This is a genomic window from Cedecea sp. P7760 (assembly GCF_013386425.1).
Taxonomy (GTDB): domain Bacteria; phylum Pseudomonadota; class Gammaproteobacteria; order Enterobacterales; family Enterobacteriaceae; genus Cedecea; species Cedecea selenatireducens.
This window is the reverse complement of the sequence record NZ_JACARU010000065.1, coordinates 57,672-108,488: the sequence shown is the minus strand read 5'-3', so window position 1 is coordinate 108,488 and position 50,817 is coordinate 57,672. Positions and strand designations below refer to the sequence as shown.

Annotated in this window: 45 protein-coding genes (1 of these 45 cut by a window edge); 27 read left to right on the top strand and 18 right to left on the bottom strand. The window is 56.8% G+C overall.

The window, feature by feature from the left end; all coding sequences use genetic code 11:
- On the top strand, window positions 1-339 hold a 339-nt coding region (locus HX778_RS25055; RefSeq protein WP_218167220.1), incomplete at its 5' end, for a hypothetical protein.
- 88 nt (window positions 340-427) lie between these two features.
- On the opposite strand, the gene celB is transcribed toward HX778_RS25055, so the two are convergent.
- From celB to HX778_RS20725, 3 genes are all read right to left on the bottom strand, one after another.
- Window positions 428-1,795 (bottom strand): PTS cellobiose transporter subunit IIC, encoded by a 1,368-nt coding sequence (celB, locus tag HX778_RS20735; protein WP_038473062.1) that lies wholly within the window; start codon window positions 1,793-1,795, stop codon window positions 428-430.
- 92 nt (window positions 1,796-1,887) lie between these two features.
- Window positions 1,888-3,189, bottom strand: a complete 1,302-nt coding sequence (locus HX778_RS20730) for a 6-phospho-beta-glucosidase (protein ID WP_176982930.1) — start codon at window positions 3,187-3,189, stop codon at window positions 1,888-1,890.
- A gap of 16 nt (window positions 3,190-3,205) precedes the next feature.
- Window positions 3,206-3,511 carry a PTS sugar transporter subunit IIB gene (locus HX778_RS20725; RefSeq protein WP_038473059.1) on the bottom strand — a complete coding sequence of 102 codons (306 nt, stop codon included), beginning with the start codon at window positions 3,509-3,511 and terminating at the stop codon, window positions 3,206-3,208.
- Here HX778_RS20725 and HX778_RS20720 point away from each other — a divergent pair.
- From HX778_RS20720 to HX778_RS20710, 3 genes are all read left to right on the top strand, one after another.
- Window positions 3,498-3,701, top strand: a complete 204-nt coding sequence (locus tag HX778_RS20720) for a hypothetical protein (RefSeq protein WP_176982929.1) — start codon at window positions 3,498-3,500, stop codon at window positions 3,699-3,701. The genes HX778_RS20725 and HX778_RS20720 overlap by 14 nt on opposite strands.
- Before the next feature lie 59 nt (window positions 3,702-3,760).
- Complete coding sequence (locus HX778_RS20715) at window positions 3,761-4,876, top strand: MurR/RpiR family transcriptional regulator (protein WP_176982928.1); 1,116 nt, start codon at window positions 3,761-3,763, stop codon at window positions 4,874-4,876.
- 88 nt (window positions 4,877-4,964) lie between these two features.
- Entirely contained in the window at window positions 4,965-5,633 is a 669-nt protein-coding gene (locus tag HX778_RS20710) for a DUF3313 domain-containing protein (protein WP_038473056.1), read from the top strand.
- 51 nt (window positions 5,634-5,684) lie between these two features.
- Here the strand turns inward: HX778_RS20710 and HX778_RS20705 are convergent, their stop codons facing one another.
- Window positions 5,685-6,584 carry a DMT family transporter gene (locus HX778_RS20705; protein WP_176982927.1) on the bottom strand — a complete coding sequence of 300 codons (900 nt, stop codon included), beginning with the start codon at window positions 6,582-6,584 and terminating at the stop codon, window positions 5,685-5,687.
- Window positions 6,585-6,756: 172 nt separating this feature from the next.
- Between HX778_RS20705 and HX778_RS20700 the strand changes: the two genes are divergently transcribed.
- On the top strand, window positions 6,757-7,629 hold the full coding sequence (locus HX778_RS20700) for a helix-turn-helix domain-containing protein (protein WP_176982926.1): 873 nt from the start codon (window positions 6,757-6,759) through the stop codon (window positions 7,627-7,629).
- Here HX778_RS20700 and HX778_RS20695 read toward each other — a convergent pair.
- Window positions 7,609-8,775, bottom strand: coding sequence for a benzoate/H(+) symporter BenE family transporter (locus HX778_RS20695; RefSeq protein WP_176982925.1), 1,167 nt, complete (start codon window positions 8,773-8,775; stop codon window positions 7,609-7,611). The two genes, HX778_RS20700 and HX778_RS20695, sit on opposite strands and share 21 nt — an antisense overlap.
- 95 nt (window positions 8,776-8,870) lie before the next feature.
- Between HX778_RS20695 and HX778_RS20690 the strand changes: the two genes are divergently transcribed.
- The 11 genes from HX778_RS20690 to HX778_RS20640 all read left to right on the top strand — a co-directional run bounded on the left by HX778_RS20690 (window position 8,871) and on the right by HX778_RS20640 (window position 20,078).
- Window positions 8,871-9,410, top strand: a complete 540-nt coding sequence (locus tag HX778_RS20690; protein WP_154185929.1) for a helix-turn-helix domain-containing protein — start codon at window positions 8,871-8,873, stop codon at window positions 9,408-9,410.
- Window positions 9,411-9,480: 70 nt separating this feature from the next.
- Window positions 9,481-11,445 carry a U32 family peptidase gene (locus HX778_RS20685; protein WP_038473050.1) on the top strand — a complete coding sequence of 655 codons (1,965 nt, stop codon included), beginning with the start codon at window positions 9,481-9,483 and terminating at the stop codon, window positions 11,443-11,445.
- A gap of 373 nt (window positions 11,446-11,818) precedes the next feature.
- Window positions 11,819-12,958 carry a UDP-4-amino-4-deoxy-L-arabinose aminotransferase gene (gene arnB, locus HX778_RS20680; protein WP_038473048.1) on the top strand — a complete coding sequence of 380 codons (1,140 nt, stop codon included), beginning with the start codon at window positions 11,819-11,821 and terminating at the stop codon, window positions 12,956-12,958.
- A 1-nt stretch (window position 12,959) separates the two neighbouring features.
- Window positions 12,960-13,940, top strand: a complete 981-nt coding sequence (gene arnC, locus HX778_RS20675) for an undecaprenyl-phosphate 4-deoxy-4-formamido-L-arabinose transferase (protein ID WP_176982924.1) — start codon at window positions 12,960-12,962, stop codon at window positions 13,938-13,940.
- Window positions 13,940-15,922 (top strand): bifunctional UDP-4-amino-4-deoxy-L-arabinose formyltransferase/UDP-glucuronic acid oxidase ArnA, encoded by a 1,983-nt coding sequence (gene arnA, locus HX778_RS20670; RefSeq protein ID WP_176982923.1) that lies wholly within the window; start codon window positions 13,940-13,942, stop codon window positions 15,920-15,922. Before arnC ends, arnA begins: the two co-directional genes overlap by 1 nt.
- Complete coding sequence (gene arnD, locus HX778_RS20665) at window positions 15,919-16,815, top strand: 4-deoxy-4-formamido-L-arabinose-phosphoundecaprenol deformylase (RefSeq protein ID WP_038473044.1); 897 nt, start codon at window positions 15,919-15,921, stop codon at window positions 16,813-16,815. Before arnA ends, arnD begins: the two co-directional genes overlap by 4 nt.
- Window positions 16,816-16,819: 4 nt before the next feature.
- A complete protein-coding gene (arnT, locus tag HX778_RS20660) occupies window positions 16,820-18,481 on the top strand; it encodes a lipid IV(A) 4-amino-4-deoxy-L-arabinosyltransferase (RefSeq protein ID WP_038473043.1) in 1,662 nt (553 codons plus the stop codon).
- Window positions 18,478-18,801 carry a 4-amino-4-deoxy-L-arabinose-phosphoundecaprenol flippase subunit ArnE gene (arnE, locus tag HX778_RS20655; RefSeq protein WP_038473041.1) on the top strand — a complete coding sequence of 108 codons (324 nt, stop codon included), beginning with the start codon at window positions 18,478-18,480 and terminating at the stop codon, window positions 18,799-18,801. The genes arnT and arnE overlap by 4 nt, the downstream gene beginning before the upstream one ends.
- Window positions 18,801-19,196, top strand: coding sequence for a 4-amino-4-deoxy-L-arabinose-phosphoundecaprenol flippase subunit ArnF (arnF, locus tag HX778_RS20650; protein ID WP_176982922.1), 396 nt, complete (start codon window positions 18,801-18,803; stop codon window positions 19,194-19,196). The genes arnE and arnF overlap by 1 nt, the downstream gene beginning before the upstream one ends.
- A 55-nt stretch (window positions 19,197-19,251) precedes the next feature.
- Window positions 19,252-19,836, top strand: coding sequence for a flavin reductase family protein (locus HX778_RS20645; RefSeq protein WP_038473038.1), 585 nt, complete (start codon window positions 19,252-19,254; stop codon window positions 19,834-19,836).
- A complete protein-coding gene (locus tag HX778_RS20640; RefSeq protein WP_038473037.1) occupies window positions 19,836-20,078 on the top strand; it encodes a DUF2164 domain-containing protein in 243 nt (80 codons plus the stop codon). The genes HX778_RS20645 and HX778_RS20640 overlap by 1 nt, the downstream gene beginning before the upstream one ends.
- Here HX778_RS20640 and HX778_RS20635 read toward each other — a convergent pair.
- Both HX778_RS20635 and HX778_RS20630 read right to left on the bottom strand, forming a co-directional pair.
- Window positions 20,068-23,355 carry a transporter substrate-binding domain-containing protein gene (locus tag HX778_RS20635; RefSeq protein WP_038473036.1) on the bottom strand — a complete coding sequence of 1,096 codons (3,288 nt, stop codon included), beginning with the start codon at window positions 23,353-23,355 and terminating at the stop codon, window positions 20,068-20,070. The two genes, HX778_RS20640 and HX778_RS20635, sit on opposite strands and share 11 nt — an antisense overlap.
- A 4-nt stretch (window positions 23,356-23,359) precedes the next feature.
- A complete protein-coding gene (locus HX778_RS20630) occupies window positions 23,360-23,983 on the bottom strand; it encodes a response regulator (protein WP_038473035.1) in 624 nt (207 codons plus the stop codon).
- Window positions 23,984-24,515: 532 nt separating this feature from the next.
- Between HX778_RS20630 and HX778_RS20625 the strand changes: the two genes are divergently transcribed.
- From HX778_RS20625 to HX778_RS20605, 5 genes are all read left to right on the top strand, one after another.
- The gene (locus tag HX778_RS20625; protein WP_176982921.1) at window positions 24,516-25,043 is read left to right on the top strand and encodes a fimbrial protein; all 528 of its coding nucleotides are present in this window, start codon (window positions 24,516-24,518) and stop codon (window positions 25,041-25,043) included.
- Between the two features lie 68 nt (window positions 25,044-25,111).
- Window positions 25,112-25,795 carry a fimbria/pilus periplasmic chaperone gene (locus HX778_RS20620; protein ID WP_176982920.1) on the top strand — a complete coding sequence of 228 codons (684 nt, stop codon included), beginning with the start codon at window positions 25,112-25,114 and terminating at the stop codon, window positions 25,793-25,795.
- Between the two features lie 26 nt (window positions 25,796-25,821).
- Window positions 25,822-28,356: a fimbria/pilus outer membrane usher protein gene (locus HX778_RS20615; protein ID WP_176982919.1), complete on the top strand. Its 2,535-nt coding sequence runs from the start codon at window positions 25,822-25,824 to the stop codon at window positions 28,354-28,356.
- 38 nt (window positions 28,357-28,394) lie between these two features.
- Window positions 28,395-29,408 (top strand): fimbrial protein, encoded by a 1,014-nt coding sequence (locus HX778_RS20610; protein ID WP_255483455.1) that lies wholly within the window; start codon window positions 28,395-28,397, stop codon window positions 29,406-29,408.
- 14 nt (window positions 29,409-29,422) lie between these two features.
- Complete coding sequence (locus HX778_RS20605; RefSeq protein ID WP_176982917.1) at window positions 29,423-30,439, top strand: fimbrial protein; 1,017 nt, start codon at window positions 29,423-29,425, stop codon at window positions 30,437-30,439.
- Window positions 30,440-30,446: 7 nt separating this feature from the next.
- Here the strand turns inward: HX778_RS20605 and HX778_RS20600 are convergent, their stop codons facing one another.
- From HX778_RS20600 to HX778_RS20585, 4 genes are read right to left on the bottom strand one after another with little or no spacing between them, the layout of a single operon-like run.
- Entirely contained in the window at window positions 30,447-31,073 is a 627-nt protein-coding gene (locus HX778_RS20600; RefSeq protein ID WP_176982916.1) for a response regulator transcription factor, read from the bottom strand.
- Between the two features lie 33 nt (window positions 31,074-31,106).
- On the bottom strand, window positions 31,107-33,587 hold the full coding sequence (locus HX778_RS20595) for an ATP-binding protein (protein WP_176982915.1): 2,481 nt from the start codon (window positions 33,585-33,587) through the stop codon (window positions 31,107-31,109).
- A 33-nt stretch (window positions 33,588-33,620) separates the two neighbouring features.
- Window positions 33,621-34,181 (bottom strand): shikimate kinase, encoded by a 561-nt coding sequence (locus HX778_RS20590; RefSeq protein ID WP_052049061.1) that lies wholly within the window; start codon window positions 34,179-34,181, stop codon window positions 33,621-33,623.
- A gap of 8 nt (window positions 34,182-34,189) precedes the next feature.
- Entirely contained in the window at window positions 34,190-35,119 is a 930-nt protein-coding gene (locus tag HX778_RS20585) for a LysR substrate-binding domain-containing protein (RefSeq protein ID WP_218167219.1), read from the bottom strand.
- A 123-nt stretch (window positions 35,120-35,242) separates the two neighbouring features.
- Here HX778_RS20585 and HX778_RS20580 point away from each other — a divergent pair, with 123 nt between their 5' ends.
- Window positions 35,243-35,671: a hypothetical protein gene (locus HX778_RS20580; protein ID WP_038473023.1), complete on the top strand. Its 429-nt coding sequence runs from the start codon at window positions 35,243-35,245 to the stop codon at window positions 35,669-35,671.
- 32 nt (window positions 35,672-35,703) lie between these two features.
- Here the strand turns inward: HX778_RS20580 and HX778_RS20575 are convergent, their stop codons facing one another.
- From HX778_RS20575 to HX778_RS20565, 3 genes are all read right to left on the bottom strand, one after another.
- Entirely contained in the window at window positions 35,704-36,519 is an 816-nt protein-coding gene (locus HX778_RS20575; RefSeq protein ID WP_038473021.1) for a MetQ/NlpA family ABC transporter substrate-binding protein, read from the bottom strand.
- 94 nt (window positions 36,520-36,613) lie between these two features.
- Entirely contained in the window at window positions 36,614-37,282 is a 669-nt protein-coding gene (locus tag HX778_RS20570; protein ID WP_038473019.1) for a methionine ABC transporter permease, read from the bottom strand.
- Window positions 37,275-38,297 (bottom strand): methionine ABC transporter ATP-binding protein, encoded by a 1,023-nt coding sequence (locus HX778_RS20565; protein ID WP_176982913.1) that lies wholly within the window; start codon window positions 38,295-38,297, stop codon window positions 37,275-37,277. The genes HX778_RS20570 and HX778_RS20565 overlap by 8 nt, the downstream gene beginning before the upstream one ends.
- Window positions 38,298-38,815: 518 nt before the next feature.
- On the opposite strand from HX778_RS20565, the gene HX778_RS20560 reads away from it, so the two are divergent.
- Both HX778_RS20560 and btsR read left to right on the top strand, forming a co-directional pair.
- Window positions 38,816-40,504: a sensor histidine kinase gene (locus tag HX778_RS20560; RefSeq protein WP_176982912.1), complete on the top strand. Its 1,689-nt coding sequence runs from the start codon at window positions 38,816-38,818 to the stop codon at window positions 40,502-40,504.
- Complete coding sequence (gene btsR / locus HX778_RS20555) at window positions 40,498-41,217, top strand: two-component system response regulator BtsR (protein WP_038473017.1); 720 nt, start codon at window positions 40,498-40,500, stop codon at window positions 41,215-41,217. Before HX778_RS20560 ends, btsR begins: the two co-directional genes overlap by 7 nt.
- Window positions 41,218-41,227: 10 nt before the next feature.
- Here the strand turns inward: btsR and yjiA are convergent, their stop codons facing one another.
- From yjiA to HX778_RS20540, 3 genes are read right to left on the bottom strand one after another with little or no spacing between them, the layout of a single operon-like run.
- The gene (yjiA, locus tag HX778_RS20550; RefSeq protein WP_176982911.1) at window positions 41,228-42,193 is read right to left on the bottom strand and encodes a GTPase; all 966 of its coding nucleotides are present in this window, start codon (window positions 42,191-42,193) and stop codon (window positions 41,228-41,230) included.
- 13 nt (window positions 42,194-42,206) lie between these two features.
- Window positions 42,207-42,410 carry a YbdD/YjiX family protein gene (locus tag HX778_RS20545; RefSeq protein WP_008460696.1) on the bottom strand — a complete coding sequence of 68 codons (204 nt, stop codon included), beginning with the start codon at window positions 42,408-42,410 and terminating at the stop codon, window positions 42,207-42,209.
- A gap of 56 nt (window positions 42,411-42,466) precedes the next feature.
- Complete coding sequence (locus tag HX778_RS20540) at window positions 42,467-44,620, bottom strand: carbon starvation CstA family protein (RefSeq protein ID WP_176982910.1); 2,154 nt, start codon at window positions 44,618-44,620, stop codon at window positions 42,467-42,469.
- 463 nt (window positions 44,621-45,083) lie between these two features.
- Between HX778_RS20540 and cueP the strand changes: the two genes are divergently transcribed.
- Complete coding sequence (gene cueP, locus HX778_RS20535; protein WP_176982909.1) at window positions 45,084-45,632, top strand: copper-binding periplasmic metallochaperone CueP; 549 nt, start codon at window positions 45,084-45,086, stop codon at window positions 45,630-45,632.
- A gap of 42 nt (window positions 45,633-45,674) precedes the next feature.
- Here the strand turns inward: cueP and HX778_RS20530 are convergent, their stop codons facing one another.
- Complete coding sequence (locus tag HX778_RS20530) at window positions 45,675-46,238, bottom strand: LuxR C-terminal-related transcriptional regulator (RefSeq protein ID WP_370527408.1); 564 nt, start codon at window positions 46,236-46,238, stop codon at window positions 45,675-45,677.
- Window positions 46,239-46,861: 623 nt separating this feature from the next.
- On the opposite strand from HX778_RS20530, the gene pgaA reads away from it, so the two are divergent.
- Together pgaA and pgaB are read left to right on the top strand one after the other, a co-directional pair.
- A complete protein-coding gene (gene pgaA, locus HX778_RS20525; RefSeq protein ID WP_176982907.1) occupies window positions 46,862-49,303 on the top strand; it encodes a poly-beta-1,6 N-acetyl-D-glucosamine export porin PgaA in 2,442 nt (813 codons plus the stop codon).
- Window positions 49,304-49,311: 8 nt separating this feature from the next.
- A protein-coding gene (gene pgaB / locus HX778_RS20520; protein ID WP_176982906.1) for a poly-beta-1,6-N-acetyl-D-glucosamine N-deacetylase PgaB crosses the window boundary here: on the top strand, window positions 49,312-50,817 show its 5' portion. It continues 510 nt past the right edge of the window; the window shows 1,506 of its 2,016 coding nt (coding positions 1-1,506); the start codon lies at window positions 49,312-49,314; its stop codon lies beyond the right edge, outside the window.

The following is a 50,817-nucleotide window of genomic DNA, read 5'->3' as shown; positions in this document are numbered from 1 at the left end:
TCGGAGAGAAAACCGAGGCGATTTAAGCCGGAACCGAGCCTCGCTTTTAACCCACAGCAACGCTTAAACGTTATATTCGCTTCAGATCTCAAAGCCACGCCCTTGTTCCCGGCTCTCATCGCCCCCGGTTATGACCCAACTCAGGCGGGGTTGAGCTGCCGGGAGCAGCGAAAGAGAGCGATCGTCGGGAACGGATCGCGAACGACCCCGAATGTTTGGGTGATAGCCGGTGGGTTTACCGCTTCAGCGGCGATGAGCTCGCCGGGCGCCGGGGCTGTTCGGGGGATGGCGTTATCCCCCGGACACGTTCACCGTTATCTGAACGTGCAGGGGAAATAGCTCTACGGGTGAACGGAACGATACCCAAATTTGCAGAGGTCAAACGTCCTGGGTGTTCACCTAATAACATATTGAGACAAAACAAGTATCAGACTGTACTCCTCTCACTCACCGCCTCAGCCGGGGCGCTGACCGCCGTCTGATTTGCCTGCTGCTCTTCGCGGAACTTCAGGTTATCCCAGACCCGGAAGAACGGGTAATACATCACCAGCGAGATAGCCAGGTTCACAATCTGCAGAATCGAGCCGGAAACGTGGCCGCCCGTCGCTAAATAGCCGCTGACGATAATTGGCGTAGTGAACGGCAGCGCAATCCCGGCAGGGGGCGCAACCAGGCCGGTTGCCATCGCCGTCCAGGACACAATCACCAGCACCACCGGCGTCAGGATAAACGGCACCACCAGATACGGGTTCATCACCAGCGGAATGCCAAACACCATCGGCTCGCTGATGTTAAACAGGCTGCCCGGCGCGGCAATTTTACCCAGCTGCTTCATCTGCACGCTGCGGCTGCGGATCAGCATAAAGATAACCAGACCTAACAGCGCGCCGGTACCGCCTGGGGCAATCCACAGGTCATAGAACTGCTGGGTAATGATGTGCGGAATAGGCAGGCCATTCTGGAACGCCGCCAGGTTTTCGGACATGTTGGTCAGCCAGACCGGGCGGATAAACACCAGCACGATGGTGTCGCCATGCAGGCCCAGCGTCCACAGAATGCCAATCAGGATCACCGAAACAATCATCCCCGGTAGTGAGCCGCCGATATGGCTCATTGGGATGCCCACCAGGTCAGTAATCATGGTGTTGATGTCGCCAAACGGCGTGGCTTCCACCAGCAGACGCAGCGCCAGCACTACCGCCAGCACGCAGAAGCCCGGCACCAGCGCGAGGAACGACTTTGCCACCGCCGGGGGGACGCCTTCCGGCATGCGAATAACCAGATTACGGTTGCTGATAAAGCGGTAAATCTCGGTCGAAAGCAACGCAATCAGAATCGCAACGAACAGTCCCTGACTGCCGATTTGTCCCATCGGCAGCACGCCTTTCACAAACTCGGCAGGCCCACCGGACGGCGGTGTAAACATAATGTTCTGCGGAATCGTCATAATAAAGGCCACCAGCGACACCGCCCCAGAGGTAAGCGGATCGAGGGTGCGGTATTTCTCGGCCAGGCGATAGGCGATGCCGAAGCTGGAGATAATCGCCATGATGTCATAGGTCGCTTTGACCGGATAAAGCAGCTTGCTTTGCCACGTTGCGCCGAATAAATCGGTCATTAGCTGGGGGTAACCCGGCACCGGCAGATAGGCGAAAATCAGGAAGAATGAGCCAATCAGCATGAATGGCATATTCAGGATGATCCCGTCACGGACGGAGAGCACGTGCTTTTGCCCGGCGATTTTCAGCGCGACGGGCAGCACATATTTTTCAAGAAACGATTTCTTTGCGGACACGGTTACCCCTGTCCCGGCGCATGGCCGGGCATTATTGTTATTGGTTTCTGTAATGGGATGGGCGGCATAGCTGCGCCCACCGGTAATCGGCGCTATTTAAACTGCGGCAGCCACGCCTTGTTACTCTCAAGCACTTCGTCGAGCAGCGCCTGAGCAATATTCACGTCGGCCACCAGCGGATTCGCTATCAGCGCCAGGAGCGCCTGCTGCTTATCGCCGTGAACCGCCGCCTCAATCGTCAGGCGTTCAAAATCTTTCACCTGCTGCGTCAGGCCGTTCATCAGGGGAGGAAGTTTGCCGAACGCCAGCGGGTGGGCGCCCAGCGCATCTATCACGCAGTTGGTTTCGATAACTGCATCGTCCGGTAGCCCCTGGATGGCGCCGTTGTTAGCGGTATTCACCACCATCTGCTTGCCGAGGTTGTTGTGCAGGGCGTCAATAAGCTCCAGAGCGACTTCAGAATAGAATGAGCCGCCGCGCTGGCTGAGCTGCTCCGGCTTTTTGTCGAGCTGTGGGTTGGCGTACAGCTCAAACAGTTCGGCCTCCACTTTCATTACCTGCTCGGCGCGGGTGCCTTTTCCGTTCGCGGCGTCGGCCAGCTCATCCTTCAGCATGGTGCGGGTTTGCCAGAAGTAACGATGATACGGGCAAGGAATCGCTTTCAGGGCGCGCAGCAGGGCAGGCGGCCACGGAATCGCTTTGATGTTGTTCATTGAAAGCTGCTCGCCGTCGCATAGCATTTCAATCACCTCGGCGGTCACGTCACGGCCATCGGCAATCACCTCATGTACCCAGACCATATGGTTGAGTCCGGCAAAGCGCAGCGTGACTTTGTCGTAAGGGAGTTTGAGCATGTCGGCGATGGTGTGGTGCATGGTCACCGGCACGTTGCACAAACCAACGATGTTGGCGGCACTGTAGCGTGACACGGCCTCGGTGACGATGCCTGCCGGGTTGGTGAAGTTAATAATCCACGCATTCGGCGCGAGGCGTTCGACGCGCCTCGCAATATCAAGCATCACCGGAATGGTACGCAACGCCTTGGCAAAACCGCCGACGCCGGTTGTCTCCTGGCCCAGCAGCTCATGGCTGAGGCCGAGGCGTTCATCGGCGGCACGAGCGGGTAGCTGCCCAACGCGAAGCTGGGTCAGCACAAAGCTGGAGCCCGCAATCGCCGCGTCAGGATCGTAGTGCACTGATACCCTGACCTGCTCCAGACCTTTGCTGTCGAACATGCGGCGGGCCAGCGCGGCGATAATCTCAACCTTCTGGCGCCCGGCTTCCACGTCCACCAGCGCCAGCTCCGTCATCGGCAGGGCGGCATGGCGCAGAATCAGGCCTTCAATCAGTTCCGGGGTATAGCTGCTGCCCCCGCCCACAACGGTAATTTTCATCGTTTTCTCCCGCTCATCAGGCCATCAGGGTAAGAGCTTTATCCAGCACGCGGTCGCCGCGCATAGTGCCGTAATCCATCATGTCGATAACCGCCACCGGCTTACCTGACGGGGCAGAAAGCTCGGCCAGACGGGCCAGCTCAAACTGCACCTGAGGACCAAGCAGCACCACGTCGGCGCTCTGGAGATGGCTTTCAATTTCTGCGACGGAGACGGCGTCAATCTGCACGTCCAGCGCGCGCTTTGTGGCCTCGGCACGCATCTTTTGCACCAGCATGCTGGTGGACATTCCCGCGGCGCAACACAACATGATCTTCTTCATTACCTTTATCCTTCAAATTGAAAACGTGTTTCAAACAACAGCGCGTTTATTCAGCATGTATGAAAATTATTTTCATGACCGTGATCTGCGTTGGATTATTGGTTTCCCGAATATTAAAGGGGAGTCAGGAGGTTGTCGGGCTGGTATAGCGAAAGTGAGAGGCATGACGACAATGGTAATTGAAAAATAATTTCAAGACATTATGATGGTTTATTCGCCCGTGACGCAGACGCAAGGAATCTTTCAGCGATGGATATTGTTTATCACCTGGTCCATGGGTTAGCGGACTCTTCTCCGCAGGAGACCCGGCTGGCACGCTTTTTTCTTGAGAATTTTTTCCAGCTACCGGATGCGACGATGGAGCAACTGGCCGCCCGTGCGGGCGTGAGCCAGGCGACCTTGCAGCAGTTTGCCCGCACCATAGGCTGCAGCGACATGAATGATTTCCTCGGTCAGGTTCGCCACCAGCGGCACGACAGCCGGGTACAGGAAGCGTTAGCCGCGCCGTCTCAGGTACTGGGGGATGCAGCATGGGTAGATAACGAGACGCTGCAATTTCTGGCCAGTCGTGGCGGCGTGGCTAAAGACGTGCTGGCGCGTTTTTCACACTCCATCGGGCGGGATACGGACGGCGATATTATCAGCCGCATTCGGCAGAAGTTGGCGGAGTTCAGCCAGCAGGAGTCCAGGGTAGCGCAGGCTATTCTGCACGATCCGGGTTTTGCCTCCTCGGCCACTATTGACCAGTTGGCGCAGGCGGCGGGCGTGAGTCCGGCGACGATCACCCGTTTTGCCCGAGCCGCCGGCTGCGATGATATTCGTGATTTACGCATGAAGCTGGCGCAGGCCAGTACCGCCATGGCGGGCAGCGAGCTGTCTGCTGCCTGGCAGCAGCGTTTGGGCAGCATCCAGCAGTCGCTGAGTCAGCAGCTGGAAACGTTGCCTGAGGCGAGCGTCACCCGTGCCGTGGCGCTGCTCAGGCGAGCCAATGCGATTCATATTTTTAGCGCCGGTGCGGCGGACACGCCTTTTGCCAGCCTGCTGCAGTATCGCTTACTGACGCTGGGGCAGCCCGCCAGCGTCTGCTATGACCCGGCGCTGATGAGCTTCACCGCCTCGATGCTGAATGCGGGGCAGGCGATGATTGTCTTCGCCAGCTCAACGCCGGACAGCGCGCTGCTTGCGGCGGTGCAGCAGGCCAGTCGGCAGGGCGCGGCGATAATCATGGTGACCAAAGATCCCACCAGCGCGGCGCAGGCCGGAGACGTCTGGCTTTCTCCCGGAGAGGGGCAATATGGTGCGTTATTGATTATCGACCTGCTGTGCGATGGCGTCGCCGCCGCAGGAGATGAGCGGCAGATCTGAGTTTTTGCATCAAAGCAGCTTTACCCCTACAGGAAGTGTCGTTTTTTGCTATACCTGAAAGGCTTACACCAACTAACAGGAACAAACGATGCGTACCACAACGTATTTTAAAGTGGCTTGTCTGGCAGGTTTATTAGCGCTGGCGGGGTGTGCTTCAAAAACCACCTCACCGGAAAAATACTCTGGATTTCTAAAAGATTACTCCGGCCTGCAGGAAACAAAATCGGCGACCGGCAAAACCGTTATGCGCTGGGTTGACCCGAACTTTAAACCCAGCAACTACGACAGCCTGGTGTATAACCCGGTAGTTTATTATCCGACGCCTAAACCGACGACTCAGATTGGCCAGCAAACGCTGGATGGCCTGCTGGCCTATACTAACACTAAGCTGAAGGCCGCGGCACAACAGCGCAAGCCTTTGGTGACGACGCCTGGCCCACGCAGTTTAATTTTCCGTGGGGCGATTACCGGCGTGGACAGCAGTAAAGAAGGCCTGCAGTACTACGAGGTGATCCCGATTGCGATGGTGGTGGCGGGCACGCAAATGGCCACAGGCCACCGCACCATGAATACCGATCTCTACTTCGAAGGCGAGCTGATTGACGCGTCCACCAATAAACCCGTTTTGCGCGTGGTGCGTAAGGGCGAGGGGAAAACGCTGAGCAATGAGAATGCTAAAGTCACCGTTGATACCCTGAAACAGGTGGTGGATGATTTAGCCACCGACGCCACGATGTTTGACGTGCCGAATAAATAACGCCGGTCATGCAGGCAAAAACCGCAGCCCTGAAAAAGCTGCGGTTTTTTATTACGCCAGTTTTCTACGCCACGGCAGCCACTGCTCGGGTTTCGCAAACATCACCAGGTTGCCCAGCAGAATCATCACCAGCCCCAGCACCGCATTCGCGTGCCAGACGTAGCCTTCGTAAACCGTCGACAGCGTCAGCGCAACCAGCGGGAAGAGCAGCGTGCTGTAGGCAGCCTGGCTTGCGCCGATACGGCCAACCAGCGTGAAATAGGCGCCAAAAGCAATCACCGAGCCAAAGATCGCGAGATAAAGCAGCGAACCGATGTAGCGCGCGGTGAAGTCAGGCATAAACGACTCGCCGCTCGCCAGCGCCACCACGCCCATAATCGTGGTGCCGTAAAACATCGCATAGGTATTGGTCGACAGCGTTTCCAGGCCCCGGCTTTGGTGACGGGCGCTGATCATATTCCCCAAAGAGAAGCCAAACGTGCCGAGTGCGCTGAGGCCGATGCCGATGAGCAGCGAAGGTGCCATTTGGGTCGCAACCAGATCGTGCCAGAACAGAGCGACGATCCCGGCAATCCCGAGCGCCGCAGCGGGCAATACGCGCGGAGAAGGCTTCTTGCGGAAGAACAGCAAGTTGTTGAAGGCGTTAAACAAGACCGCCATCGAGAAAATCACCGACTCCAGCCCGGAGCTGATATACGCGGCGGCGTGATAGAAGCAGAAGAAGTTGAAACCGAACACACACGCGCCCTGCAGCACGCAAAACAGGTGGTCTTTGAGCCCGATGCGCTTCAGGCGACCCAGCGCCAGAAGGACTACCAGCATCACCACCGCCGCCACGGCAAAGCGCCAAAAGATAGACACCGGGACCGAAACCACCCCCTGTTGCATATAAATGGCAATCCACGTTGTCCCCCAAATCACCACCACCAGAATATAAAGCAAAGCGTTCATTGTTGTTCTCATCAGCCAAAATCAGACCACGAGTATCCGTTTTTGCTTTGCTTTCGGCTTTCATCCGGGGGGCCGACTTACATATTCTTGCGGTTTTTTTTCACCGTGACGCTGGCGACGGCCGAACGCAGTCCTTACACTAGCCAGTATGTTCCAGAAGCCAACTTCCCCTATGACCACGCCATATCACGCCTTTGAAAACCTGCAGCAGCACAAAGCCCGCCTGAACGGCAGCGTTCAGCTTGGCTCAGGGGTTCAGCTCGCCGCCTGGTCAAACGGTAACGACTGTATTACCCAGCGTTGCGATCACCACACGCTCAGCCTTTACGTTACCGAAGGGTACGAAACCTACCAAAAAACGGCTTCAGGCTGGCGCAACGGCGGCGGCCCGGATCGCTTCTGTATCATGCCGGAAGACAGTGAATCGACGTGGGACGTGCGGGATGACTTCTCGTTTGTGCATCTGTACTGCACCGACGAACACCTCAAAGAGATTGCCGCGCAGATTTGGGATCGCAGCCCGGCGGCCATCAACCTCGATGAAAAAACCTTTGCCGATGATGCACGGATCACCCAGCTTTATCGCCATTTCTTGCTTAGCAGCGACTGGCAGCAGCGGGCGAATCACCTGACGCTAAGCACGGCTTCCACGCTGCTGCTGACGCACCTGGTGCAGCATTACAGCAGCGTGCAGTGGAAGCTGCCGACGGTGCGCGGCGGGCTTGCGCCTGCGGTGCTGCGAAACGTGCAGGCGTACATCGAACAGAACCTCAGCGAAGCGCTGACGCTCAGCGAGCTTGCCCGGCTGGCAGATCTCAGCGAGTACCACTTTGCACGCATGTTCAAGCAGTCGACCGGCCAGGCGCCGCATCAGTACGTTATGCAGCGCAGAATGGCGAAGGCAGAAACGCTGGTACGCCAGGGGCGGTTACCGTTAACGGATATCGCCATGGCCTGCGGATTTAGCTCGCCCAGTCATTTCAGCAACCGCTTCAAAAGCGTCTTTGGCGCCACGCCGTCGCAGCTACGCGCGCTTAAGGCGTGAAAACGCGGTATAGCAAATCCCTCCGGCAATTACCCCCCAAAACGCAGAGCTGACGCCCAGCAGATTCACCCCCGAGGCAGTAACCAGGAACGTGACGATAGCCGCGTCCCTGTCCCGCTCGTGATTCAGCGCCTGGTGCAGGCTGCCGGCAATCGTGCCCAGCAGGGCCAGCCCGGCAAGGGTGTGGATCCAGGCCAGCGGCAGGGCGGTCAGCAGCGTTGAAATCGACCCGCCGAAAACGCCGGCAATCAAATAAAACACGCCCGCAGCGGCGGCGGCAAGCCAGCGCTTGTCCTTGTCCGGATGGGCTTCTGCCCCCTGGCAAATGGCGGCGGTAATGGCGGCGATACAAACCGAAAACACGCCGAACGGCGCCAGCAACAGGGCAATTAAGGCGGTCACGACAATCAGCGGTGAAACCGGCACTTTATAGCCGGAGGCCGCCAGCGTGGCGATGCCGGGGGCATTTTGTGACGCCATCGTTACCAGGAAAAAAGGCACGCCGATGCCCAACAGGCTGGCCACGCTCAACGACGGGGAAGTGAACTCGGGGACCGCCACAGAAACCGGAACGCTCCCCGTGTGAAGCTCGCCGGTGACGAGGCAAATCAGCAGGCCGATCAGCATGGCGACGACGACGGCATAGCGCGGGGCAAAGACCTTCGCCAGCAGCCAGCCAAGCAGCATGCTCCCGCCCAGCAAAAAGTGACCCTGTAACGAGGTGAAAGTATCCAGGCCAAACCTGAGCAGAACCCCGGCCAGCATGGCGGCGGAGAGCGTAGGGGGGATCAGGCGCATCAGCCTGGCGAACAGCCCGGTCACGCCGCAAATCAGGATCAGCAGCGAAGCAAAAATAAAAATGCCAATGGCTTCACTCAGGCTATGCCCCGGCAGGCTGGTGGCCAGCAGCGCGGCTCCCGGCGTTGACCAGGCCGTCAGGATCGGTGCGCGATACCACAGCGTCAGTCCCAGCGTGCTGATGCCCATCGCAATGCCCAGCATCGTCAGCCAGCCGGCTATTTGGTGGGACGTGGCCCCGGCGGCATCTGCAGCCTGCCAGATAATGGCGGCGGAGCTGGCATAGCCGACCAACACGGCAACAAAACCGGCCAGAACAGTGGGAAACGGCAGCAAAGAAAGGCGCATAATAAACTCGTTGTGCGTTATAACGTCCGGGGAATATAGCATCGTGCGTTATAGCGCACAAGGCGCTATACTTCGCCGCCAACAGGAGGAAGAAAATGGACATTGCGCTACATCTGGCGAACACCCTGAAAAGCCTGCGCCAGGCCAGAGGCTGGAGCCTGACATTTGCGGCGGAGCAGACCGGCGTGTCGAAGGCCATGCTCGGGCAAATCGAACGCAACGAGTCCAGCCCGACGGTGGCAACCTTGTGGAAAATTGCCACCGGTTTTAACGTGCCGTTTTCGGTGTTTCTGGAAGCCGGCGTTGAACCCGTGCGCCCGGTCTTCGACCCGCAGCACAGCGAAATGGTGGTGGTGCCGCTGTTTCCTTACGATCCGCAGCTGCGTTTTGACCATTTTTCTATTCGTCTGGCATCCGGCGCGCTGAGCGAATCTTCGGCGCACGACGCGGGCGTGATTGAGCATGTGGTGGTGATAAGCGGTACGCTGGAGATGAATGTCGACGGCGAATGGCAGATTTTGACGGCCGGAGAAGGCCTGAAATTCCACGGCGATCGCCCCCACGCCTACCGCAATTCAGGCGCCGATGAGACGCATTTTCACTCGCTGATCCACTATCCCGCGACGACCGCATAATCCCCCTGTTTTTGCGCGGGGGAAGTGACTACAATAGCCGCCTTTCGCCCATTACAGAACACGACAAACTATGCGCCTGCACGCGAATCAACTTGAATTACTCAGCCCTGCCCGTGATACCGCCATCGCCCGCGAAGCCATTCTCCATGGCGCGGATGCGGTTTACATCGGCGGGCCTGGCTTTGGCGCTCGCCATAACGCCGGCAACAGCCTGCAAGACCTGGCCGAGCTGGTGCCGTTTGCCCATCGCTATGGGGCGAAAATTTTCGTCACGCTGAACACCATTCTGCACGACGACGAGCTGGAGCCCGCGCGCTCGATGATTATCGACCTGTACGAAGCCGGTATTGACGCGCTTATCGTGCAGGATATGGGCGTGCTGGAAATGGACCTGCCGCCGATTGAGCTGCACGCCAGCACCCAGTGCGACATTCGTAGTGCGGAAAAAGCGAAGTTTCTGTCAGATGCGGGCTTCTCGCAAATCGTGCTGGCGCGCGAGCTGAACCTGCAGCAAATTGCCGCTATTCATCAGAACGTTGACGCGACGATCGAGTTCTTTATTCACGGCGCGCTGTGCGTGGCGTACTCCGGGCAGTGCAACATTTCCCACGCGCATACCGGGCGCAGCGCCAACCGTGGCGACTGCTCGCAGGCCTGCCGCCTGCCTTACACCCTGAAAGACGACCAGGGGCGCGTAGTGGCTTATGAAAAACACCTGCTGTCGATGAAAGACAACGACCAGAGCGCCAACCTGGCGGCGCTGGTGGACGCGGGCGTGCGTTCCTTCAAAATTGAAGGACGCTACAAAGACATGAGCTATGTAAAAAACATCACCGCGTATTACCGCCAGCTGCTGGACGAGCTGATGGACGGGCGCAGCGATCTGACCCGCGCCTCTGCCGGCGTCACCTCGCACTACTTTATTCCGTCGCCGGACAAAACGTTCCACCGCGGCAGCACCGACTACTTTGTTAACGAGCGTAAAATCGACATCGGCGCGTTTGACTCGCCGAAATTCGTGGGCCTGCCGGTGGGTGAAGTGCTGAAAGTGAGCAAAGACCATCTGGACGTTACCACCACTAACACGTTGACCAACGGCGACGGCCTGAACGTGCTAATCAAGCGTGAAATCGTCGGTTTTCGCGCCAATACGGTAGAAAAAACCGGGAAAAATCAGTATCGCGTCTGGCCAAATGAAATGCCGGAAACGCTGAAAAATGTACGTCCGAACCATCCGCTTAACCGTAATCTGGACCACAACTGGCAGCAGGCGCTGCTGAAGACCTCCAGCGAACGCCGCGTGGCGGTGGATATCGAGCTGAGCGGCAGTCAGCAGCAGCTGGTGATGACCGCGACCAGCGAAGAGGGCGTCAGCGTCAGCCAAACGCTTACGGGCCAGTTTGACGTGGCGAATAACCCGCAGAAAGCCTTCGACAGCCTGCGTGACGGTCTGACCAAGCTGGGCCAGACCATGTATTCCGCCCGTAAGGTGAACATTCTGCTGGAAGAGGCGCTGTTCGTGCCTAACGCCCAGCTTAACCAGCTGCGCCGTGACGCCATCGAGGCGCTGACCGAAGCGCGTCTGCAAAGCTATCAGCGCGGCAGCCGTAAAGCGGTCAGCGTGCCGCCTCCGGTCTACCCGGACAGCCATTTAAGCTTCCTGGCGAACGTTTACAACCATAAGGCGCGTGAGTTCTATCATCGCTATGGCGTGCAGCTGATTGATGCCGCTTATGAAGCACATGAAGAGAAGGGTGACGTACCGGTGATGATCACCAAGCACTGCCTGCGGTTTGCGTTTAACCTCTGCCCGAAACAGGCGAAGGGCAACATTAAGAGCTGGAAGGCTACCCCGATGCAGCTGGTACACGGCGATGAAGTGTTGACCCTGAAGTTCGACTGCCGCCCGTGCGAAATGCACGTCGTCGGCAAAATGAAGAACCATATTCTGAAGATGCCGCTGCCGGGCAGCGTGGTGGCGTCCATCAGCCCGGATGAGCTGATGAAAACGTTACCGGGTAAATCGAAGCGTTAATTGCATCGTTGATTATTAAAAACCGTCTATTTCTCAGGCGGTTTTTTTTTAATCAACCGTAAGGGCGCTAAATATAAATTGTCACACACGGAATTATTCCATGATTAAACAATGACGCAATAATCGTGATTTTTAGGTGACAATTTTCCTCTTTCTAAGAACGCTTTCCAGCTAGCAATGCTTAACTTCACGATTTTTCGTTATATCCCACTTTCTTAATACTGTTCTAAGATTTCTTTGTTAAATTCTTTTCATTGATTAGTCGTTTAGCAAAGCAGGCCGTACTTCCTGAATGTTGTACTTTTATTTAATTAGCCTGATTCATTATCCCGTCAGCTTTTGGCGTTCAGAGATTTAATAAGGAATCCACGTAATGAGTGATTTTCTGCCTTTTTCACGTCCAGCGTTAGGTGCGGAAGAAATTGCAGCGGTAACGGAAGTCATGCAATCCGGCTGGATAACCACCGGGCCGAAAAACCAGGCGCTTGAGAAGGCATTTTGCGAGTTAACGGGCAATAAACATGCGATTGCAGTAAGTTCCGCGACGGGCGGGATGCACGTAACCCTGATGGCCCTTGGGCTGCAGGCCGGTGACGAGGTTATCACACCCTCACTGACGTGGGTTTCCACGCTGAACATGATTGTTCTGCTGGGCGCAGAGCCGGTGATGATTGACGTCGATCGCGACACGCTGATGGTCACGCCAGAAGCCATCGAGGCGGCAATTACTCCTCGCACAAAAGCGATTATTCCCGTGCACTACGCGGGCGCGCCTGCCGACATCGACGCTATCCGCGCGATTGGCGAACGCCACGGTATTCCGGTGATTGAAGATGCTGCCCACGCGGCAGGCACGGAATACAAAGGCAAGCACGTAGGTTCTCAGGGAACCGCTATCTTCTCTTTCCACGCCATCAAGAACATGACCTGCGCCGAAGGCGGCCTGATCGTCACCGACGACGACCAGTTGGCAAACCGCATTCGTAGCCTGAAATTCCACGGTCTGGGCGTCGACGCCTTTGACCGCCAGACCCACGGCCGCGCGCCGCAGGCGGAGGTGATTTCTCCGGGGTTCAAATACAACCTCGCGGACATCAACGCGGCTATCGCGCTGGTGCAGCTGGGCAAACTTGAACAGATCAATATCCGTCGCCAGGAAATTGCCGAACGCTATCTCAAAGAGCTGGCCGATACGCCATTCCTGCCGCTTTCCGTTCCAGAATGGCAGCACCGCCACGCCTGGCACCTGTTTATCATCCGCGTAGACGAAGCCACCTGCGGCATTTCCCGTAGCGGCCTGATGGAAGCCCTGAAAGAGCGCGGCATCGGCACCGGCCTGCATTTCCGCGCGGCCCACACCCAGAAATATTACCGTGAACGCTATCCGCAGCTTCAGCTGCCGAACAGCGACTGGAATAGCGAGCGCATTTGCTCGATCCCGCTGTTCCCTACCATGACTGACGATGACACTTCCCGAGTCATTACCGCCTTACGTGAAATAGCAGGACTCTAAGATGACGACCCCGGAAACCATCAAAAAAGTATCCGTTGTGATCCCGGTGTACAACGAACAGGACAGCCTGCCTGAGCTGCTTCGTCGTACCACGGAAGCTTGCCAAAAGCTGAACCGCGATTACGAAATCCTCCTTATCGATGACGGCAGCAGCGACGACTCCGCCGCTATGCTGACCCAGGCGGCAGAAGCGCCCGGCAGCCACATCGTCGCGGTGCTGTTGAACCGTAACTATGGCCAGCACTCGGCCATTATGGCCGGCTTTAGCCACGTCACCGGTGACCTGATTGTCACCCTGGATGCCGACCTGCAAAACCCGCCGGAAGAAATTCCGCGGCTGGTTGAGAAAGCCGACGAAGGCTATGACGTGGTAGGCACCGTGCGCCAGAACCGCCAGGACAGCTGGTTCCGCAAACGCGCCTCGAAGATGATCAACCACCTGATCCAGCGTACCACCGGCAAAGCGATGGGCGACTACGGCTGTATGCTGCGCGCCTACCGCCGCCACATCATCGACGCGATGCTGCACTGTCACGAACGCAGCACCTTTATCCCGATCCTGGCAAATACCTTTGCCCGTCGCGCGGTGGAGATCCCGGTGCACCACGACGAGCGCCAGTTTGGCGACTCGAAGTACAGCTTTATGCGCCTCATCAACCTGATGTATGACCTGATCACCTGCCTGACCACCACGCCGCTGCGTTTGCTGAGCGTTGTGGGCAGCATTATCGCGCTGTCTGGTTTCGCGCTGGCCGTGCTGCTGGTGGTGTTACGTCTGGCTCTTGGCCCACAGTGGGCGGCGGATGGGGTGTTCATGCTCTTCGCCGTGCTCTTCACCTTTATTGGCGCCCAGTTTATCGGTATGGGGCTCCTCGGTGAGTACATTGGCCGTATCTATAACGACGTGCGGGCTCGCCCTCGTTACTTTATTCAACGCGTAGTTAGCAGTGAAACCGCTTTATCTTCAGAGGAAAATCAATAATGAAAGCAGTTGTTTTCGCCTATCACGATATGGGCTGTGTGGGTGTTCGTGCCCTGGTTGAAGCAGGCTATGACATTGCAGCAATTTATACTCACCCGGATAACGCGGCTGAGAATAACTTCTTTGGTTCTGTCGCCCGCACGGCGGCAGAATTCGGTATTCCGGTCTTTGCTCCTGAAGATGTGAACCACCCGCTGTGGGTTGACCGCATTAAAGACGCTCAGCCTGACGTGATTTTCTCCTTCTACTACCGCAATCTGCTGAGCGAAGAAGTCCTGAACTGCGCTTCCGTAGGCGCGTTTAACCTGCACGGATCTCTGCTGCCGAAATTCCGCGGCCGCGCACCGCTGAACTGGGTGCTGGTGAAAGGTGAAACCGAAACCGGCGTAACCCTGCACCGCATGGTGAAACGCGCAGACGCCGGCGACATCGTTGCCCAGGAACGCGTGGCAATCGCCGCAGAAGATACCGCGCTGACCCTGCATCACAAACTGTGTGAAACCGCGAAATCCCTGCTGGCGAAAAGCCTGCCGGTGATCAAAACCGGTCACTTCCCGCAGGCCGCGCAGGACGAAGCTAAAGCCACCTATTTCGGCGGCCGTTCACCAAAAGATGGCGCAATCAGCTGGGAAGGCACCGCAGCAGAAGCCAACAACCTGGTGCGTGCGGTAACCGAACCGTGGCCGGGCGCGTTCAGCTACGTGGGCGGCAGCAAATTTATTATCTGGAAAAGCCGCGTGCTGGAAAGCAACAACGGCGCGAAAGCGGGCACCATTCTCTCCGTGAACCCGCTGGTTATTGCCTGCGGCACCGGCGCTCTGGAAGTGGTCACCGGCCAGGCTGAAAACGGCGTGTACATGCAGGGCTCCCAGCTTGCACAGTCCCTGGGTCTGGTCAGCGGTGCAATCCTGAGCAGCAAACCTGTTTCCGCCATTAAGCGTCGTACCCGCGTGCTTATCCTCGGCGTGAACGGCTTTATCGGTAACCACCTGACCGAACGCCTGCTGCGTGATGACAACTTCGAGATCTTCGGCCTGGATATCGGCTCCGACGCTATCTCTCGCTTCATCGGTAACGAGCGTTTCCACTTCGTTGAAGGCGACATCAGCATTCACTCCGAGTGGATCGAGTACCACATTAAGAAATGTGACGTTGTGCTGCCGCTGGTGGCGATTGCTACCCCAATCGAATACACCCGTAACCCGCTGCGCGTTTTCGAACTCGACTTCGAAGAGAACCTGAAAATCATCCGCGACTGCGTGAAGTACAAAAAACGCATTATCTTCCCGTCCACCTCCGAAGTGTACGGCATGTGTACCGACGCCTCGTTTGACGAAGATAACTCCCCGTTGATCGTTGGCCCAATCAACAAACAGCGCTGGATCTACTCCGTGTCCAAGCAGCTGCTTGACCGCGTTATCTGGGCATACGGCGAAAAAGAAGGGTTGCGCTTCACGCTGTTCCGTCCGTTTAACTGGATGGGCCCGCGTCTGGACAACCTGAACGCCGCGCGTATCGGTAGCTCCCGTGCCATCACCCAGCTGATCCTTAACCTGGTAGAAGGTTCGCCGATCAAGCTTATCGACGGCGGCAAGCAGAAACGCTGCTTCACCGACATCGGCGACGGCATCGAAGCGCTGTTCCGCATTATTGAAAACAAAAACAATAACTGCGACGGACAGATAATCAACATCGGTAGCCCGGATAACGAAGCGAGCATCAAACAGCTGGCAGAAATGCTGCTGGAAAGCTTCGAGCGTCACCCGCTGCGCAGCCAGTTCCCGCCGTTTGCCGGTTTCCGTGAAGTGGAAAGCAGCGCGTACTACGGCAAAGGCTACCAGGACGTTGAGCACCGTAAGCCAAGCATCCGCAACGCGCAGCGCCTGCTGGACTGGACGCCTGAAGTGCACATGGAGAAAACCATCGACGAAACGCTGGACTTCTTCCTGAAAACCGTTGAGCTGACGGATCCCGCTTCATGAGAAAAGTCGGCCTGCGTATTGATGTCGACACCTGGCGAGGCACCCGTGAAGGGGTGCCAAACCTTCTGGAGACGCTGAGTTTACACTCGACTCAGGCAACCTTTTTCTTCAGCGTTGGGCCAGACAATATGGGGCGCCACCTGTGGCGCCTGATCAAGCCCAAATTCCTGTGGAAGATGCTGCGTTCTAACGCGGCATCGCTGTACGGCTGGGATATTCTGCTCGCGGGCACCGCGTGGCCGGGCCGCCAGATTGGCGCGGGCAACGCTGAGGTTATTGCGGCGACGGCGGACCACCATGAAGTGGGACTCCACGCCTGGGATCACCATGCCTGGCAGGCCTGGGCGGGCGTCTGGGAGCAGGACAAGCTCGAACACCAGATTCGCCTTGGGCTGGACGCGCTGCAGAAAATTGTCGGCCAGCCGGTAAGCTGTTCGGCGGTGGCCGGCTGGCGTGCTGACCAGCGCGTGGTGAAAGCGAAGTCTGCTTTCCCGTTCCGGTACAACAGCGACTGTCGCGGCACCACGCCGTTTATCCCTGTCCTGTCTGACGGCAGGGAGGCGGCGGTGCAAATTCCCGTGACGTTGCCCACCTGGGACGAAGTGATTGGGACTGAGGTCAGTAAAGAGAGCTTTAACCGCTTTATCCTGGATAAAATTCACCAGGACAGCGGCACACCGGTTTACACCATCCATGCGGAAGTCGAAGGGATGGTGATGCGAGATTCCTTTAGTGAATTGCTGGCAATGGCCGCGGCGGAGGGAATTCAGTTCTGCCCGCTCAGCGAGCTTCTGCCGGACGATTTATCCACGCTGCCGAAAGGCAAAATTGTGCGCGGGACAATCCCAGGCCGGGAAGGCTGGCTGGGTTGCCAACAACTTATAGAGTCGTAAACCGATGAAAACAGCAAAATATGGAATGGCCCTTCTGGTCTGTTTTGCCTTGCTTTACCTTGTACCGCTGGAGTTCCGCCACCTGTGGCAGCCGGATGAAACGCGTTATGCGGAAATCAGCCGTGAAATGCTGCAGTCCGGCAACTGGGTTGTTCCCCATTTCCTCGATCTGCGTTATTTCGAAAAGCCTGTCGCGGGGTATTGGATCAACAACATCAGCCAGTTTATCTTCGGGCAGAACAACTTTGCCGTGCGTTTTGGCTCCGTTTTCTCGGTGACCCTGAGCGCGCTGTTGACCGGCTGGCTGGCGTTCCGCCTGTGGCGTGACAAAACGGTCGCGGTGCTGGCGGGGGTTATCTTCCTCACCTGCCTGCTGGTCTATGGCATCGGGACTTATTCCGTTCTCGACCCGATGATCACCCTGTGGATGACGGCGGCGATGTGCAGCTTCTGGTTAGCCAGTACGGCCAAAACCACCGGCGGCAGGATTGGCGGCTATGTTCTGCTGGGCCTCGCCTGCGGCATGGGCGTGATGACCAAAGGCTTCCTGGCGCTGGCGGTGCCGGTGATTGGCGTCCTGCCGTGGGTGATTGCCCAGAAACGCTGGAAAGAAGTTCTGCTGTTCGGGCCGATTGCGGTACTGAGCGCGGTGCTGATCACGCTGCCCTGGGCCGTGGCGATCGCTAAAGCGGAACCTGACTTCTGGCACTATTTCTTCTGGGTAGAGCATATTCAGCGCTTCGCCGAGAAAGACGCGCAGCACAAAGCCCCATTCTGGTATTACATTCCGTTCCTGATTGCCGGCAGCCTGCCGTGGCTGGCGCTGTTGCCCGGCGCGTTGAAAAGCGGCTGGAAAGGCCGTGCTGAGCAGGGCGGAGCCTTTTACCTGCTGGGCTGGATAGTGATGCCATTCTTGTTCTTCAGCATCGCGAAGGGCAAGCTGCCCACCTATATTCTGCCGTGCTTTGCGCCCCTGGCTATCTTGATGGCGCGTCATGCGGTTGAGCTGGCGAAAAGCGGGTCTGCCGTTTTGCGCGTCAACGGCTGGATAAACCTGGCGTTCGGTTCGGCCTGTGTGATTACCGTGGCCTTCTTCCTCGCGCCGTGGGGGCTGGCAAGACATCCGGTTTATGCCGCCAATGAAAGCCTCAAAGTCGTTCTGGCGTGCCTGGCGTTTGCGGTCTGGGGGCTGTTTGGCCTTCTGACCCTGAGCCAGACGGCGAAGCGCTGGTACTGGGCGGCACTGTGCCCGCTGGGTCTGGCGCTGCTGGTCGGCGTGGTGATCCCATCGAAGGTGGAGAACTCCAAGCAGCCGCAGGCGTTTATTCACGCAATGCGTCCGCAGCTGGAAGACAGCCGCTACATCTTCACCAACAACGTAGGCATCGCCGCCGGGGTTGCGTGGGAGATGAAGCGCAGCGATATCAACCTCTATAGTCAGGCGGGCGAACTGCGTTACGGTCTCGACTATCCGGATGTAAAAGATCGCTACGTTGGCTCTGAGCAGTTCGAGTCCTGGCTGGCGGAACACCGCAAGCAGGGCAAAGTCTCGCTGCTGCTGTTGGTATCCAATAACAGCGATCTTAATGACCTGAAACTTCCGACGCCAGATCATCGGGCAAACAGCGGACGCTTTGTTCTGTTTGAGTACGACGCTCAGCCATGAATATTGCGCTGATTATTCTGGCCAGCCTGCTTAGCTGCGGCGGGCAGCTGTGCCAGAAGCAAGCGGCACAGGGGGCGGGGCGCCGCCACCTGATGCTGTGGCTCGGGCTTAGCATCTTGCTGCTGGGGCTGGGCATGCTCGTCTGGCTGCTGGTGCTCCAGCACGTCGAAGTGAGCATTGCTTACCCGATGCTCAGCCTGAACTTTATCTTTATCACCCTTGCCGCGCGGTGGATCTGGAAAGAGAGAATTTCCGCTCACCACTGGCTGGGGGTGATTTTGATTATCCTGGGCATCATCGCGCTGGGAGGGCACGCCTGATGGGGTATATCTGGGCGTTAATGAGCGTATTGCTGGTGAGCGGGGCACAGCTCAGCATGAAATGGGCGATGATTCAGTTCCCGCCCGCTTCGCTGAGCCTGGCGTTTGCTATGTCGGTGCTGTTTGGCGGCTACGGCCTGCTGGCGCTGATTTGCGGCCTGGCCGCCTATGCGTTCTCCATGGGCTGCTGGTATATGGCGCTGAAGCGTATTCCGCTCAGCAAGGCTTATCCGCTTTTAAGCCTGAGCTACGTGCTGGTGTGGTTTGCAGCCATTAATCTGCCGTGGCTCAACGAAGAGTTTAGTCCGGAAAAGCTTATCGGCGTGGCGGCTATTTTTGTCGGCCTGGTGCTGATTTGCCTGCCCCATAAGCTAAGCCACAAAAAGGAAAAGTAATGCGCTAATTGTTCAGGCAAACTGACGGCAACCTGATGAAAACTGGATGCGAAGTATGGACCCACATATCATTGAAGTTCCGTTAGAAAAGTCATACCGCCTGATCAATCACGGCCCAACGGTGCTGGTGTCTGCCCATCACAATGGCGTAGACGACGTGATGACCGCCGCCTGGGCCTGTGCGCTGGATTTTACCCCCTCAAAACTGATGGTGGTGCTGGATAAAATCACCGCCACCCGCGCGCTTATCGAAGAGAGCGGCACCTTTGTTATCCAGGTGCCCTGCGCCGCCCAGATCAAAATGACCCATTTTCTGGGTACCCACAGCCTGAAAGAGATGCCCGACAAGCTCGAGCAGTCCGGCGTGGAGCTGTTCCGCGCGCCGGGGCACAGCGTGCCGCTTGTCGCAGGTTGCACTGCCTGGATGGTCTGTAAGCTCATTCCTGAACCCCACAACCACCAGGCGCACGATCTGTTTATCGGCGAGATTATTGGCGCATGGGCGGACAACCGCGTTTTCCAGAACGGCCACTGGTCGTTTGAAACTTCGGCCCCTGAATTGCGCAGCCTGCATTACATTGCCGGCGGTCAGTTCTACGCCATCGGCGAGTCGCTGGTGGTGCCGGACGTGGAGGCGTAATGAAAAAGATTGAATTACCCGCCGAGGATTACCGCAAGCTGAGCGACTTCATCACCGACTGGCTGGCCGACAAACACGACCTGCAAATTGGCCAGTTCGAATCCGAGTTTTTCCTCGATGAGCTGGTCAAAAGAATGGCGCCAGCCCTCTACAATAAAGGGCTGGACGATGCCCTGGCGGTGACGCAGGGCAACATGCTGACGCTGGAAGAGCTGATCGATTTAGAGAAGGTTATGGACTAAATTCCTCGTCGTTTAGCCAGGCATGAATCGCCTGGTTAAACTCTTCCACAGCGCTGGAACACTTCAGCCACAAATCCTCGATTTCGACCTCATCGGCGACGGCTTCACGGCAGGCGGCCTCCAGGTTACGGCAGGCGCTTTCCGCCCGTTCTGCCCCGCATATTTGTACTGCCCCGGAGATGCGGTGCACGCAGGAGGCGAGTTCAGGCCAATCCTGCAGGCTAAACAGATCTTCTGCCAGGCGTAAGTCCTCCTCATTGCTTTGCAGCGTCAGCCTGAGCAGTTCACCGAGCATGCTGCCGTCATGGCTGCTCATCGCCTTAAGTTTCTCGATGTTCACCAGCTTATCAAGGCCTGCGGGCTCCGCCAGGGCTGCCTGTTTGCTTTTCATCACGCTGGTTAAAATCGCTTCCAGCTGGGGCAGCTGTAACGGCTTAAACAGGCAATCGTCCATGCCCGCCATCTTGCAGCGGGTGCGCTCTTCTGGCCAGGCATTGGCCGTCAGCCCAAGGATAATCACCGGCTCGGATTGATGCTGGCGGATAAGCCGCGTCAGCGCCGGTCCGTCCATCCCCGGCATGCTGCAGTCGGTTATCACCACATCGAAGGCGTTATCGTGCCATAGCGCCCAGGCCTCTTCGCCGTCACGGGCTTCCGTAACTTTGTGGCCCAGGTGAACCAGCTGGCTACGCAGCAGCAGCCGGTTGGCCGGGTGGTCATCCACCGCCAGAATACTCAGGGGATAATGCTGTACCGCCTGCGGCTGGTTTTTCTGAACCACCTGTTCCGGCCGACGCTGGCTTTGTGCCACCGGTACGGTAAAGCTGACTTCGGTGCCGTGGCCCGGCAGGCTTTTCATCATAATGTTGCCCCCCATCATCTCTACAAGCTGGGCACAAATAGCCAGCCCAAGCCCTGAGCCGCTTTGCCCTCGGCCATTTTTTGCCTGCACCCACGGGGAGAAAATATCTTCCTGCTCCTCGGGACTAATCCCTTTGCCGGTATCCACGACGCTTATCCTCAGCAGCACGCTATCGGCAGGGGGGCTCTCCAGCGCGGTGATATCCACGTTGACACAGCCCCGCTCGGTGAACTTGATGGCGTTGCTCACCAGGTTTGAGAGTACCTGGCGAAAACGCAGCGGGTCGATATAGACCTGATAAGGCAGCGGCGGGGAAAGAATGCAGCGCAGGCGCAGGCTTTTTTGCCGGGCCAGACCTTCAAATACGCGGACTACGGGCGGCAGCAGATCGGTGGTTTTTACCCATTCAGGCGCAAGCTCAAGACGGCCGGACTCAATTCTCGCCATATCCAGGATGTCGCCGATAAGCCCCATCAGGGTACGGGCAGATTCCCAGGCGACGCGGATCGGATCTTCTTCTTCCGGCAAGCTTTCATTGGCTTTTACGGACAGCTCAAGCAGCCCAATGATGGCGCTTACCGGGGTACGAATTTCATGGCTCATCGTCGCCAGAAAAGTGCTTTTAGCCCGGTTAGCCTGTTCGGCGCGCTCTCGCTCCTCCGACAGCGCGTGGGTCAGGGTTTCATTGTATTCCAGCTGCGCCTGGAGCTTTTGTTGCGCCAGCAGGCGGGCTCTGACTTCCCTGTGCAGGTAATAGACCCAAATCAGCGAGGTGAGGATCAACACTCCGGCCACGCTGAATACCAGCCAAAACTGGGTTTTATACAGCTCCCAGGTATCCAGCCGAACGTCGGGCCGGGTTTGCCATTTATTGATGATGCTGTTGATATCCGCCGGGGAAATGTTCTCCAGCGACTTATTCAGGATGCTGAGCAGTTCAGGCTGATCGCGCGAGACGGCAAAGGCGATCCCGGCGGTCTGGCCGCCCACGTGGCCGCCAATCTTCAGGCGGTCGCGAAAATAGCGGTCAATCATATAGCTGGCGCCAAACAGGGAGTGAATGGCGATATCGGCTTTGCCGTCGTCGACCATCTGCATCGCAATGCTGGCGTTGGCGGTTTCAATAATGCGCACGTCGGGATTAAGCTGTCGCAGCTCCGGGATCAGGCTGTTTTTGCTGACGATGGCAACGCGCGTGCCGGCAGGGAGCGGGGAGGCGTAGTTTTTACCTTTGGCCTGAACCATCACAAAGGGTGAGGTGAAGTAAGCCCGGGAAAATAACAGGTTCTGATTCCGCTCCTCGCTATGGCTGACCGCGCCGATGAACATGGCTTTTTTGTCGTCAATTTGCTGCTCCATTGCGCTGACCGAATCCGCCGGGGCCGGTTCGAAATGCAGGCCGGTACGCAGCCGAATCAGCCGCAAAATATCGTCGGTGACGCCATAAAAATTGCCGTTGGCATCGATCATGGTGAAGGGCGCGTAAAAAGCGTTGACCGACACTTTCACCGAGGGGTGCCGCGCCAGCCATTTTTTTTCAGCCCCGGAGAACTCAACCTGCTTGCTGACGCGCCAGAGGTTAGCCCGCTCGCTCCACTGCTGGAGAATAACCTGATGCTGAATGCGGGGGATGGCGTCGAGCGCGCGATTAACCGCCCGCATCAGCGGTAAATCTTCGCTGCGCAGCACAAAATGGCTGCCGGTTTCCCGCTCAGGATAGACCCGCTGAAAGGCGAGAAAATGCGAGTAGTTACGCTCCAGCAGGTAAGACGTGGTCACCAGGTTGCCGATATAAAAGTCATTTTCTTCGAAGGCAACCGAGGCCATGGCCTGTTCGTCGGTAGCGAAATGGCGGAGGGTCACGCCGGGAAAATTCTGCTCTATCCAGCTGTCATCCACGTACCAGCGGGCGATGGCCAGCCGCATGCCTGGCTGGTAGCGAAAGGGGGCGCCGTTGCTGCTTTTTCGATGTACCAGCACCGGATGGTCGCTAATAAAATTGTTGGAGGGGACGAGCCTGGCGTGCTGCGGCAGCACTTTGCCAGAAGGATCGGCGACCATATCCACTTTATGCTGAGCCAGCGCGCTTAGCGCAGCGTCGCGGTCCGCAAACATCTGTACGTTGACGCGTAGCCCCAGATATTGCGCTATCAGGTGGATGTAGTCGGCGATCATCCCTTCGTAGCGGCTGTTGCCGGTGTAGAGATAAAGCGGGGGGATTTCGGGCTGCCAGACGGCAACATGCAGCTCGCGTTTATTGCCTAACCAGCGCCAGTCTTTGTCATCAAGGGTGAAGGCTTTAGGCTGATAGCTTTCACGGCTTAGAATATGCAGCCGTTCCGGCTTTGTAGCGCGGTCAGCATACGCCGGGGAAAAAATAATCAGGCCCAGAAGCAGAATCAACAGGTTGTACATCGGCTTAGTCCAGGCTGTGGCGGCGGGCAAAGTCAATCAACTCCATGGTGTTACTGACCTGCAGCTTGGTCATGAGGCGAGTTTTATAGGTGCTGACCGTCTTGTTGCTGATGTGCATTTTTTCGGAGATATCCATGACCTTGACGCCCCGGCTCAGATAGCGCAGCACCTGTAACTCGCGGTTTGACAGCCGCTTGACGGCCTCAACCTCACCGGCGGGTCTGGCGTTTTTGGTGCTGGTCTGGCGCCGTAGCGGAAAATAGCCATAACCACGCTCGACCGCGCGGACCGCATCCTGTAATTCATCCAGATTATTTCCTTTACCGACAAAGCCGTCCGCACCGCTGTTCATGCAGCGGCTTAAATAATGCTCGTCGTCGCGCCCGGTCAGCACTAATAAACGGCCAGAGAAATCATGAATTCTTAATTTCTCTATTAATTCCACACCGCTCAGTCCCGGGATGTCTAAATCCACCACGACAATTTCCGGGGTTAGTTTTTGAATTAATTTAAAAGCCTCGGAGCCGTCGCCGGATTCTGCCAGGACGTGATGACCATCTTTTTCAAGCAGCATGCGAATAGCCAGCCGCGCCATGGGATGGTCGTCTATTATCAACAGGGTCGCCATTATTTTCTCTCGGTTTTGTTTTCTCTATAAAGGCTGACATAAAACAGGCGTTTATATCAATACAAAAATAATGGATGTCGGGGTTGTTTGTTTTTCTCATTGATCGCTGGCACCTTGCCTGGTGAGGGTGGCGAGGGTTTGTGGTGATTTTGTAGTCCTGGGATGACAGAGATTGATGATTATGATGACAACGGTCTGACGCCATTCTGAATGTTTATTTCTTTAGCCGGGGTATAGTGAGTTCCACAAGACGGGGATATACCGGAGCGTATATTCACCACAGGCTGCAAAGGATATGCGTTGGTTCATGTAAAGTGAAAATTAATTAATGGTTCGTGTGTGAATGCGACATTTATGAATGTTCACAATATGACTCGCCTTGCTAACTTAATACAGGAATGACCGATAACTCACTGCCTTTTCTTTATCGAAAAGTTTCGCATGCGTATCTTTCATAAACCCATACGGTTATGCAGGAAGGTTAATACGGTGTCCGGCGTTGAACTTCATTTATTCACAGGAATTACATTTTATGAAAAAACAATTACACGCTCTGGCATTACTTTCCGTTATCAGCGGGGCGGCAGTTTCAACGGCTAACGCGGCCGACGGCACCATTCAGTTTAACGGCGAAATTATCGATGCGGCCTGCACCGTCTCCCCTGCTAGCGCCAGCCAGACCGTTACGTTGGGGCAGGTGAGCGATAAAGCGTTCGCCGCACAGGGTGACACTGCGGGCGCAACGGCCTTCCAGATTGACCTGACCAGCTGCCCGGCAACCGTGACCAGCGCTACCGTGAAATTCGACGGCACCGCATACCAGGGCGATAACTCTGCGCTGGAACTGACCCAAGGGGCTGGCGTGGCAACCGGCGTAGGCATTCAGATCCGTAACGCGGACAACACCGTGCTGCCGCTGTTCACGCCTTCTCAGAGCATCGCTCTGGCTCAGACTGGCACCAACACGCTGAAATTTAACGCGGCCTATGTGGCTAAAGCGGCAACCGTGACCGCCGGTCCGGCAAACGCCACCGCTACCTTCAGCGTGGTTTACAACTGATTGCCTGACGCAATTACTCCAGCCGGCCAGCGGGCCGGCTTTTATTCCCTCTCTCTGGAGTCTCTATTGTGAAGACAACACTCTCTTCTCTGCTGTTAGCAGGTTTACTCGCAGGAAGCGGTCTTGCTCACGCTGGCGTTGTCGTGGGCGGCACGCGAGTTATTTACGACGGTGAGAAAAAAGAAGCGGCAATCGGTCTCGACAACCCCGATGCCTCGCCATACCTGATTCAGTCGTGGGTGGAGAACGAAGCGGGCAACAGCGATAAACGCAGCTTTATCATCACGCCGCCGCTGTTCCGCCTCGACGCCAAACAAAAGAACACCCTGCGTATTATGCAGACCGGGGCCGGTTTGCCGGCGGACCGCGAAACGCTGTTCTGGCTGAATATTAAATCGATTCCCGCGACCGACGCGTCGGTGGCTGAAAATACCTTGCAGCTGGCTATCAACACCCGCATCAAGCTGATTTATCGCCCGGCTGCGCTGAAGGGCGAAGCGCCGGACAACGCCAGCAGCCAGCTTAAATGGGCACGCCAGGGCCAGGCTCTGTCGGTCACCAACCCGACGCCTTATTACATCAACTTCCAGTCGGTCAGCTTCGGTGGCCGCCCGCTTGATAAGGCCACCTACGTGGCACCACGCTCCTCGACCCGGATTGAACTGCCTGCTGACGTACGCGGCGGCCAGGTCGAATGGAAGGTCATCAGCGACTACGGCGCCGTTGGCGCAGCGCACAAAGCCTCCCTTTAAAGAATCGAATTCGCTGGAATAAAACTATGCCCTTTTTTGCTTGCTTCGGAAAAACGCGGCCAACCTGTCTGGCCACCACTATCGCACTGCTACTGGCTTCGCTGTCGGTGGAGGCAAAGGATTACTTTAATCCTGCGCTGCTCCAGCACACGGGTGACGCCGGCACCGCGCCCGATCTCTCGGCGTTTGAAAACGGCGGTCAGCTTCCGGGCAGCTACCCGGTGGATATCTACCTCAACGGCGAGCAGGTGGACAGCAGGGCGGTGACGTTTTTCCAGACCGAGGATAAAGGGCTGCAGCCGTGCCTGACCGCGGCGGAGCTGGCACAGTATGGCGTGCGGGTGGATTTATATCCCGAGCTGCAAACGCCAGGCGAAAACTGTGCTTCGCTGGCTGCGATCCCCGAAGGGAATGCTGAATTTGTTTTTAGCGCCCAACGTCTCGATCTCTCTATTCCCCAGGCAGCGGTTAGCCCGCGCATTCGCGGCTATGTGCCTCCTTCTCAGTGGGATGAGGGCATCAATGCCGCGCTGCTGAACTACAGCTTTAACGGCATGAGCGATCTTGAAGGCCAGCACGGCGGGGTGGGCAGCAGCCAGTATCTGAACCTGCGGCCGGGCGTTAACTTCGGTCCGTGGCGGCTGCGCAACTACTCCACGTGGTCGCGGAGCAACGGCGAAGGGGATAAATGGAGCACCGTTTATAGCTATGTTCAGCGCAGTATTGCTTCGCTGAAAAGCCAGCTTACGCTCGGCGAAAGCCTTGCACCGTCTGACGTGTTCGACAGCGTGCCGTTCCGTGGCGCGCAGCTGGCCTCCGACGATGAAATGCTGCCGGAAAGCCAGCGCGGTTATGCTCCCGTGGTACGCGGCATTGCCCGCAGCAACAGCGCTCAGGTGATCGTTCGCCAGAATGGCTACGTGATTTACCAGACCACGGTCCCCGCAGGCCCGTTCGAAATTACCGACATGTTCCCGACCGGAGGCAGCGGCGACCTGTACGTGACGGTAAAAGAAGCCGACGGTAGCGAGCAGAGCATGGTGGTGCCATTTGCATCCCTGCCGGTATTACAGCGAGAAGGAAGGCTGCGCTTCAGCCTGACCGGCGGCGAATACCGTGCCTATGACAGCAGCGTCGAAAAGACCCCGTTCAGCCAGGGAACCGCCATTTACGGCGTTGGAAAAGGCATGACCGTTTACGGCGGCGCTCAGCTGGCGGAGCATTATCGCTCGTTCGCCGCGGGCGTCGGGCAGAATCTCGGTACCCTCGGGGCGATTTCTGCCGATCTGACCCAGTCCTGGGGCCAGCCGAAGGAACAGGCGGCCAGCCAGGGGCAGTCGTGGCGGGTGCGCTACAGCAAAAGCCTCGCCGAGACGGGCACGCACGTCGCCATCGCCGGCTATCGCTACTCAACCGAAGGCTTTACCTCGCTGTCGGATGTGCTGGAAACCTACCGAGATAATGCCTATGCCCTGAGAAACGACAGAAAGCGCAACCGTGCGGAGCTGACGCTGAGCCAGGATCTCGGCGGCGATCGCGGGTATTTATCCGTCGGGGCTATCAGCGAAGACTACTGGAACGGCGCCCGGAAAACCGCTTCGTGGAACGTGGGCTACAACAACAGCTGGAACGGCATCAGCTATAGCCTGAACTATGCCCTGAACCGCAACACGTCCCAGGCGGGGGCGACGACCGGGTACGGCAAAACCTACGAACGTGACCAGGTCGTGTCGTTGAATATCAGCCTGCCGCTGGGCCGCTGGCTGAGCAACAGCTACGCCAGCTACGGCGTCAGCAGCAGCAAGTCGCGCGGAACGGTGAATAGCGTTGGCCTGAACGGCACCGCGCTGGAAGGCAAAAACCTTAACTGGAACGTGACCCAGGGTTATGCCTCGCGTGAGCGTGAAAACTCCGGCTACACCAGCCTCAACTATCGCGGCACCTACGGCGAAGTGAACGGGGCTTACAGCTACGCCAGCGGGCAGCGCAACCTGAACTATGGCGTGCAGGGTTCGATTGTGGCCCACGCGGACGGCATCACCGCCGGACAGCAGCTTGGCGAGACGTTCGGCCTGGTGAAAGTGCCGGGCGCTTCAGGTGTGGCGGTGAATAACCAGACCGGGGTTAAAACCGACTATCGCGGCTACGCGTTGGTGCCGAACTTAATGCCGTACCGCCATAACGACGTCACGCTGAGCACCGAAAGCCTGAAAGAAAACGTCGACCTCGAGCAAACCAGCCGCACCGTGGTGCCCACACGCGGGGCCGTAGTGCGCGCCGATTACCGCGCCCAGGTCGGGCTGCGGGTGCTGATGACCCTGATTCGCCCGAACGGCAAAGCCGTACCGTTTGGCGCCACGGTTGCCAATGAAGCCGACCGCAGCGGCGGCAGCGGTATCGTCGGGGACGGCGGCCAGGTTTATCTCGCCGGTTTGCAGCCTAAAGGTACGCTGCTGGTGCAGTGGGGCAAAGGTGCGGATCGCCAGTGCCGGGTGAGTTACAGCCTGACCCATGATGAGACGACGGCGGCTATTTCCTCCCTTGACGCACAGTGTCGCTAAGCGCGGCTTCGGAAAAAGAGATGACGATGAAAAACGTAATGAAAAAAGTATTTCGCCCGCGCGTGATGACTTGTGCACTGCTGTTTCTGGCCTCAAAAGGCGCGCTGGCCACCTGCTCGTTTATGGACGGCCGATTTGGGCCAGATGACTCGGTCGCCCTGAGCTTTGGCACAGTGGTTGTGCAGCGCGATACCCCGGTAGGCACGGTGGTTGCCAGTACCACCAATTCGGCACTCGGCGGCCGCAATAATTTTCTGCAGTGCAACGCCAGCGGCTTTACCACTCGCTGGGCGGTCGGCCCTGGTTTTGCGCCAGTGGTTTATAACGGACAAACGCTGTACCAGTCCGGCGTGCCGGGCCTGGCGTTTCGCATCGTGACATCCGGCGCGGGGACTACGGCTGGCCGCTATGGCACTGGCCCATTGCCGCGTCAGATCTCAAACACCGCTTGCGTGACGGGAAGCGGCTGGTGGCGGCTGTGCGGCGGCACCTGGGGGAATCTGGGGCTTCAACTGGTCAAAATTGCCCCGACAACAGGTTCCGGGCCGATGACCGGCGGTTCCATTGTTCAGGCGCTGGTGGTGGGGGATACCAACATTATTGACTACACCATCGGCAGCGGCGTGGTGCAGACGGTCGCCTGCTCGGTCACCAACAGCAATATCAGCGTCACGATGGGCAAAGCGAAAAACACCGACTTCGGCAGTCCCGGCAGCACCAGCGGCGACGCTGATTTTTCCATTGACCTGAACTGCGACGCCTCGACCAAAATTAACCTCACCCTCGCACCGGGCAGTTCGGGCGCGGCAGATGCGGCGAAGGGCATTCTTAATATCGACAACGCGGGGGCGGGGCAAACCGCCAGCGGCGTTGGCGTGCAGGTGATGTATAACAACGCGCCTCTGGCCTTGAACAGCAGAATTGCGGTGGCCACTACGACCGCTGATGGCAGCTACGCCATCCCGCTGAAGGCCCGTTATTATCAGACTCAGCCTTCGGTGACGCCGGGCAAGGCCAACGCCAACGCCACGTTTACCCTGACATACCAGTAGGCAAGGTCGCGAACATGACGACATTATTCAGCAAAGTTATCTGGGGCAGCGTACTGCTGCTCGGGGCAGCTAAAAGCGCCCAGGCAAGCTGTACGTTTATGGACAGCCGCTTTAACGCCAACGATTCGGTGACGCTGGATCTCGGGCATATAGTCGTGCAGCGAGATGCCCCTGTGGGCACTGTGGTAGCCACGTTCAATGACTCCCGTTTGGGCAGCCGCAACAGCTTTGTTCAGTGCGATAGCTCGGGCTTTGTGACCCGCTGGGCTCAGGGGAGTGGAGGTTTTCTGCCGGTCAGCTATAACGGACAAACGCTGTATCAGTCGGGCGTGCCAGGCCTGGCGTTTCGGGTGGTCACCAGCGGCGCTGGATCAACCGCCGGTCGCTACGGCACCGGACCTTTACCCCGCCAGATTGCTAACACCGCCTGTACCTGGTCTGCCGACTGGTGGCGGCTGTGCGGCGGTACCTGGGGTAACTACAGGTTACAGCTGGTGAAAATCGCCCAGGTGACCGGCTCAGGCCCGATAACAATGGGTTCCATTACTCAGGCTCAGGTGGTGGGTGAAACCAACGTTATGGACTACACCATCGGCAGCGGCAGCGTGCAAACCGTCGCCTGCTCCGTCCTCAATAGCGCAATAACGGTGCGGATGGGTAAGGCGAAAAACACCGATTTCTCCGGCCCAGGCAGCACCAGCGGCGATGCTGATTTCGCCATTAAGCTGAACTGTGACGCCGAGACGAAGATCAGGCTGACGCTTGCGCCTGGCAGCGGCGGGGCTTTGGATAGCAGCAGGGGCATTCTTAATCTGGACGCTGCCCAGGCAGGGCAGACGGCGACCGGCGTGGGGATTCAGGTGCTGTATAACAACGCGCCGCTTGAGCTGGGCAACATGATGAGTATCGCTACCACTAGCTCGGACGGTGCTTATTCGCTTCCGCTGGCGGCACGTTATTACCAGACTCAGGCTAACGTCACGCCCGGCAGGGCCGACGCTAACGCCACCTTCACGATGACCTATCAGTGAGCCTGGCTCAGGCGAGGTTGTTGCGCCTGGCGAATTCGATCATTTCCAGCGTTTTGCTGAACCCGAGCTTGGTCATGATGCGGCGTTTATAGGTGCTGATGGATTTATTGCTGACATGCAGCTGCGCGGCGATATCAATCAGCATCTCGCCACGGGAGATTAGGCCTAGCACCTCAAGTTCGCGGTTGGACAGCGTGCCAAGCAGTTCGCTTTCAGACTGTACGCCGGCCGAGACATTCACCGCCTGCGGCCTCTGGGGGAAGAACTCATAGCCGCTAAGAATGGCCTTGAAGGCGTCCACCAGCTGATCGAGATGGTTATTCTTGCTGATAAACCCGTTGGCTCCCGCCCGGCGGGCGCGGTCCACAAAGTGGCTGTCGTTATAGCCGGTGAGCACCAATATGCCGCCGCTAAAGCCGTACTGACGAAGCCGCTTAATCACTTCCAGGCCGTTAGGCGGTGGAATTTCAATGTCGATAACCACCAGCGTCACCTCCGCGTTGTCACGCAGGACGTTAATCGCGTCACGCCCGTTGTCGCTGATCCCCGCCACTTCGTAGCCGTTATTTTCCGCGACTACTCTGACCGCAAGCTGTGAAACAGGGTGATCGTCGACGATATAAATCTTACTCATAAAAGGGCGGCCCGAAGGTTAGGTTTCAACTGGTTAAGGCAGTATAGCAACGTGTCTCAGCGCATTCTCCAGCTCTTTCACATGCCGTTCGCCGTCAGCCGCTAAAGTGTGAACGGCCTCGCTGTCCTGCGCCTCTGCCGCCGCTTCAATTTGCCCGCAAATAGCAGACAGCTCGGGAGCATCGGCCAGCCTTGCGCTGCCGGCAAGGCGATGAGCGCTGCTTTTGATAAGCCCGAAATCTCCGCTGGCGATGCCGCTTTTTAGCGCGGCCATATCCCGCTGGTTTTGCTCAATCACGGTCTTAACTAATGCACGGAAGGCCTCCGGCTGAGACTCGGCCAGCCTGCTGAGCGAAAGCAGCGGGCGTGATGAAGGTTCAGCTGTGTGCTCTGAGTGTTTATCGATACGGGCAAGTAACTTTTCCAGCTCCACAGGCTTGAACAGGCAGTCGGTCATCCCGGCCTGTATTCCCCGGTCGCGCACCTGCTGCTCCGCCATGGCGGTCAGGCCAAACATCGGCTGAGGTTCTCTTGCCATCAACTTTTCTTTCTCACGCAGCTGCCTTACCAGCTCAAAGCCGCTTAAGTCCGGCATATTGCAGTCGGTAATGACGACGTCAAACGGTGGATTTTCTTTTTCCCACAGCCGCAGCGCCTGGACGCCGTTTTCTGCCGCCACGCTGCGATGGCCGGCAAATTCCAGTTGCTGCACCAGCAGCAGCCGGTTTGCAGGGTGGTCGTCCACCACTAAAATTTTTCGCGAGCGGCGCGGGCTGACCTCCGTAGAGGCGTTGGCCTGTTCAGGCGGTGCCACAGGTGCAGAGAACCGGAAGATAAAAATGGTGCCTTCGCCAGGCGAACTTTCAACCTCAAGGCTGCCGTGCAACAGCGCCGCTAGCTGGCGGCAAATACTCAGCCCCAGCCCGCTGCCGTGGTGCTCTCTTTGCGCGGCATCCAGCTGCACAAACGGTTCGAATATCGCGTTTTGTTGCTCCTCGCTCATCCCCACGCCGGTATCACAGACCTCCAGTACGTAATCGCCTGTTTCAGCAGCCTGCTTTTTGGCCTGGTAGATAATGATTTCAACTTCGCCCTGGGCAGTAAATTTGATGGCGTTGCTCACCAGGTTAGAGACTATTTGTTTGAGCATTACCGGGTCGAACAGGATCCGATCGTCCTGCACCTCAACGCTGGCACTTAGCGCAAGGTGCTTTTCCTCCGCGCTGTAGCGGAACAGGGTGCTGACGCTGTTGATCATCTCGCTCAGAGAAAGCGGCACGCTGCGCACGGTAAAGGTGCCGGATTCGATTTTTGCCATATCAAGAATATCCCCAACCAGCATCAATAATGACTTCGAGGATTCGTAGGCGACGGCAATGTTATTTCGCCGCTGTTCGGGGGTACTGCGCCCGGCGTTTTCCAGCTCCAGCAGGCCAATCAGGGCATTCATCGGGGTGCGTATTTCGTGGCTCATTTGCGCCAGAAACTGGCTTTTCGACTCGCTGGCTTTTTGCAGCCGCGCCTGCGAAGCCTGAAGCTTATTTTGCAGCGCCTGCTGGGTTGCCAGCGTGCGTCTCAGCAGGCGGTTGCGCCAGAAATAGAACACCAGCAGCATCGCTGCCAGGCTGAGGATAACAATAGCTATCATAATACCGGTACGGTAATGCCCCCAAACTTCGAAGCGCTCCAGAGCGTAGCGCATCTGCCAGCCGTTGAGCTGCTCCTCCATTTCGTGCGGCGGGAGCCGCTCCAGGGCTTTATCGATTATCGAGAGCAGCGGGCGATTTTGCTCGCCGGAAGCCATCGCCAGCCGTAGCGGGGGAACGGGCACCGTCATGGCGATGCGGAAACGATCCTCAAGATAGCTTTTTAGCACGAAGCTGGCGGCGGTTTGCGGCACGATGGCGCCGTCCAGATTGTGAACAAACAGCGCCAGCGCGGTTTCCAGCGAAAAGTCCTGCTCAACAAACTCGACCTGCGGGAATTGCCTGCGCAGCTCCGGCAGGTAATAGCTGCCGGTAAAGACCGCAACCTTTTTGCCCTTCATGTCGGCAAGGGTGGTGACGACGGGAAACTTCTTGCGCGTGACCAGCACCCAGTCGGTCACCTGTATTGGGCGGGTATAGATCAGCCCGGCGTCTGGCCCCGTGGCGGAAGCATCCGCTGCGGCAATGAGCGAGTCGGGGGCTTTTTTGAGCTGCTCGCGCATCTCGACCAGGTTATTGAAGGGATGCCAGGTAAACCGCAGCCCGGTTTGCCGGCCAATGCTGTTCAGCAGCGCCACGGCATAGCCACTTTGCTCGCCTTCCTGGTTAATAAAGGTCAGCGGGATATGGGTGTTAACCACCAGCACCGGTACAAGGGGATGAGCCGCAACCCAGTCACGCTCTTGCGGGGTTAACGCCAGAGGATCGGCCAGCGATAACGGCGCAGAGAAGGCCGGCTGAGCCTGCAGCAAGACGGTGAGGCAGATAAGACAAATGCTCATCAGGCGGAGGGCAGTAGTCAGCCGCATCGTGGTGTTACCTTCGGTGGTGTCGGGCTTGTGTTAGTCAATATAGCGGTTCATACGCGGCTCACGGGCGCTTATTACATTCGCGACGTGGGCGGCAACGATCTCAGGGGCGTCCATAGAAAATATCTGTACATCACCCAGGCAGAGATACTGACTAAAACGCTGGCCGAACTTAGCGATTTCGCTTTCTCTTTTCAGACCAAAACCCCGCCTTAACTGGCGTTCAACAATGCAGCTGAGCGCCTCACGGTAGTCACGAGAGGGCAAGAGCAGCACCGACGTGCCTGCACGCTGTACTCGATCTCTGTTTTGCTCCACGATGTCAGGCCGAATATCCGTTGCAAGAAAGCCGGAAGAGAGAATGAAAACGGTACTGACGTCGGTTTTTGCCAGTAATGTTTCGAGTAATTTCGCATTTTCCTCGAGGTAGCGCTCATAGCCAAAAAGGCCAATAAATTCGCGAATATTCATGAGGTGGGTACAAAACTCATCGTCGAGATCGGTGCACTCATAGCCTAGCCTGGCGGCCAGTAAGGTCCCCACAGTGCTTTTACCCGCGCCACCGGGGCCAATAAGAAAAACAAAATCTGCCATCTGCACGTTCACCTGGCGGCTACTCCATGAACACCATTTTGCCGCTGCCGGGTGACAAAGTCGCTGATAAAGTCGACAAAAACGCGGATCTTTGACGAAAGCTGTTTCCCCGAAGTCCAAACCATCTGGAATTGCCCCGGTGCTTTCAAATACTCACCCAGCAGCGGTTGCACAACACCGCTCGCCAGCTGGGGTTCAATCATAAAATCAGGCACGGCTCCAACGCCCAGGCCGTTAACGATCGCGCTGCGCACCATTTCCATATTGTTCGAACTGAACACGGTGCGGGTGCGAATATCCGCAAGCTCTGACAGATCGCGCAGCGGCCAGGCCTGCAGCTTGCCGGTGTTCACATAGCGGAATCGAATTCCGCAATGTCCCTCCAGTTCCCGGGGCGATTGAGGTACGCCATGCCCGGCAAGATAGGCCGGGGAAGCACAGAGAATAAGCTGCAAAGAGGGCAATGTGCGACGCATCAAGCGAGAATCCGGGAGCTCGCCGGTTCGGATAGCAATATCCACGTCTTCGTCAATCAGGTTCACCAGCCTGTCGATGAAATCCAGATCGAGATCGATGTCCGGATAACGGCGAACGAAAGCGATAATGGCTGCTTCAAACAGGATATGGCTGGCGGCGGGCAGGCTAACTCGCAGGCGGCCCCGGGGCGTTTCACTGACATGGGAAAGCAGGGCATCCGCCTCATCCAAATCCTGCAGAATGCGCCGGCAGCGCTCAAAGTAAACCCGGCCTTCGGAGGTCATCTGCAGGCTGCGGGTGGTGCGGTGAAAAAGCCGCACGCCAAGCTGCTCCTCAAGTCTCGTAATCCCTTTTCCCACCGCCGAAGCGGAAAGCCCCAGGGCTTGCCCGGCGCGGACAAAACTGCCCAACTCTGCGGTGTGAACAAAATAGGTCAGGCTGGACAGGCGATCCATAGTCATACCTCTATTCGAGCGTTTTGGTCCGTAATGTTCGGACGTTTTATCATTTTTTTCACTGAAAAACACCCGCTACTCTGCACCTTATACGGGACCATCACGCCACCGATCGCTCAGGAGAGTTCTATGTTATTTAATGATACCGCATCCCCCATTCTCGACGTGCAGGGGCCGCCACCCTGGCTGGCAATACTCGCCGATGACGCGAGCCTGCAAGGCGTGGTGCTAAAAGCGTCGGTTCACGGCAAAACGGCGATTCTGGAGATCCTGAAAGCGGCCATTCCGCTGTATGACTTCCAGCGCTTTACCTACCGGGATTATGTTAGCGAACGGTTATTTATGGAGTCTTACCGCGCAAGCGTTGACGGCGTGGCCGTAGAGTGTGCCGTGTGGGTGCATATCAATGAGCAAGGGCAGGCGGATTCGCTGATGATTCATCACCATCCGCTGCCTGCGGCGCTCTATTTCTCCCAGAGGATGTGGCAGCAGGTTGATGACAAGTACCGCGAGCTTTACCTTAGCCCGGAAGAGTACGCGGCGCTAACTCGCGGCTAAGAAGAGGGGCGCATTGCGCCCCTTTTTCAGGATTACTGGTTAACCGGCACAACCGCGCCGTGATACTTCTCGTTGATCCAGGCCTGAATCTGCTTAGAGTGCAGGACCTTCACCAGCTCGACGATGTCATGTTTTTTCACGTCGGCGCTGTGCACGGTGATGATGTTGGCATACGGGTTACCTTCGGTGCTTTCTACGGCAATAGGATCTTTGATTGGGTTCAGGCCCGCATCAAGCGCGTAGTTGGCGTTGATAACCACCGCGTCGCCTTCGTTATTGGCGTACATCTGCGGCAGCAGGGCGGCTTCAATATCCGCTTTGAACTGCAGATTTTTCGGGTTGCTGGCGATGTCGCTGATACGGGCATTAACCGGCTTGATGCCCGGCTTCAGGGCGATCACGCCTTCGCGCTGGAAGATAGCCAGAATGCGGCCTTCTTCGGCCACCGAGTCACGCATAATCACCTTGCCGTTTTGCGGCAGATCTTTCAGGCTTTTGTATTTCTTTGAGTAGATGCCGATGGGCTCCACGTGGATAGCCCCGGCGCTGACGAAATCGTAGTTTTTATCGCCTTTATGATCCTGCAGAACCGAGTCCAGATACGGCTGGTGCTGGAAGTAGTTGGCGTCAATTTCACGCTCGGCAAGCGCGGTGTTCGGCAGGATATAGTCCTGGAAGGTTTTGATCTCAAGGTCGATACCTTCTTTTGCCAGAATCGGCTTCGCCTGCTCGAGAATTTCCGCGTGCGGCACGTTGGAAGCGCCCACAACCAGCTTTTCAGCGGCGTTGGCCTGGAGGCTTAAGGCGGTTAAAGAAGCCAGAGCTAACATCATAAACTGTTTTTTCATTATTTCGTCCAGTCGTCATTAGTGATTAGAAGTGCATTGCCGTGGAACTCCGGGCGCCAGAATGCGTCTCTGCCGCCCGAAAGCTGAAGAACCGTTAGCGCTTATCGAGCCGGCGCGTAATTCGGTCGCCGATAAACTGAATAATAAAAACGATCGCTAATATCATGGCCGTGGCCACCAGCGTGACGTCGTTATGGTTACGCTGGAACCCTTCCAGATAGGCGAGGTTGCCCAGCCCGCCCGCACCGATAACCCCGGCCATAGCGCTGTAGCTCACCAGCGCGATCAGGGTGACGGTTATGCCGGAAACCAGAGCCGGAGAAGATTCAGGCAGGAGTACGCGGAAAATCAGCGTGTGGGTTTTCGCCCCCATCGAACGCGTGGCTTCGATAACGCCTTTGTCGACTTCGCGCAGCGCAATTTCTACCAGCCGTGCGTAGAAAGGTGCGGCGCCGACGATCAGCGCCGGAAGCGCGGCATTGGTGCCCAAAATGGTGCCGACCAGCGTTTTAGTGAACGGGATCAGCAGGACGATCAGAATGATGAACGGGATCGAACGGAAGACGTTTACCAGCACGGTGACCACTGAATAAACCAGGCGGTTTTGCAGCAGCTGGCCGCGAGAGGTCAGAAACAGCAGCACGCCTAGCGCAATACCAAAGACCAGCGTTGCCAGCCCGGACCAGGCCGTCATGTAGAGCGTTTCACCCGTGGCGGCCCACAGCTTGTCGAGTTTTAAATGCGGGAAGTATTGCTCAAGCATGTCGAATAACCTCAGTTTCTACCCGCTTTTGATTCAGGTATTGCACAATATTTTCTAGCTGGCTGGCGTCATCCACGTGGACGTACAGCTCGCCAAACGCGCCGTCTGCCGTCTGGGTAATGTTGCCGTGCAGAATGTTCAGCGCCACGTGAAAGTGCTGAATAACGTCGGCTATCACCGGCTGCTGAGCTTCTCCGCCGGGGAAAATCAGTTTCAGAATGCTGCCGCTTAAGCCCTGAACCCAATGCGGGTTGAACGGTTCGCTGGCCGCACCGTGGTTAGTCACCTGGCGCACAAAGGTTTGCGTGATGGGCTGTTTAGGGTGGGTAAAAATATCCAGCACAGGGCCTTCTTCAACGATCTTGCCGTTTTCCATCACCGCCACGCGCTGGCAAATTTTGCGTACCACGTGCATCTCATGGGTGATGAGTACGATGGTTAAGTTGAGCTGGCGGTTTATGTCGAGCAGCAGATCGAGAATGGCGTCGGTGGTTTGCGGATCCAGCGCTGAAGTGGCCTCGTCGCAAAGCAGCACGTCCGGGTTATTTGCCAGGGCGCGGGCAATGCCAACGCGCTGCTTCTGGCCGCCGCTAAGCTGAGAAGGCCAGGCATTTTCGCGGCCCTCAAGGCCAACCAGTTTGATCAGCTCATCAACACGCTGCTGACTCTGACGTTTGTTCGCGCCGGCAATTTGTAGGGGAAACGCAATATTCTCGGCAACCGTGCGCGACCACAGCAGGTTAAAGTGCTGGAAGACCATGCTGACTTTTAAGCGGGCCTGGCGGAGCCGCTCGCCGTTGGCTTTCGCAATATCCTGCCCGGCCACGATAATCGATCCGGAAGAGGGCGCTTCAAGCCCGTTTAATAATCTGATTAACGTACTTTTACCCGCCCCGCTGTAGCCGATAATGCCATATATTTGGCCCTTATTTACGGACAGGTGAATATTATCTACGGCGGTAATCGCCCCATGTTTGCTGGCAAATACTTTTGATACGCCCGAAAGAACGATCATTATTCTTTTCCTTAACTGCTGAAACTTCCCCACCACAACAGCATGTTCTGCTGGCAATGGCCGCACGCGTGCCGCGTTCTGGGCGTTGAGTCGTCTGTATTTAGTCGATACTACCTGCTAATATTGTTTGCCAGAAGAATATAAAAGTATGACTTATAGCGATAAGAAATATAAATAATCCATCGGCTTTTTCTGCCTGGTGAGAATATTCTTTAGCTGAAATATGGCATTGCTTATATTCAATGCGGTTAATTAAAAACGTTAAATAACATTCGGCGGGGTGGGTCCTGAGGGCGACGATTATAAATAAAAACCTGTATATGAATGCGTTTTATCGGCTGTCCTTTTTGTTGCTCGATAATTGTTCGTTTTGCTTTTTTTAGTTTTATATCCGGGCTGTCAGCCGCAACAATCTGACTTATTTTGGAATTCAAATTTAACAAATCTGAGCTATGCCCCGGAAATTATATTCTGCTCGCTGTATCTTTCCCGCCGTTGAGAACGGAGAGTGTCTGCAGATGTACGAGTTCAATTTGGTCCTGCTGCTATTGCAGCAGATGTGCGTGTTTCTGGTCATTGCCTGGCTGATGAGTAAAACCCGGCTGTTTATACCGCTGATGCAGGTCACCGTGCGGCTACCCCACAAGCTGCTCTGCTACATCACTTTCTCGGTATTCTGCATCATGGGCACCTACTTTGGCCTGCATATTGAAGGCTCCATTGCCAACACGCGTGCCATCGGCGCGGTAATGGGCGGCCTGCTGGGCGGGCCGGTGGTTGGCGGGTTGGTGGGGCTAACTGGCGGGCTGCATCGCTATTCACTCGGCGGAATGACGGCGCTAAGCTGCATGATCTCTACCATCGCCGAAGGGCTGATTGGCGGGTTGATCCACAGCTTTTTAATCAAGCGCGGCAGAACGGATAAGCTGTTTAACCCGCTGGTGGCCGGAGGGGTGACCTTTGTGGCCGAGCTGGTGCAGATGATGATCATTTTGCTGATTGCGAGGCCGTTTGAAGACGCGCTTCACCTGGTAGAAAGCATCGCCGCGCCGATGATGGTCACCAACACGCTGGGGGCGGCGATGTTTATGCGCATCCTGCTGGATAAACGCGCGATGTTTGAAAAGTACACCTCGGCGTTCTCCGCCACCGCGCTAAAAGTAGCCGCCTCGACCGAGGGTATTCTCCGACAGGGTTTCAACGAGCAAAACAGCCTGAAGGTAGCGAAAGTGCTGCATCAGGAGCTGGACATCAGCGCCGTGGCGATCACCGATCGAGAAAAGCTGCTGGCGTTTATCGGCACCGGGGCCGACCACCACCTGGCGGGCAAGCCAATTTCGTCGGGTTACACCTGGCAGGCCATCGAAAATAATGAAGTGGTTTACGCCGACGGTAATGAGGTGCCTTACCGCTGCTCGCTACACCCAAACTGCAAGCTGGGGTCGACGCTGGTTATCCCGCTGCGGGGCGAAAACCAGCGGGTGATCGGCACGATAAAACTCTACGAGGCACGTAACAGGCTGTTTAGCTCGATCAACCGTACGCTCGGCGAAGGGATTGCGCAGCTGCTTTCGGCGCAAATCCTGGCGGGCAAATACGAGCAGCAAAAAGCGCTGCTGGCGCAGTCAGAGATCAAGCTGCTGCATGCGCAGGTGAACCCACACTTCTTATTTAACGCGCTGAATACGCTGAAAGCGGTTATCCGTCACGACGGTGACAAAGCCGGGCAGCTGGTGCAGTACCTCTCGACGTTTTTCCGCAAAAATCTGAAACGCCCGTCGGAAATCGTCACGCTGTCCGACGAAATTGAGCATGTCAATGCCTATCTACAAATTGAGCTGGCTCGCTTCCAGACTCGGCTGACGGTTGAACTGCAGGTGCCGGAAGCGTTGGCTCATCACCATTTGCCGGCTTTTACCCTGCAGCCGATTGTGGAAAACGCCATTAAACACGGCACCTCTCAGCTGCTGGGCTGCGGGATTATTACCATTCGCGCACGCGGAGAAGGGCAAAACGTCTTTGTTGACGTTGAGGACAATGCCGGTTTGTACCGGCCAAATGAGAACGGTAACGGGCTGGGGATGAATCTGGTAGACAAGCGGCTGCGCGCGAAGTTTGGTGAGGATTATGGCCTGGCCGTGAGCTGTGAGCCCGATCGTTTTACCTGCATCACCGTGCGCCTGCCCGCCGAGGAGTTGGTATGTTGAGAGCGTTGATTGTTGATGATGAGCCGCTGGCGCGTGAGAACCTGCGCGTCCTGCTTGAGAGCGACGGTGAGATCGAGATAGTCGGGGAATGTGCCAACGCGATAGAGGCGATTAGCGCCGTGCACAAGCTGCGCCCGGACGTGCTGTTTCTCGATATCCAGATGCCGCGCATTAGCGGCCTGGAAATGGTGGGCATGCTGGATGAACGCCACCGGCCGCGTATTGTGTTTCTCACCGCTTTTGATGAATACGCCGTGCAGGCTTTTGAGGAGTGCGCTTTTGACTATCTGCTCAAGCCGATAGAGGCGCAGCGGCTGCAAAAAACGCTGGCTCGCCTGCATCAGGAAAACGAAGCGCAGGATGTTTCCCGCCTGCCGGACAGCCAGCTGCCGCTGAAATTTATCCCGTGCAGCGGCCACAGCCGAATCTGGCTGCTGCAAATGGAAGAGGTGGCCTACGTCAGCAGCCGGATGAGCGGGGTGTATGTCACCAGCCGTGACGGCAAAGAAGGGTTTACCGAGCTAACGCTGCGCACTCTGGAAAGCCGCACGCCGCTGCTGCGCTGCCACCGGCAATATCTGGTCAATATGAATTATTTGCAGGAGATCCGCCTGGAGGATAACAGCCAGGCGGAGCTGCTGCTGCGGGATGGCCGCACCGTGCCGGTGAGCCGCCGCTACCTGAAGTCACTGAAAGAGGCGGTCGGGCTGTAATGCTGCTGTGTTATGCGGATTGTTTTAATCCTGCAAAGGCGTCGCGGATCTCGGCTTCCGGGAGCGAGACGCCGATAAACACCAGCGTGCTGCCCGGCGTTTCATCCGCCTGCCACTCGCGGTCCCAGTCGGCGCTGTAAAGGCGCTGCACGCCCTGGAACAGCAGGCGACAGGGCTGGTCTTCAATCCACAGCATTCCTTTGTAGCGGAGCAGGTTATCGGCAAAGCCGGAAAGCAGGTTTTCCATTACGGAGGAAACGGCGGACAGCGCCACCGGATAATCCAGCGTCACCACAATGGATGAGACTTCATTTTGCTGTGGGGCAATGCGGTGGAAGCGAGGTTTTGTCGCCACGACGTTTTCTTCCAGCATAAAGCCGCGGGTGTTAAACAACAGCGCCAGCTCTATATTGCCGTGCACGATAGGGTAAACCGGGGCGCGAGCGTTAATGCGCTGCAGGCGTTCCAGTAAATCAGCGGACTCACCGGCGACATCGGTTTTGGTCAGCAGAATTCGATCGGCGTAGCCAATCTGCGACTGCGCCAGCGGGAACTGATCCAGCTGCGAAGCCGCGTGTACCGCATCCACCAGCGTAATTACGCCGTCCAGCAGGTAGCGCTCGCAGATGATTTCATGGGCGAAAAAGGCCTGAAGTATTGGGCCTGGATCGGCCATCCCCGTGCATTCGACAATCAGCCTGTCGAAGTGAATTTCACCTTTGTCCCGACTCTCAAGCAGGTCCAGCAGGGCATCTTCCAGCTCGCTCGACCGCGTGCAGCAGATGCAGCCGTTGCTCAGGGTAGTGATGCGGGTGGCGCGGTCGCCAATCAGCTGGCTGTCGATAGGCGTTTCGCCAAATTCATTTTCAATAACGGCGATTTTCTCATCCTGCTGGGTATGCAGGATATGGCGTAACAGGGTGGTTTTCCCTGCGCCGAGAAAGCCGGTTAATACGGTCACTGCAATCTGTGTCATCGCCTCTTTCCTGTTAACAGCAGCGCATGCCGCCTTTGCCATCTCCGCCGTAGCGTGCCTGCTGGCGCTCGCGGAAGAATTCTTTATAGGTCATGGGCGGCTGGTCCGGATGGTTCGTCTGCATATGCAGCACGTAAGTGTCGTAGTCCGGGATGCCAACGAGCATTCGTGCCGCCTGGCCGAGATATTTTTTTGCAGCGCCTAAGTTATCAAACATTCGTCGCTCCTTTCGTGATTTAAGCCCCGCTAATGCGGGGCTGTCATATGAAGCGATCAGTGGCCGGAAGAAATCTTAATACCTTCTTCAGGCACCGGCTGATAAGGCGTTTCCTTGTCCGTCGGCTGGTCGGATTTACGCGCCTCTTTCCAGGCCTTAATGCCGTAGAAAATGATGCTGTAAACCACCACCAGGAACAGAATACTCAGGCCAGCGTTGGTGTAGTTGTTGACCACAATGTGGTTCATATTGGCGATATCCTGGGCCGTGAGATCGGCCCCACCTGCGGCGATGCGCGCCTTATACTGGTTGGCCATGAAGAAGAAGCCTTCCATCTGCGGGTTGCTGCTAAACAGCTTCAGGCCCAGCGCCCAGGTGGTGCAGATAAGTAGCCAGACGGCAGGGACGACGGTTACCCAGATGTATTGAGTACGCTTCATCTTCACCAGCACCACGGTTGCCAGCACTAATGCGACGGCGGCAAGCATCTGGTTGGAGATGCCGAACAGCGGCCACAGGCTTTTGACGCCGCCCAAAGGATCGACCACGCCCTGATAAAGCAGGTAGCCCCAGAGGCCTACGCAGCCAGCGGTGCCGATGATACCTGCGACCAGCGAGTCGGTTTTCTTCAGGAACGGGATAAAGTTACCCAGCAGATCCTGCAGCATAAAGCGGCCGGAGCGGGTACCGGCATCCAGCGCGGTAAGAATAAACAGCGCCTCAAACAGAATACCGAAGTGATACCAGAACCCCATGTCGGCTACCGGCACGATTTTGTGGAACACGTGCGCAATACCGACGGCAAGCGTAGGGGCACCGCCTGCGCGGTTGAGCACGGAAGGTTCACCGATATCTTTCGCCGTTTGCAGGATCTGCTCCGGCGAAATCACGAAGCCCCAGGAGCTGACGGTTGCCGCCGCATGAGCGGTGACATCTTTCAGCTGCGCCAGAATCATCGGCGCGTTTTCACCACCCAGCTCGTGCAGGTTTGGCATGGTAATACCCAGACCCGCCGGGGGCGTGTTCATCGCGAAGTAGAGGCCCGGTTCGATAATTGAGGCCGCAACCAGCGCCATCACCGCCACAAAGGACTCCATCAGCATCGCGCCGTAGCCGATAAAGCGAGCGTCGGTTTCACAGGCCAGCAGTTTTGGCGTCGTGCCGGAGGCGATAAGCGCGTGGAAACCGGACACTGCCCCGCAGGCAATGGTGATAAACAGGAACGGGAACAGAGCGCCTTTCCACAGCGGGCCGGTGCCGTCCACGTACTGGGTAATCGCCGGCATTTTCAGCTCAGGATTGAGGATAACAATCCCAATCGCCAGGCCGACGATAACGCCAATTTTCAGGAAGGTGGCCAGGTAATCGCGTGGGGCTAGGATCAGCCACACCGGCAGCAAAGCAGAAACAAATGCATAGCCAATCAGGGTAAAGGTTATGGTGGTGTCTTTAAAGGTTAGCGCCGGGCCCCAGTAAGGGTCGTGGGCAATAACACCGCCGAAGTAAATCGAGGCGACCAGCAGCACAATCCCGATAACGGATACTTCGCCGACCCGACCCGGACGAATAAAGCGCATATAAATGCCCATAAACAGCGCAATTGGCACCGTCGAGCAAACGGTAAATACGCCCCACGGGCTTTCGGCCAGCGCTTTCACCACGATAAGCGCCAGCACGGCCAGGATAATTATCATGATCAGGAAGCAGCCGAACAGGGCAATGGTGCCCGGCACCGGCCCCATCTCTTCTTTGATCATCTCGCCAAGGGAAGCCCCGTTTCGGCGTGAGGAGATAAACAGCACCATAAAGTCCTGCACCGCCCCGGCCAGCACGACGCCCGCCAGCAGCCACAGCACGCCGGGTAAATAGCCCATCTGCGCTGCCAGCACCGGGCCGACCAGCGGTCCCGCCCCGGCTATTGCCGCGAAGTGGTGACCAAACAGGACATTACGGTTGGTGGGAACATAGTTCAGGCCGTCGTTATTAATGACCGCCGGGGTCGCTCGCGTTGGGTCGAGCTTCATCACCTTCTGGGCGATGTAGAGGCTGTAGTAGCGGTAGGCCACCAGATAGACCGACACCGAGGCTACCACTATCCACAGGGCGCTGATGTGTTCCCCCCGCCGTAGGGCGACGACGGCCAGACAGCAGGCCCCGATGATCCCCAGAATCACCCAGGGTATATGTTTGAGAAATTTATTTTTATTCATAATTCATCCGTTTGTCAGCCCCGGCGTCATGCCTGTTTGCCGTCTCGCTGAACCTGGTTGGTGTAAAAGAAGGGCATAAAAATAGGCCAGCTATAGCGTGGCGATTTTCGCGGCAAGAGGGGAAAAAGAGTGGCCGAGTGGTCGTATTCAGGGATAAGCGGTTGTGGGGCAGGCTAAGCGGTTTTTACCCGGCGCTAACTCCCTGAAAATTGTGATTTAGATCCCATTGCGTGGATGGGCAGATGAAGTCCAGGGGCGCCCTGGGTGAGGCTTTTCGTCACCGGGAATAAAGTGGATATTCACTTCAGCCAGAGGTGTCAGAAAATTTGATAAAAATCAATTAAAACGCCATAAATACATAGTCTTACCTTTCTTTACCGTCACACCTTTGACCTTCCCCCTGGGGGAAGGTGTAACGTCCGCGCCAGTGATGGTTAAACCTTACTCTGGAAAAGGAAACAGGATGAAAACACGTATCATAACGGCGTTACTGGCGCTGACTCTCAGCGGCACCGCTCTGGCATCAACGCCTGAGGCAAATGCCTTTCTGGCGAAACACGGGCTGGCGGGAAAAACCACCGAGCAAATGGTTGAGGCTATCGACCAGTCCCCGCAGGCTCGCCCGCTGGGCTTTAGCGCCGGGATCACCAGCCGCGAGCTGGTGCTTTCGGACGGGCAGCAGAAGTTTAGCTATCCGTTGGGGGACAAGTTCTATCTGTCGTTTGCGCCATACCTGCAGCAAACGCATCCTTGCTTCAATCACAGCCTTTCCGGCTGCCAGGGTGAGATGGCCAATACGCCTTTTGAGGTCAAAATTACCGATAAAGCGGGCAACGTTATCCTGAATAAAACGCTTACCAGCCAGCCAAACGGCTTCATCGGCGTGTGGCTGCCGCGCAATACCGAAGGGACGGTCAGCGTCAGCTATCAGGGCCGCGCCGCGCACTCCGCTTTTGCCACCTTTGATGACAGCCAAACCTGTATGACTACATTGCCGCTGCAGCAATCCTGAGCCCCAATGGTGGCGGCTACCTAAACGTAACCGCCGCCTGAATCACGGATAGTTGTTTTCTTCATCGGTAAACATAAGCAGGCAGGCCTCGTTAAAATTGCTCAGCCCAAGCCTTTCGTAAAGCTCGCTTCGCCTGCGATACAGGCTTTTAAGCGACGTATTGAGTTTTGCGGCCACGGCCTCCATGGGTAACCCCTTCCTAAGCAAGGCCATCATTGTGCGTTCGTCTGCGCTAAGGCGCATGTCGTAAAACCATTCCCTGGCCTGGCGGTCGATTTTCACCTTTTGCAGCAGCGTGAACAGAGCTTCCACGTCCTTGTGCGACATAGACATGTCGAGACTCCACTTGAGCCTGAGCGGGGAGAGTTCGCTGTGGCGCATATCAAGCATGATGCAGAGCACGGGCGCGTCGGCCTTTTCTGCGCTGGTAATGATGTTTTCCCACTGCACCAGCGGCAGGCGGCTATCGACCAGCACGGCGTACTCTTCGTAGCCAAAGCTGAAACTCCTTCTTTCCACGGAGCACAACAGAATGAGGTCGGGAAAATAGCCTTTTATTCCCTGGTAAAGATAGCGATCCTGGGTTATCAAAATTGTCGCATTCACCGCAGCATATCCCTTTAATATCACTTAAATCCTGAATGCATATCCATTGAGCCTGGGGCATGCGCGAATACAGCGTATTTCCACTATTTCATTTAAAAATGAGCTAACTAACTTTTAGGTAAGTTAGGCGGGAAGTCTTTTTAAGAATGAGGTGTAAATGCAGGGACGTCCTTCTTTATTATCAGTGGGGAGAATTATAAATAAAAAGAAATAAGAAAAAAGGCGCTGAAATGGAAATTAGGATTCTTTGCCAGGAAACCTCCTGATCGGTACAGGGAAATACACCGTGAAATACCGGGAATCGCAACGCGAAGCTCATTCACAAGCAGGCTTGTGATTTTATTTATATTTAAAATCAATGCATTGAATGATGTCGTGGTATGGTTTTTTAATTATTGAAAATCCAATGCAGAGTATTCTTAAAAGCATCTTTGCAGCCTGTGTGCTGTATTCACAAAATTATTGTCAGTAACTTATCATTCCTGTCGTCGACGCTATTGCAATAAAACACTTTGAACGTCAGAGGGCATTTTACTGTGCCAGTTTTTTCCGCTGATGCCGAATTCCGGCATTCAAATGCGGAGCATGAACCATGCTCATTCATAATGGAATAATAGATATTTATGGGACAACGGCGGAGTATCAATAAGTTATTCTTTTATCGTGGCGTGAAGCTATCGCTATTTTTAGTCATACCAGGTTTTTTTTCGGTGCAAGGAATGGGGGCAACATCGTCATATGACAGGCAGGTATTACAGGCTCGCGGCGGAGATTATCGCCCTCTGCTGGACGCGCTTAAGCATGAGGAGCAGGTCAGGATGCTTAACCCGGAGCAGGTGGCAGACTGGCTTCAGGTCGCCTCCTGGGCAGGACTTGATGATGAGGTCGTCAGCGTCTGGCAGCGTTATCAGCGGCGAATGTCCATCCCGGCTCGCGGCCTGGCCGCTACCGCGCAATCTCTGCGTAATTTAAAGCGCTGGACGGAGTCACTTTCTCTCTGGGAAGAAGCGCTCAGGCTTTCACCCGGCAATGATGATTACCGCATGGGGCAAATTAAAACGCTGGCCGACGGCCAACAGCGCTGGCAGGCGAGGGAAGAGGCGCTGCGTCTGGTCGAGGAAAAGCCCGACCTCGCACATTTACAGACGCTCTCTTATGTCTATCTGCGGCAAGGGATGACCTGGGACCTGTTGCTAAGCGACACGCGAGCCCTGGCACTTGCGCCAAGGGATAAAACCGCGCTGCAAAACCTGATAGCCAGCCTGACCGTGAACAGGGTGAATACTGCGGCGCTGGCGTTAGCCAACGAAGCGGAACTTCCGGCATCCGACCGCAGAAATCTGGAGGTGAATGCGGCGGCCGAAATGGTGCGTATCGCTGAAATTCCTCCGGGGGAGGAAAAAGCGCGCTTTACCGTCGCGCAGCGGGCGTTGGATCGCTACCACGCCTTACTCACCAAATGGCGCAGCGATCCGCAGGCTCAGCAGGACATCTCGCGGGCGCGAATAGACAGGCTTGGCGCGCTCTACGCCCACAATTATTACCCAAAGGTCATTCAGGAATATGAAGCCCTGGCCTCAGAAAACGTGCGGGTTCCGCCCTGGGCTTTACGCTGGGTGATTGCTTCTTACCTGGCAGAAAAACAGGTAGAAAGCGCGCAGGCGCTAACGCCGCAGCTGTTCAGCGGCGCGGCGAATGAGAACGAGCAGGCGATGTTTTATGCCTTGCTGGACAGCGGCCAGTACGACGCCGCCGGTCGATATTTGCAAAACCTGACTCAGGTAACGCCCTATCGTCGCTATGTGTCGGGCTTCCCGGCACCCCAGCCGAATGACCGCTGGCTGGAGGCGAAAACGCTCTCTGTTCAATACCTTTTAGCCACTGACGCGCTGCCAGAAGCACAGGCGCTGTCTCAACGTCTGGCCAGAACCGCGCCGGGGAATCAGGGATTAAGTATCGATTATGCCAGGGTTTTGCAGGCGCGTGGGTTGCCGCTGGCCGCCGAGCGAGAGCTAAAAAAAGCGGAAGTGCTCGAGCCGTCCAACCTTGAGCTTGAGCGGCAGCAGGCTTATGTCGCGCAGGATCTTCACGAGTGGCGGCAAATGGATTTGTTGACCGACGATGTGATGCTGCGCGCCCCGCTGGAGATCGGTTCTCAGCGGCTGAACCGCTCGCGGGATGTTCACCGGATGTCCGAACTGCGCATTAACGGCCAGCAGGGGATCCACTCTGATACGCCCGTCAGCGGGGCGCACGATTTTAACTGGGATATGGCCGTCTATGGCCCACCTGTGGCCGACAGCTGGCGGCTGTTTGGTGGCCACCGTTTTAACAGCGGGCGCTTTGAAGAAGGCAAGGGATCCAGCCGCAGCGTGTTTGGGGGAATCGAGTGGCGGCCGCGCAATAGCTGGGTCGAGCTTGAACTGGCGAACAACAACTACAACGGCGGCAATAAGCCGGGCGGCCGCGTCTCGGCCTGGCACAGCTTCAGCGACGGCTGGCGCGTGGGGGGCGAGGTTGAACGTCTGGCACGGGCAACTCCGCTGCGGGCTTTGCGCAACGGGGTAAGCGCCAATCAGGCCAACCTGTGGCTGCGCTGGCATCAAAGCGAACGGCGTGAATATCAGCTGGCGACCGCGACCAGCTGGTTCTCAGACCATAACCACCGCCAGGAATACACCTTGCAGGGCAAAGAGCGGCTGTGGCAGACGGCGCGGATCGCGCTCGACCTGCAGCCCGGCGTGGCTTACAGCACCAACAGCCAGACCGACACGGTGTATTACAGCCCGAAATGGGACTTATCTGCCGCGCCCACGCTCGTCGCTAACCACGTGATGTATCAGTGCTATGACACCGTCTGGAGCCAGCAGGTTAGCGCCGGGGCGGGTATTTACCGGCAAAAAAACTATGGAGCAGGGGCGATGACGTCGCTGGGATATGGCCAGCGTATCCAGTGGAACAACGTCCTCGACACCGGGGCCATGCTGAACTGGGAAAAGCGGCCCTGGGACGGCAAGCGGGAAACTCATCTCGCCGTCGCTTTTGATGCGAATTTACGATTTTAAGGACAAACATGCTGACCAACAGTTTTCGTCTCGGCCTGATCGTTTTTGGCTGGTTATTGACCTTTTCTGGCCTGCACGCGCAGGAGATTCATTTTCTGCCGCCAAAAGAGCGGCCAGAGCTTGAAGCCAATAAACCCTGGCCGAAGAACCATTTTCTGGTGCTGGCTTACCATGACGTCGAAGACAGCGACCCCGATCAGCGCTATCTGGCGGTGCGCACCAGCGCCCTTAACGAGCAAATCAGCTGGCTGTTGCAGAACGGCTACCGGCCGGTAAGCGTGCAGGCGATTCTGGATGCCCATCGGGGGGGAACCCCGCTGCCGCCAAAGGCGTTTTTGCTCACCTTCGATGACGGGTACAGCAGTTTTTACACCCGCGTCTGGCCGCTGCTCAAGGCTTACAATGTGCCCGCGCTCTGGGCACCTGTCGGCAGCTGGGTGGACACTCCGCCAGGGAAGAACGTGGATTTCGGCGGGCTGATGACCGCCCGCGATAAGTTTGCCACCTGGGATATGGTTCGCGAGCTAAGCCAGTCCCCGCTGGTTGAGATCGGTTCGCACACCTGGGCTTCACATTACGGTATTCCGGCGAATCCCCAGGGCAGCCGTGAGCCAGCTGTAGCCAACCGGGCGTGGAATAAACTCACCGGCCAGTATGAAAGCGACGAGCAATTTACCCGGCGTATTGACGACGACGTGCGCCAAATCAGTCGAAAAATAGAGCAGGTCAGCGGCAAGGCTCCACGCACCTGGGTCTGGCCCTATGGCGCGGCCAACGGCACCTCGCTGGGCGTCATCAAAAAGCAAGGCTACCAGATGGCGTTCACGCTCAACGATGGCCTGGCCGACGTGCGCGACCTGGATAATATTCCACGCGTTCTGATAGCCGGTAACCCAACGCTCAAGGCGTTTGCCAATATCGTGAGCCGCGTCCGGGAGCCGGATCCGGTGCGCGTTATGCATGTGGATCTTGATTACGTCTATGACCCAAACCCGACGCAGCAGACGAAGAACATCGATGCTCTGGTGCAGCGGGTGTATGACATGAAAATCAGCCATGTCTTTTTGCAGGCGTTCTCTGACCCGATCGGCGACGGCAATATCAGGTCGCTCTATTTCCCTAACCGCTGGCTGCCGATGCGCGCCGATCTGTTTAACTTCGTCGCCTGGCAGCTGCGCACGCGGGGGGATGCCAAAGTGTTCGCCTGGCTGCCGGTGCTCTCTTTTGACCTGAACGCCGCGCTGCCCAGGGTGCAAAGCTGGGACGCCGCCAGCGGGAAAACGCATCGGGCCACCAGCCCTTATTTGCGGCTTTCTCCGTGGAACCGGCAGGTTCGGCATCAGATTGTCGACATCTATGAAGATCTCGCCCGGCATGCGGTGTTTGACGGCATTCTTTTCCACGACGATGCGCTGCTCACGGACTTTGAAGATGCCGGGCCGGACGCTATGACCGCTTACCGGCAGGCGGGGTTTCAGGGAAACATCGGCGACATTCATCAAAACCCGGCTGAA

Bases quoted from the DNA above. Each gene is read 5' to 3' on its own strand.
- HX778_RS20730 (WP_176982930.1), bottom strand. From the start codon at position 3,189: ATGAAAATTACCGTTGTGGGCGGGGGCAGCAGCTATACCCCGGAACTG.
- HX778_RS20720 (WP_176982929.1), top strand. From the start codon at position 3,498: ATGATCTTCTTCATTACCTTTATCCTTCAAATTGAAAACGTGTTTCAA.
- HX778_RS20725 (WP_038473059.1), bottom strand. From the start codon at position 3,511: ATGAAGAAGATCATGTTGTGTTGCGCCGCGGGAATGTCCACCAGCATG.
- HX778_RS20715 (WP_176982928.1), top strand. From the start codon at position 3,761: ATGGATATTGTTTATCACCTGGTCCATGGGTTAGCGGACTCTTCTCCG.
- HX778_RS20710 (WP_038473056.1), top strand. From the start codon at position 4,965: ATGCGTACCACAACGTATTTTAAAGTGGCTTGTCTGGCAGGTTTATTA.
- HX778_RS20705 (WP_176982927.1), bottom strand. From the start codon at position 6,584: ATGAACGCTTTGCTTTATATTCTGGTGGTGGTGATTTGGGGGACAACG.
- HX778_RS20700 (WP_176982926.1), top strand. From the start codon at position 6,757: ATGACCACGCCATATCACGCCTTTGAAAACCTGCAGCAGCACAAAGCC.
- HX778_RS20695 (WP_176982925.1), bottom strand. From the start codon at position 8,775: ATGCGCCTTTCTTTGCTGCCGTTTCCCACTGTTCTGGCCGGTTTTGTT.
- HX778_RS20690 (WP_154185929.1), top strand. From the start codon at position 8,871: ATGGACATTGCGCTACATCTGGCGAACACCCTGAAAAGCCTGCGCCAG.
- HX778_RS20685 (WP_038473050.1), top strand. From the start codon at position 9,481: ATGCGCCTGCACGCGAATCAACTTGAATTACTCAGCCCTGCCCGTGAT.
- arnB (WP_038473048.1), top strand. From the start codon at position 11,819: ATGAGTGATTTTCTGCCTTTTTCACGTCCAGCGTTAGGTGCGGAAGAA.
- arnC (WP_176982924.1), top strand. From the start codon at position 12,960: ATGACGACCCCGGAAACCATCAAAAAAGTATCCGTTGTGATCCCGGTG.
- arnA (WP_176982923.1), top strand. From the start codon at position 13,940: ATGAAAGCAGTTGTTTTCGCCTATCACGATATGGGCTGTGTGGGTGTT.
- arnD (WP_038473044.1), top strand. From the start codon at position 15,919: ATGAGAAAAGTCGGCCTGCGTATTGATGTCGACACCTGGCGAGGCACC.
- arnT (WP_038473043.1), top strand. From the start codon at position 16,820: ATGAAAACAGCAAAATATGGAATGGCCCTTCTGGTCTGTTTTGCCTTG.
- arnE (WP_038473041.1), top strand. From the start codon at position 18,478: ATGAATATTGCGCTGATTATTCTGGCCAGCCTGCTTAGCTGCGGCGGG.
- arnF (WP_176982922.1), top strand. From the start codon at position 18,801: ATGGGGTATATCTGGGCGTTAATGAGCGTATTGCTGGTGAGCGGGGCA.
- HX778_RS20645 (WP_038473038.1), top strand. From the start codon at position 19,252: ATGGACCCACATATCATTGAAGTTCCGTTAGAAAAGTCATACCGCCTG.
- HX778_RS20640 (WP_038473037.1), top strand. From the start codon at position 19,836: ATGAAAAAGATTGAATTACCCGCCGAGGATTACCGCAAGCTGAGCGAC.
- HX778_RS20635 (WP_038473036.1), bottom strand. From the start codon at position 23,355: ATGTACAACCTGTTGATTCTGCTTCTGGGCCTGATTATTTTTTCCCCG.
- HX778_RS20630 (WP_038473035.1), bottom strand. From the start codon at position 23,983: ATGGCGACCCTGTTGATAATAGACGACCATCCCATGGCGCGGCTGGCT.
- HX778_RS20625 (WP_176982921.1), top strand. From the start codon at position 24,516: ATGAAAAAACAATTACACGCTCTGGCATTACTTTCCGTTATCAGCGGG.
- HX778_RS20615 (WP_176982919.1), top strand. From the start codon at position 25,822: ATGCCCTTTTTTGCTTGCTTCGGAAAAACGCGGCCAACCTGTCTGGCC.
- HX778_RS20610 (WP_255483455.1), top strand. From the start codon at position 28,395: ATGAAAAAAGTATTTCGCCCGCGCGTGATGACTTGTGCACTGCTGTTT.
- HX778_RS20605 (WP_176982917.1), top strand. From the start codon at position 29,423: ATGACGACATTATTCAGCAAAGTTATCTGGGGCAGCGTACTGCTGCTC.
- HX778_RS20600 (WP_176982916.1), bottom strand. From the start codon at position 31,073: ATGAGTAAGATTTATATCGTCGACGATCACCCTGTTTCACAGCTTGCG.
- HX778_RS20595 (WP_176982915.1), bottom strand. From the start codon at position 33,587: ATGCGGCTGACTACTGCCCTCCGCCTGATGAGCATTTGTCTTATCTGC.
- HX778_RS20590 (WP_052049061.1), bottom strand. From the start codon at position 34,181: ATGGCAGATTTTGTTTTTCTTATTGGCCCCGGTGGCGCGGGTAAAAGC.
- HX778_RS20585 (WP_218167219.1), bottom strand. From the start codon at position 35,119: ATGACTATGGATCGCCTGTCCAGCCTGACCTATTTTGTTCACACCGCA.
- HX778_RS20580 (WP_038473023.1), top strand. From the start codon at position 35,243: ATGTTATTTAATGATACCGCATCCCCCATTCTCGACGTGCAGGGGCCG.
- HX778_RS20575 (WP_038473021.1), bottom strand. From the start codon at position 36,519: ATGAAAAAACAGTTTATGATGTTAGCTCTGGCTTCTTTAACCGCCTTA.
- HX778_RS20570 (WP_038473019.1), bottom strand. From the start codon at position 37,282: ATGCTTGAGCAATACTTCCCGCATTTAAAACTCGACAAGCTGTGGGCC.
- HX778_RS20565 (WP_176982913.1), bottom strand. From the start codon at position 38,297: ATGATCGTTCTTTCGGGCGTATCAAAAGTATTTGCCAGCAAACATGGG.
- HX778_RS20560 (WP_176982912.1), top strand. From the start codon at position 38,816: ATGTACGAGTTCAATTTGGTCCTGCTGCTATTGCAGCAGATGTGCGTG.
- btsR (WP_038473017.1), top strand. From the start codon at position 40,498: ATGTTGAGAGCGTTGATTGTTGATGATGAGCCGCTGGCGCGTGAGAAC.
- yjiA (WP_176982911.1), bottom strand. From the start codon at position 42,193: ATGACACAGATTGCAGTGACCGTATTAACCGGCTTTCTCGGCGCAGGG.
- HX778_RS20545 (WP_008460696.1), bottom strand. From the start codon at position 42,410: ATGTTTGATAACTTAGGCGCTGCAAAAAAATATCTCGGCCAGGCGGCA.
- HX778_RS20540 (WP_176982910.1), bottom strand. From the start codon at position 44,620: ATGAATAAAAATAAATTTCTCAAACATATACCCTGGGTGATTCTGGGG.
- cueP (WP_176982909.1), top strand. From the start codon at position 45,084: ATGAAAACACGTATCATAACGGCGTTACTGGCGCTGACTCTCAGCGGC.
- pgaA (WP_176982907.1), top strand. From the start codon at position 46,862: ATGGGACAACGGCGGAGTATCAATAAGTTATTCTTTTATCGTGGCGTG.